Source organism: Streptomyces sp. NPDC047853, from assembly GCF_043204535.1.
Classification (GTDB): domain Bacteria; phylum Actinomycetota; class Actinomycetes; order Streptomycetales; family Streptomycetaceae; genus Streptomyces.
In genome coordinates this window covers 170,695-213,526 of record NZ_JBIDCI010000010.1, presented here as the reverse complement: position 1 = coordinate 213,526, position 42,832 = coordinate 170,695, and the positions used below count along the sequence as shown (strand labels likewise).

The following is a 42,832-nucleotide window of genomic DNA, read 5'->3' as shown; positions in this document are numbered from 1 at the left end:
TCGTTAAGGGGGCGTGGAAGTGGGTGACGTCCGGCACCCCCCCCGGGTGACCCACCGCACGCACCCCTGATCACGTGATCACGCGCCGCGGGGGGCGCTGTTCCACCGGCGCCCCGCGCGGACTCGCATCCGGCCACATCCGTCGATAGTTCCGAAAGTCTCGGAGGACATGCGGTGAACGAACTGCCGCAGCAGCTGGTCAACGGCCTGCTACTGGGATCCATGTACGGGCTGGTCGCCATCGGCTACACAATGGTCTACGGCATTGTCCAGCTCATCAACTTCGCCCACGGCGAGATCTTCATGACCGGCGCCTTCGGCGCGCTCACGGTCTACCTCTACATCCTGCCCGACGGCACCTCCATGCTGATCGCCCTTCCGCTCATGCTCATAGGCGCCATGATGGTCTCCGTCACCGTGGCGGTCGGGGCGGAACGGTTCGCCTACCGTCCCCTGCGCGGCGCACCACGCCTCGCGCCCCTCATCACCGCCATCGGCCTCTCCCTCGCCCTCCAGCAGGCGGTGTGGGCCTGGTACCCCGGCGCCAAGTCGAAGATCAGCTTCCCGCAGATCGAAGGCGGGCCGTTCCACATCGGCAGCGTCACCATCCAGACCGGCGACATCTTCCTGCTCATCGCCGCCCCGGTCAGCATGGCGATCCTCGCCTTCTTCGTGATGCGCACCCGCACCGGCCGCGGCATGCAGGCCACCGCGCAGGACCCGGACACCGCCAAGCTGATGGGTGTCAACACCGACCGCATCATCGTGGTCGCCTTCGCCCTCGGTGCCCTCTTCGCCGCCGTCGGCGCCGTCGCCAACGGTCTGAAGTACGGCGACATCGACTTCCGGATGGGCTTCATCCTCGGTCTCAAGGCCTTCACCGCGGCGGTCCTCGGCGGTATCGGCAACATCTACGGCGCCATGATCGGCGGCGTCGTCCTCGGTGTCGCCGAGACCCTGGCCACCGCCTTCATCGCCGACGTGCCCGGTCTGGAGAAGCTCGGCAGCCAGTCCTGGGCCGACGTCTGGGCCTTCATCCTCCTCATCCTCGTACTCCTGTTCAGGCCACAGGGCCTGCTCGGCGAACGCGTTGCGGACAGGGCGTGACACCGATGACCACACAGACCACAGCACCGAAGGCCGCCGGCACCACCGCCGCGGGCAACACCTCCGGCCTCATCGGGATCCCCGCCCACATCGGCCGCGCCCTCGCCACCGGCGGCGGCGTCCTCACCGTCATCTCCACGTTCCTCGCCTGGACCTGGACCTCCGAGTTCCCCGGCGACCTCACCGTCTACGGCTACCCCGGCGGCCTCCAGGTCCTGGTCCTGATCGCCGGCGCCCTCACCACCCTCCTCGGCCTCGCCTCCTACGGAGTCAAGGGCCTGGGCTGGCTGGCGCCCTCCGGAGCGGACGCGGCGCTCAAGTTCGCCGCCCTCGCCGCCTTCGCGACCACCTGGTACACGATCATCGCGATCAGCGCCCAGCTCGGCGGCCTGGTCAACCTGGAGCCCGGCGGCTACGTCGCGGCCGGCGCCACCCTGCTCGCCCTCCTCGGCGCCCTCGCCCTGCCCTTCGAGCACCCGGAGCCGGACCCGTTCGACCCGGACGACACCGGCTGGGAGCAGTTCAAGCACACCGCCTCGCACAACTGGCAGACCGTCCGGGCGGCCTTCGCCACCGGGACACCGCGCCCCGTACGGGCCCTGCCGTCCTACGTCGAGATCCTGATCATCGTCGCGATGCTCTCGATCGCCCTGCTCGTCTTCACCTACGGCATCGGCACCGAGTACGACGAACTCTTCGTCGGCTTCCTCATCACCGCCGGCCTCGGCTTCGCCGCCCTCCACAAGGCCGGCCTGATCGCCCACGCCACCGAGATCACCTCCCGGCACCAGAACATCACCGTCTGCGGCGCCTTCATCGCCGCGGCCTGCTTCCCCTTCACCCAGTCCGACGACCAGTACGCCACCCTCGGCGTCTACATCCTCATCTTCGCCACGGTCGCCCTCGGACTGAACATCGTCGTCGGCCTCGCCGGCCTGCTCGACCTCGGCTACGTCGCCTTCCTCGGCGTCGGCGCCTACGCGGCCGCCCTGGTCTCCGGCTCCCCCAGCTCGCCGTTCGACGTCCACTTCCCCTTCTGGGCCGCGGTCATCGTCGGCGCCATCGCCTCGCTCGTCTTCGGCGTCCTGATCGGCGCCCCCACCCTGCGACTGCGCGGCGACTACCTCGCCATCGTGACCCTCGGCTTCGGCGAGATCTTCCGCATCACCGCCAACAACCTCGACGGCACCTCGGGGCCGGACCTCACCAACGGCTCCAACGGCGTCTCCTCCATCCCCGACCTCAAGATCCTAGGTCTGGACCTCGGCGTACAGCACGACATCGGCGGCTTCACCATCGGCCGCTTCGCCAACTACTTCTTCCTGATGCTGATCATCACCGCGGTCGTCGTCCTCGTCTTCCGACGCAGCGGCGACTCCCGCATCGGCCGCGCCTGGGTCGCCATCCGCGAGGACGAGACCGCCGCGCTCGCCATGGGCATCAACGGCTTCCGCGTCAAGCTCATCGCCTTCGCCGTCGGCGCCACCCTCGCCGGCCTCGCCGGCACCGTGCAGGCCCACGTCACCTACACCGTCACCCCCGAGCAGTACCTCTTCGCCGGCACCACGCCACCCAACTCGGCCTTCCTGCTCGCGGCGGTCGTCCTCGGCGGCATGGGCACCATCGCAGGCCCGCTCATCGGCGCCTCCCTGCTCTTCCTGATCCCCAACAAGCTCCAGTTCCTCGGCGACTACCAGCTCTTCGCCTTCGGACTCGCGCTCGTCCTGCTCATGCGCTTCCGTCCCGAAGGCCTCATCGCCAACCGACGCCGCAAACTGGAATTCCACGAAGAGGCCGAAGCGCCCACCACCCTGAGCAAGACAGGGGCCTGACCACATGACCACCGACACCACCACCAAGGACACCGCCCCGGGCGCCCCCACCCCCGGCACCACGGTCCTCGACGCGCGCGGCGTCACCATGCGCTTCGGAGGCCTCACCGCGGTCAACAACGTCGACCTCACCGTCAACAGCGGCGAGATCGTCGGCCTCATCGGCCCCAACGGCGCCGGCAAGACCACCTTCTTCAACTGCCTCACCGGCCTCTACATACCGACCGAGGGCGAAGTCCGCTACAAGGGCACCGTCCTGCCCGCCAAATCCTTCAAGGTCACGGCCGCGGGCATCGCCCGCACCTTCCAGAACATCCGCCTGTTCGCCAACATGACGGTCCTGGAGAACGTCCTCGTCGGCCGCCACACACGCACCAAGGAAGGCTTCTGGTCGGCCGTCCTGCGCGGCCCCGGCTTCCACAAGGCCGAGGCCACCTCCCGCGAACGCGCCATGGAACTGCTCGAGTTCGTCGGCCTGGCCGCCAAGGCCGACCACCTCTCGCGCAACCTCCCCTACGGCGAGCAGCGCAAACTGGAGATCGCCCGCGCCCTCGCCAGCGAACCCGGCCTGCTGCTCCTGGACGAGCCGACCGCCGGCATGAACCCGCAGGAGACACGGGCCACCGAGGAACTCGTCTTCGCCATCCGCGACAAGGGCATCGCCGTCCTCGTCATCGAGCACGACATGCGCTTCATCTTCAACCTCTGCGACCGCGTCGCCGTCCTCGTACAGGGCCAGAAACTCGTCGAGGGCGACAGCGCCACCGTGCAGGGCGACGAACGCGTGGTCGCCGCCTACCTCGGCGAGCCCCTCGACAACGACCCCGGCGCCGCGGAGGCCGCCGAGGTCGAGGCCGCGGAGGCCGCCCAGGCCGACACCACCAAGAACACCGCGGCCGGCAAGGAGAACGACCGATGACCGCACTGCTCGAGGTCGAGGACCTCCGCGTCGCCTACGGCAAGATCGAGGCCGTCAAGGGCATCTCCTTCAAGGTCGACGCCGGCGAGGTGGTCACCCTCATCGGCACCAACGGCGCCGGCAAGACCACCACCCTGCGCACCCTCTCCGGCCTCCTCAAGCCGGTCGGCGGCCAGATCAAGTTCGGCGGCAAGTCCCTCAAGAAGGTGCCCGCCCACCAGATCGTCTCCCTGGGACTCGCCCACTCCCCCGAGGGGCGGCACATCTTCCCGCGCATGACGATCGAGGACAACCTCCGCCTCGGCGCCTTCCTCCGCAGTGACAAGCAGGGCATCGAGAAGGACATCCAGCGCGCCTACGACCTCTTCCCGATCCTCGGGGAGCGCCGGAAGCAGGCCGCGGGCACCCTCTCCGGCGGCGAGCAGCAGATGCTCGCCATGGGCCGCGCCCTGATGTCCCAGCCGAAGCTGCTCATGCTGGACGAGCCGTCCATGGGCCTCTCGCCGATCATGATGCAGAAGATCATGGCGACGATCGCCGAGCTGAAGTCCCAGGGCACCACGATCCTGCTCGTCGAGCAGAACGCCCAGGCGGCCCTGTCCCTGGCCGACCACGGCCACGTCATGGAGGTCGGCAACATCGTCCTGTCCGGCAGCGGCCAGGACCTCCTCCACGACGAGTCGGTCCGCAAGGCCTACCTCGGCGAGGACTGACCCCGCGCCGGTACGACCGAGGCCCGCACCCCCGGACAGGGGCGCGGGCCTCGGTCGTACCGTGCTCAGCCCTTGGACGCCTTCTTCTCCTCGGCGTCCTGGATGACCGCCTCGGCCACCTGCTGCATCGACATCCGCCGGTCCATCGAGGTCTTCTGGATCCACCGGAACGCGGCCGGCTCGGTCAGGCCGTACTCCGTCTGGAGCACCGACTTGGCACGGTCGACCAGCTTGCGGGTCTCCAGGCGCTGGCTGAGGTCGGCGACCTCCTTCTCCAGCTCCTTCAGCTCCGTGAACCGCGAGACCGCCATCTCGATCGCCGGGACGACGTCGCTCTTGCTGAACGGCTTGACCAGGTACGCCATGGCCCCCGCGTCCCGGGCCCGCTCCACCAGGTCGCGCTGCGAGAACGCGGTCAGCATCAGCACCGGCGCGATGCTCTCCTCGGCGATCTTCTCGGCCGCGGAGATGCCGTCGAGCTTGGGCATCTTCACGTCCAGGATCACCAGGTCGGGGCGGTGCTCACGGGCCAGCTCCACGGCCTGCTCCCCGTCACCGGCCTCACCGACGACGGAGTACCCCTCCTCCTCCAGCATCTCTTTGAGGTCCAGCCGGATGAGCGCCTCGTCCTCGGCGATGACGACTCGGGTCGTCAGCGGAGGCACGTGCGACTTGTCGTCGTCGTTCACGTCGGCGGGCTGGGGCGACTCGGGGGCGGTCACGTGGGCGCTCCTTGTTCCGGGGCGGGCGGTACTGCTGACAAGAGCCTACCTAGCTGCGACGGATCGAAGTGAACCGGTACACTTCCCAGCGGTCACCAATCTTGCCCGGTTGGAGGAACTGGTCAGACTCGCGGCACTCAAAATGCCGTGCCCTTTGGGCATGTGGGTTCGAATCCCACACCGGGCACTTTTCGAGCGGAGGCTCACGTTCTCGTGAACCTCCGCTCTTCCCTGTCCGTGATCACGGACAGGGGCGCAAAGTGACCTCATGGAACAGCACAGCCCTTCGATTCGCGCTTTTGCTGTCACCCTCATGAGGCAGGGCGTCCCCAATCGCGAGGTGTCCGAGCTGCTCCACGTCCCGCGAGGCACCGTCGGCTGGTGGCGCAGCGAGGACCGCAGGGCACGCGGCGAGACGTACGAGTCGCCGACCGACTGCCCGCTGTGCACGGACCGCGTGTTCGACGAGACCGCGTACGCCTATCTGCTCGGCCTCTATCTCGGCGACGGCCATATCGTCTCCAAGCCCGGCCAGCACCATCTGTCGATCTTCTGCAACGCCACCCAGGTCGGTCTGATCGCCACGGCGGAAGAGGCCATGCGCAGGGTCATGCCCCTGCCCTGTGTGAGTCGGCGCCGCAAACCCGGGTGCGTCGAGGTCAAGTCCTACACCAAGCACTGGTGCTGCATGTTCCCCCAGCACGGCCCCGGCAAGAAGCACGAGCGCAAAATCGCCCTGGAGTCCTGGCAACAGGCGATCGTCGGTGCCCATCCCTGGGAGTTCGTCCGTGGGCTGATTCACTCTGACGGCTGTCGCGTCACCAACTGGACGACCCGTGTCGTCGATGGCGAACGCAAGCGTTACGAGTATCCCCGGTACGTCTTCACCAACGTCTCGGCCGACATCCGCCGCCTGTACACGGACACCCTCGACGCACTCGGCGTCGAGTGGACGCACTGCACGCGCCACGGCAACGCCTACAACATCTCCGTGGCCCGCAAAGCCTCCGTAGCCCTCATGGACGCCCACGTAGGCCCCAAGTACTGATGCCCGGGTCTGCCTACCTGGGGCTGTCGTCCTCCCCGATGTGGTGGACCCGGACCAGGTTGGTCGAGCCCGACACCCCGGGCGGGGAGCCGGCCGTGATGACCACGACGTCGCCCTTCGCGCAGCGGCCGTAGCGGGTGAGGAGTTCGTCCACCTGGTCGACCATCGCGTCGGTGGAGTCCACGTGCGGGCCGATGAAGGTCTCGACGCCCCAGGTAAGGCTCAGCTGGGAGCGCGTGGCCGGTTCGGGGGTGAAGGCGAGCAGCGGGATGGGTGAGCGGTAGCGGGAGAGGCGGCGGACGGTGTCGCCGGACTGGGTGAAGGCGACGAGGAACTTCGCGCCGAGGAAGTCGCCGATCTCCGCCGCCGCGCGGGCGACCGCGCCGCCCTGGGTGCGGGGCTTGTTGCGGTCGGTGAGCGGGGGCAGGCCCTTGGCGAGGATGTCCTCCTCCGCCGCCTCGACGATCCGGGCCATCGTGCGGACCGTGTCGATGGGGTGTTTGCCGACGCTGGTCTCGCCGGAGAGCATCACCGCGTCGGTGCCGTCGATGACGGCGTTGGCGACGTCGGAGGCCTCGGCGCGGGTCGGGCGGGCGTTGTCGATCATCGAGTCGAGCATCTGGGTGGCGACGATGACGGGTTTGGCGTTGCGCTTGGCGAGCTTGATGGCGCGCTTCTGGACGATCGGGACCTGCTCCAGGGGCATTTCGACGCCGAGGTCGCCCCGGGCGACCATGATGCCGTCGAAGGCGGCGACGATGTCCTCGATGTTCTCGACGGCCTGCGGCTTCTCGACCTTGGCGATGACGGGGAGGCGGCGGCCCTCCTCGTCCATGATGCGGTGGACGTCGAGGACGTCGCGTCCGCTGCGGACGAAGGAGAGGGCGATGACGTCGAATCCGTTGCGCAGGGCCCAGCGGAGGTCGTCCTCGTCCTTCTTGGAGAGGGCGGGGACGGAGACGGCGACGCCGGGGAGGTTGAGGCCCTTGTGGTCGGAGACCACGCCGCCCTCGACGACGGTGGTCCGGATCGTGGGGCCGTCGACGCCGGTGACCTCCAGGCAGACCTTGCCGTCGTCGACGAGGACGCGTTCGCCGGGGGTGACGTCGGCGGCGAGGCCTGCGTAGGTGGTGCCGCAGCCGTGGCGGTCGCCTTGGGCGCCTTCTTCGACGGTGAGGGTGAAGGTGTCGTCGCGTTCAAGGAGTACGGGGCCTTCGGCGAAGGTGCCGAGCCGGATCTTCGGGCCTTGAAGGTCGGCGAGGGTGCCGACGCTGCGGCCGGTCTCGTCGGAGGCCTTTCGGACGCGGTGGTAGCGCTCTTCGTGTTCGGCGTGGGTGCCGTGGCTGAAATTGAAGCGGGCGATGTCCATTCCGGCGTCGACCAGGTCTTTGATCTGGTCGTAGGAGTCGGTGGCGGGCCCCAGGGTGCAGACGATCTTTGCTCGGCGCATGGGTCGAGCCTATGACTTACCGGCCGGTAGCGAATTGGCCGCGCATGACTGTCCAACCACGGCCGGGTGAAGGGTTATTGACAAGTGTTGAATTGTGCACCGGGATGCTCCGATGAGCATTCCGGGCGGTCTTTCTTTCCCTTTTCGGGCATGTGAGCGATCACCTGTTGACACGCGGTGTGATCAGGAAGGAATCTACGCGCGTTGTTGTGACGCGTCGTCGCCGAGGAGAGCCAGCCATGCCGTTGAACCGCCGGAAGTTCCTGAGCAGGTCCGCCGTGACGGGGGCGGGGGTGGCACTGGCCGGTGCGGCGGCGGCTCCGGCGGCCGGGGCGGCCACCGGGCGCGGGGGCCGCGGGAAGCCCAAGCGGTACGCGCTGACCGTGCTCGGCACCACCGACCTGCACGGGCACGTCTTCAACTGGGACTACTTCAAGGACGCCGAGTACACGGACGCGGCGGGCAACGCCCAGGGGCTGGCTCGCGTGTCCACCCTGGTGGACCGGGTCCGCGAGGAGAAGGGCCGCCGCAACACGCTGCTGCTGGACGCGGGTGACACCATCCAGGGCACCCCGCTGACGTACTACTACGCGAAGGTGGACCCGATCACCGCCGAGGGCGGTCCGGTGCACCCGATGGCGCAGGCGATGAACGCGATCGGGTACGACGCGGTGGCGCTCGGCAACCACGAGTTCAACTACGGCATCGAGACGCTGCGCACGTTCGAGGAGCAGTGCGACTTCCCGCTGCTGGGCGCCAACGCGGTGGACGCGAAGACGCTGAAGCCGGCGTTCCCGCCGTACTTCATGAAGACGTTCCGGGTGAAGGGCGCGCCGCCGGTGAAGGTGGCGGTGCTGGGGCTGACCAATCCGGGCATCGCGATCTGGGACAAGGCGTACGTGCAGGGGAAGCTGGCCTTCCCGGGGCTGGAGGAGCAGGCCGCCAAGTGGGTGCCGAAGCTGCGCTCGATGGGTGCGGACGTGGTGGTGGTGTCGGCGCACTCGGGGTCGTCGGGCACGTCCTCCTACGGTGACCAGTTGCCGTACGTGGAGAACGCGGCGGCGAACGTGGCCCGGCAGGTGCCGGGTATCGACGCGATCCTCGTCGGGCACGCGCATGTGGAGATCCCGGAGCTGAAGGTCGTCAACGAGAAGACCGGGAGGACGGTCGTCCTGTCGGAGCCGCTGTGTTACGCGGAGCGGCTCACCCTGTTCGATTTCGAGCTGGTCTTCGAGCGTGGCCGGTGGCAGGTGGAGTCGGTCCGGGCGTCGCTGCGCGACGCGAGGACGGTCGAGGACGACCCGCGGATCACCGAGCTGCTCGGCCGGCAGCACGCGGAGGTCGTGGCGTACGTCAACCAGGTGGTCGGCACCGCGACCGAGACGTTGACGACGGTCGAGGCGCGGTACCGGGACGCCCCGATCATCGACCTGATCACGAAGGTGCAGGAGGACGTGGTCCGGGAGGCGCTGGCCGGTACGGAGTTCGCCTCGCTGCCGGTTCTCGCGCAGGCGTCGCCGTTCTCGCGGACCTCGGAGATTCCCGCGGGGAACGTGACGATCCGGGACCTGTCGAGTCTGTACGTGTACGACAACACGCTGGTCGCGAAGTTGATGACGGGTGCGCAGGTGCGGGCGTACCTGGAGTACTCGGCGGAGTACTACGTGCGGACGGCGGCCGGGGCGCCGGTGGAGGTGGACGGGCTGACCAACGCGAACGGCCGTCCGGACTACAACTACGACTACGTGTCGGGGCTGACGTACGAGATCGACATCGCGCAGGCGCCGGGGTCGCGTATCCGGAATCTGGCGCACGGTGGTGTGCCGTTGGACGATGCTCAGCAGTTCGTGCTGGCGGTGAACAACTACCGGGCCAACGGCGGGGGTGCCTTCCCGCATGTGGCGGCGGCCAGGGAGCTGTGGTCGGAGTCGACGGAGATCCGGACGCGGATCGCCGAGTGGGTGACGGCGAGGGGCGTGCTGGATCCGAAGGACTTCGCGTCCGTGGACTGGTCGTTGACGCGGGACGGCGTGCCGGTGTTCTGAGCGCGGTGCGGTGCGGCCTCAGACTCCTTCGACCAGCGGGGTCAGTGTCCGGCGGTCGCGTGCGGAGGGGATCTGGGGCTGTCCGCGTTCGAGGCCGAAGGTGGTGAAGGCGGTGCGGGTGGGGAGCGGGTAGGGCTCCTGTCCGGTGAGGTCGTTGAGGATGGTGGCGCTGCGCCAGGCGGCGAGGCCGAGGTCGGGGGCGCCGACGCCGTGGGTGTGGGTCTCGGCGTTCTGGACGTAGACGCGGCCGGTGACGGAGGGGTCGAGGACGAGGCGGAAGCGTTCGTCGACGCGGGGGCGTTCGTGGCTGTCGCGGCGCATGTAGGGGTCGAGGCCGGCGAGGACGTGGCCGAGGGGGCGTTCGCGGTAGCCGGTGGCGAGGACGACGGCGTCGGTGGTGAGGCGGGAGCGGGTTTTCTGCTGTTCGTGTTCGAGGTGCAGTTCGACCTGGGTGGTGGCGATGCGGCCGGCGGTGCGGACGTGGACGCCGGGGGTGAGGACGGTGTCGGGCCAGCCGCCGTCGAGGGTGCGGCGGTAGAGCTCGTCGTGGATGGCGGCGGTGGTGTCGGCGTCGATGCCCTTGTGGAGTTGCCATTGTCCGGCGACGAGGCGGTCGCGGACCGGTTCGGTGAGGGCGTGGAAGTAGCGGGTGTAGTCGGGGGTGAAGTGTTCCAGGCCGAGCTTGGAGTACTCCATGGGGGCGAAGGCCTCGCTGCGGCCGAGCCAGTGCAGTTTCTCGCGGCCTGCGGGGCGGTGGCGGAGCAGGTCGAGGAAGATCTCGGCGCCGGACTGGCCGGTGCCGATGACGGTGACGTGTCCGGCGGCGAGGAGGGTGTCGCGGTGGTCGAGGTAGTCGGCGGCGTGGACGACGGGGACGCCGGGGGCGTCGACGAGGGGTTTGAGGGGGTCGGGGACGTGGGGTTCGGTGCCGACGCCGAGGACGACGTTGCGGGTGTGGGTGCGGCCGAGGGCTTCGGCCTCTCCGTCGGCGTCGAGTTGGGTGTAGTCGACTTCGAAGAGGTCGCGTTCGGGGTTCCAGCGGACGGCGTCGACCTGGTGGTGGAAGCGGAGGGAGGGGAGGGCTTCGGCGACCCAGCGGCAGTAGGCGTCGTACTCGGCGCGCTGGATGTGGAAGCGTTCGGCGAAGTAGAAGGGGAAGAGGCGGTCGCGGGCCCTGAGGTGGTTGAGGAAGGTCCAGGGGCTGGCCGGGTCGACGAGGGTGACCAGGTCGGCGAGGAAGGGCACTTGGACGCGTGCGCCGTCGATGAGCAGGCCGGGGTGCCAGTGGAAGGCGGGGCGCTGGTCGTAGAAGACGGTGTGGAGGCCGGTGAGGGGGTCGGCGAGGGCGGCGAGGGAGAGGTTGAAGGGGCCGATGCCGATGCCGACGAGGTCGCGGGGGGCGTCGGGCGTGGGGTCGGGGGTGGTGTTCACCGGGGGGTGGGTCCTTCCAGGGCTGTTTCCACGAGGGTCAGGAGGGTGGCCAGGTCGGCGGGCCGGGTGTGGGGGTTGAGGAGGGTGGCCTTGAGCCAGAGCCGGCCGTCGGTGCGGGCCCGGCCGAGGACGGCGGCGCCGGTGGTGAGGAGGGTGCGGCGGACGGTGGCCACGGTGTCGTCGGTGGCGTGCGCGGGCCGGAAGAGGACCGTGCTGATGGTGGGCGGGGCGTGCAGTTCGAACCCGGGGTGGTCGTGGACGAGGGCGGCGAACTCCTCGGCGAGCGTGCAGACGGTGTCGACGAGGGCGCCGAGGCCGGTGCGGCCCAGGGTCTTGAGGGTGACGGCGATCTTGAGGATGTCGGGGCGCCGGCTGGTGCGGGGCGAGCGGCCGAGGAGGTCGGGGAGGCCGGCGGCGGTGTCGTCGTCCGGGTTGAGGTAGTCGGCGCGGTGGTGAAGCGCGGCGAGGTCGTCGCCGTCCTTGACCGTGAGGAGGCCGGCGGCGATGGGCTGCCAGCCGAGTTTGTGCAGGTCGAGGGTGACGGTGTGGGCGGCGTCGAGTCCGGCGAGGCGGGGTCGGTGCCGGTCGCTGAAGAGGAGGCCCGCGCCGTAGGCGGCGTCGACGTGGAGGCGGGCGCCGTGGGCGGTGCAGCGGTCGGCGATCTCGGGGAGCGGGTCGATGAGGCCGGCGTCGGTGGTGCCGGCGGTGGCGACGACGAGGTGGGGTCCGGGGATGCGGGTGAGTGCCTCGTCGAGGGAGGCGGGGTCGAGGGTGCCGGCGGGGGCGGGGACGGTGACGGGTTCGGGCAGGCCCAGCAGCCAGGCGGCGCGGGGCACCGAGTGGTGGACGCCGGGGCCGTGGAGCAGTCGCACGTTCGGGCCGTGTGCTTCGCGGGCGAGGAGGACGGCGAGTTGGTTGGACTCGGTGCCGCCGGTGGTGACGAGGGCGTCGGTGGCGCCGGTCTCGTGGGCCAGGGTGCGGGTGACGAGGGTTTCCAGTGCGGAGGCGGCCGGTGCCTGGTCCCAGGAGTCGAGGGAGGGGTTGAGGACGCTCGCGGCGAGGTCGGCGGCCGCGGCGACGGCGAGGGGTGCGCCGTGCAGGTGGGCGGCGCACAGGGGGTGGGCGGGGTCGGCGGCGCCGGCGGCGAGGGCGGTGACCAGGGTGCGGAGGGCCTCGGGGTCCCCCTGGTCGGGCAGGAGGGTGCCGGCTGCCTGCGCGACGCGGGTGGCGACGGCTTCGGGGCCGCCCGCGGGGAGGGGGCCGCCGCGGGCCGCGGCGCCGGTGCGCAGGGCGTCGAGCACGGTGTCGAGCAGGGGCCGCAGACGGTCGGGGCCGTGCGGGCCCGAGGCGAGGGGCGGCATGCCCATGGGCTGTCCTCCGGGCGTGAGGGGAGTTCCAGCGTGCACGGGGTTGCGTGGATACGCCCGGACAGCCCAACGATCGCAACCCGAAAGGGGTATGTGTGCGGCCGGTCTCCCGTGGGGGGCCGGCCGCACGGCGGCTCAGTGTGTCCGTGCCTCCCGTACCCGCAGGGCGCGGGCGAGGTCGTCGAGTTGGTCGGCGAGCTTGCGGCGCAGGGCGGGGGTCGGTTCGGCGTCGTCGAGGCAGGCCTGGCCGAGGCGCAGGTTGTCGGTGTCGACGGCGTGGACGGGGAAGGCCCAGCGGCCGGCGGCCTCGGCGATGGCGGGGCCGCGGCGGGCGGCGACGGCGACCGCGTCGGCGTAGTAGCGCGGTACGAAGTCCTGGACGAGGTCGGCCTGTTCGGGTTGCCAGAAGCCCTGGGCGGTGGCGGTGAAGAGGTAGTTGGAGAGGTCGTCGGAGGCGAACATGGCCTCCCAGGCGCGGTTCTTGGCCTCGGGGTCGGGCAGGGCGGCGCGGCAGCGGGCGGCGCCCTCCTGGCCGGTGGCGCTGGGGTCGCGGGCGAGTTCGGCGGCGATGGCGGTCTCGTCGGTGGCGCCGAGGACGGCGAGGCGGGTGAGGATGCGCCAGCGCAGTTCGGGGTCGAGTTCGGGGCCGCCGGGGACGGTGCCGTCGGCGAGCCAGGCGGCGATGGTGTCGGGGTGGGCGGCGGTGGCGATGCGGTGGCGTACGGCGATGAGGCGCAGGCCGGGGTGGTCGCCGTCCTCGGTGCGGCGGATGAGGTCGCGGCAGAGGTCGGTGAGGGTGGCCAGGGCGGCGGGCCGCTGTTCGGGGGTGGCGTAGCGGTCGGCGACCTGGGCGGAGGCGAAGGCGAGGACGCCGTCGACGAGGGCGAGGTCGGTCTCGTGGGGGAGATGGGTGCGGGCGATGTCCAGGTAGGCGCCGGTGGTGAGGTCGCCGTCGCGGACGGCGTCGCGCAGCGCGTTCCAGACGACGGCCCGGGTCAGCGGGTCGGGGAGGCCGGAGAGCCGGGCGTGCAGGGTCCGGAAGGAGTCGGCGTCGAAGCGGATCTTGGCGTAGCTCAGGTCGCCGTCGTTGAGGACGACCAGGGCGGGGAGTTTGCCGATGGGCCTCGGTTCGTCCTGGGGGATGTCGAGGTCGAGGCGTTCGCGCAGGGTGAGCCGGCCCTCGTCGGTGAGGTCCTGGTCGTAGAGGCCGACGGCGATGCGGTGGGGGCGGGTGCCCGCGTGGTCGACGGTGAGGGCGCGGCTGCCGTTCTCGCCGGTGATGCGCGGGGTGAGGGTGTCGACGCCGGTGGTGCGCAGCCAGGCGTCGGCCCAGGCGTGGACGTCGCGGTCGGTGGCGGCGGCGAGGGAGTCGATGAAGTCGGCGAGGGTGGCGTTGGCGAACTTGTGCCGTTCGAAGTGGGTGTTGATGCCGGCCAGGAAGTCCTTCTCGCCGAGCCAGGTGACGAGTTGCCGCAGGGCGGAGGCGCCCTTGGCGTAGGAGATGCCGTCGAAGTTGAGGAGGGCGGAGGCGGTGTCCTCGACGTTCTCGGGGGCGACGGGGTGGGTGGTGGGGCGTTGGTCGGCGTCGTAGCCCCAGGGTTTGCGGGTGACGCCGAAGTCGGTCCAGGTCCGGGTGAAGCGGGTGGCCTCGGCGGTGGTCTGGTAGCCCATGTACTCGGCGAAGGACTCGTTCAGCCAGATGTCGTCCCACCAGCGGAGGGTGACGAGGTCGCCGAACCACATGTGGGCCATCTCGTGGGCGATGACCATGGCGCGGGTCTGCCGCTCGGTGTCGGTGACGGCGGAGCGGAAGACGAACTCGTCGCGGAAGGTGACCAGGCCGGGGTTCTCCATGGCGCCGGCGTTGAACTCGGGGACGAACGCCTGGTCGTAGGAGTCGAAGGGGTAGGGCTCGGTGAACTTCTCGTGGTAGCGGTCGAAGCAGCCGCGGGTGATCTCGAAGAGTTCGTCGGCGTCGGCGTCCAGGTGGCGGGCGAGGGAGCGGCGGCAGTGGATGGCGAAGGGCAGGCCGCGGTGCTCGGTGCGCTGGGAGTGCCAGGGGCCGGCGGCGACGGCCACGAGGTAGGTGGAGATGAGGGGGGTCGCGGCGGCCTTCCAGTGGCCGTCCCCGGTGTGTTCGGTGATGCCGTTGGCGAGGACGGTCCAGTCCTGGGGCGCGGTGACGGTGAGGTCGAAGACGGCCTTCAGGTCGGGCTGGTCGAAGGCGGCGAAGACGCGCTGGACGTCGTCCATGAACAGCTGCGTGTAGACGTAGGTCTCGCCGTCGCTGGGGTCGGTGAAGCGGTGCATGCCCTCGCCGGTGCGCGAGTAGCGCATGGCGGCCTCGACGCGCAGTTCGTGCTCGCCGGGGGTGAGGTTCTTCAGCGCGAGCCGGTTGTCGGTCAGGGCGGCGGGGTCGAGGGGGTGTCCGTCCAGGGTGACGGTGCGCAGCTCGGCGGGCTTGACCTCGACGAAGGTGTCCGTGGTGCCCGTCTCGCCGCGGACGGTGAAACGGATGGCGGTGCGGGAGTCGAAGGTCTCGTCCCCACGGGTCAGATCGAGGTCGATCGTGTAGTGGTGGACGTCGAGGAGCCGGGCACGGGTCTGCGCTTCGTCGCGCGTCAGTACGGACATGACGCCATGCTGCCTGATGGGGTGGGCAGGGCACAGAGGCGGATCGCTACGCGGAGTATGTCCGGTCCGTTCCGGCCCGGTGCGCTCCCCGGCGTGCGCCCCCTGGTGGGGGCGCGGGGGCTCGCGGGGTTCAGTCGGAGGAGGCGGGGGTCGTGCCGTTGCCGTTGTCCTCCGCGATGCGCTCGTGGTGGTGGATCACCTCGGCGATGATGAAGTTCAGGAACTTCTCGGCGAACGCCGGGTCCAGCTTGGCGCTTTCGGCGAGGGCGCGCAGGCGGGCGATCTGCTTGGCCTCCCGGGCCGGGTCGGCGGGCGGGAGCTGGTGCCGGGCCTTGAGGTGGCCGACCTGCTGGGTGCACTTGAAGCGCTCGGCGAGCATGTGGACGACGGCCGCGTCGATGTTGTCGATGCTGTCCCGCAGCCGGGCCAGCTCCTCGCGGACGGCGGGGTCGACGGCACCGGTACCGGTGTTGCTGGTGGTCATGGGCGCCCACCCTACGTGCGGACGCGGGGCGGTCGCAGTCCGTCTCAGGGCCCGAGAACCTCGCGGGGGCCGTGGGGGGGGGCGGGGCCTGGGCGCGGTCCGGCCGGCGACGGGCCGGTCCCGTCCTTCCACTGCAGGAGGGGCGCCACGGCTGCCGGGGCGGGGGCGTCCCTCGTACAGTGGGAGGAGGGTTCAGGCGTCTTGGGGGTGGGCGTGGCGAACGGCGGACCGGTGGAGCACGGTTTCCCGCACCTGGAGACGGTGCGGGCCGCCGTCACGGCGCTGTACAGGCGGTTGTCGTACGACACCGTGCGGACGTTCTCGGCCAGCGTGGCCCCGGCCGACGTGGCGTTCTGCGACACGGACGACCTGTATCTGGGGGCGCAGCGGGTGGCTCGCGAGCTGGTGCGCCACTACCGGCTGCCCGACGCCCGGATGATCGTCTCCTTCCGGGAGATGACGCACGCGGCGAGCGTGGAGCTGGCGGCGGGGCCGGAGTACTTCGTCGAGCTGAACGACCGCTTCCGTACGCATCGCCGGGACATCGGGGCGGCCCTCGCGCACGAGGTGATGCACGTGTACCTGCACCGCCTCGACCTGTCCTTCCCCGGCACCCGGGACAACGAGATCCTCACCGACACGGCGGCGGCGTACCTGGGCGCGGGCTGGCTGCTGCTGGACGCCTTCCGCCAGGACGCGGCGTCCTCGCAGAAGCTGGGGTATCTGACGCCGGAGGAGTTCGGCTATGTCCTGGCCAAGCGGGCGCTGGTCTTCGGGGAGGACCCGTCGGTGTGGTTCACCAGTCCGCAGGCCTACACGGCGTACGGGGAGGGCAGGGCCCGGGCCCGTCGGGACGGGCAGCGGCCGCCGTTGACGGCGGCGGGCTGGGCGGGCCGCCGCCGGTACGCGCGGGACCGCCGCCACGCGCAGGATCAGGATCCGCACGCCGTCGCCGGGGCGGAGGAGGGGCCGTACGCGTTCACGGCGGGCGGGAGCGGTCCGCTGCGGGTGTCGTTCCCCTGTCCGACGTGTCACCAGCGGATCAGGGTGCCGGTGCGGGGGCGGGTGCGGGCGCGGTGCGGGCTGTGCCGGACGGTACTGGAATGCGACACCTAGAACGGGTGAACGGTGCTTCAATGCCCGCATGACGGAGACGATCAACGAGCCCTGGGGGCTCAGTGTGTTCGGTGCGGGCAGTGTGCGGGTCGAGCCGCAGCTGGTACGGGTGAAGCTGGCGGTGGACGTGCTGGAGCCCGCGCCCGACCGGGCCTTCGAGGGGGCCGGCACGGCCGTGGCCCGGCTGCGTGAGGTGCTGCGCCGGCACGGGATACCGGACACCTCGGTCTCGGGCTCCCGCCTCAGGCTCAGCTCGGAGTACAACGGCTACGGCGGCGAGCGGACGTTCCTCGGGTACCGCTGCCAGGCCTCCTACTCGGTCCAGACCGAGGCCCTGGACGGGCTCCAGCAGCTCATCGTGGACGCGGTGGACGCGGGCGCGCACCGGATCGACGAGGTCGAGTTCGACGTGCACGACAAGCCGGCGATGCGCGACGAGGCCCGTCGCAGGGCCGTGGCCGCCGCTCGCCGCAAGGCCGAGGTGTACACGGAGGCGGCGGGGGTGCGGCTGGGCCCGGTGGTGCACATCCAGGACGTGGACGCCGAGTCGTTCCGCCAGTACCGGGGCCATGGGGGCGGGGGCGGCAGCTCGGCCGGTGATCTGGCGCCGGGGATGGTGGAGGTGTCGGCGGGCGTGGTGCTGGGGTTCTCCCTGACGCACTGAACCCACGAGGGCCCGCGGGGGCCCACTGGCCCCCGCTGACGCCGTCTCAGGCCGGCCGCACGATGCCCTGCGCGCGTGCGGCCGCGAGCCAGGCGGGGAACTCGCCCACCAGACGGTCGTACAGCTCGGCGTCGGTCACCTTCCGCGGGTCGCGGCCCGCGTGGAAGAACCCGGCGTTGTCGACGACCCGCCGCTCCGGCACCGCCAGGTCGTCGAGTCTGCGCAGGTAGTCGAACTGGCGGCTGTCCGGGTCGCCGAAGCCGACGAACTGCCAGAACAGCGGCAACGGCGCCGCCTTGCACAGGTACCGTTCCGCGGCGAGCTTGTTGATCGGTCCGCCGTCGGTCTGGAAGACGACCAGGGCGGGGTGGCGGGCGCCGCTGTCGAGGTAGTGGTCGATGACGGCGTCCATGGCCAGGTGGTAGCTGGTCTTCCCCATGTGTCCGAGGCCGGCCACGATCCGGTCGATGCGTCCGCGGTGGTCGGCGAGGTCGATCCGGGAGACGGCGTCGACGTCCGTGGAGAAGAAGACCACCGGCACGGTGCCGTCGTCGTCGAGGTGCGCGGACAGCCCGAGCACGCGGTCGGCGAGGCCCTGCACGCTGCCGTCCCGGTAGTACGGCTTCATGGAGCCGGAGTAGTCCACGACCAGGTAGACCGCGGCCCGGGCCCCCTCCAGCCCGTGCTTGGTCAGGGACACCCCGGCGGTCTTGTACAGGTCGACCAGCGCGGGCGCCGTCTCCTGGACCTTGGTGAGACTGATCGCGGCCATGCGGACTCCCCCGTCACCCGATGCGTACGGCACTCGGCTGCCGAGGCTACGGCACGGTGCACCCCGCCTCTCAGCTCGTCCACCGGCGTTCGCTATTTTGTTCGCCGCCGTCCCCACCGGCTCACCGTCCGTTTCGTCCCGAGGAGCCGGCGTGGATCCCGAGTCCACCGTCACCACCTGTTACCGCCATCCCGCGGTGGAGTGCCACGTCCGGTGCACCCGCTGCGAGCGTCACATCTGCCCGGACTGCATGCGCGAGGCGCCCGTGGGCCACCAGTGCCCCGAGTGCGTGCGGGAGGGGGCGCGGTCGGCCCGGCAGGCCCGGACGATCGTCGGCGGGCGGATCTCGACGACGCCCGTGGTGACGTACGTGCTGTTCGCGCTGAACGTCCTCGTGTACCTGGCGGAGGCGGTGCGGCCGGAGCTGGTGGACCGCTTCTCCATGGTCGGTGCGCGGCTCGTCGATCCGGACGGCGGCCGCTACGTCTACGAGGGCGTGTACCTCGGGGACTTCCGCACCGAGGGGATCGTGGCCGGCGAGTGGGAGCGGATGCTCACCAGCGCCTTCCTCCACATCTCGCCCTTCGAGGGGGTGTTCGGGATCCTGCACCTCACGATGAACATGGTCGTGCTGTGGCAGTTGGGGCGGGTCGTGGAGCCGATGCTGGGCCGGGCGCGGTTCGCCGTCCTGTACCTGCTGTCGGCGCTCGGCGGTTCCGTCCTGCAGCTGGTGTCCGCCGACCCCGGGCAGTCCGCGGTCGGCGCGTCGGGCGCGGTCTTCGGCTTGGCGGCGGCGTACTACGTCCTGCACCGCCGGGTGGGTGCGGACATGGGCGCGGTCAACCGTTTCATGGCCTTCCTGCTGCTGTGGCTGGTGGTGTCCGCCGGGTTCACCTCCTGGCAGGGCCACCTCGGCGGCCTCCTGGCGGGCGGCGCGCTGGCCTTCGCGTACGCGTACGCGCCCCCGGGACGGCGGCGGACGGCGGTGCAGGCCGGTGCGTGCGCGGGGCTGCTGGTGCTGCTGGCGGTGACGGCGGCGATCAAGGTGTCGGAGATGACAGGCGGAGGTATTCCCCTATGAAACGTGCCGGTGTGCTGCTCCTGGCGGCCGTCCCCGTGGTCGCCACGGGGGTGTACTTCGTCATGCCGTCGGACTCGGCGGACGCCCCGGTGACGCCGCCCGTGTCCAGCACCCAGTCGTCCCGCGAGGACGCCAAGAGCCGGGCGGAGGAGGAGCGGGCGGCGGACGACGCGCTCATCGCCGGTCTGCCGCCGGGGCTCGCGGCTCCCGCGAAGAAGGAGCTGGCGCAGCAACTGGTGTCCAGCGCCGAGAACTCGACCACGAAGTGGCGCACGTCCTACGGCACCATCGAGGACCTCGGCGACGGGTGCGGCTACACGGCGGGCATCATCGGCTTCTGCTCCGCCACGCACGACCTGCTCATGCTGGTGGAGCGCTACACGAAGGACCACCCGGGCAACGGTCTGGCGGCCTATCTGCCGGCTCTGCGCGAGGTGGACGGCACCGACTCCCACGAGGGCCTGGACCCCGGCTTCCCGGCCGCCTGGCGGGCGGAGGCGGAGCTTCCCGCGTTCCGCGAGGCGCAGGAGCGGGAGCGGGACCGCGTGTACTTCGAGCCGGCGGTGCGCCTGGCCAAGCTGGACGGGCTCGGCACGCTCGGCCAGTTCGTCTACTTCGACGCGATGGTCTTCCACGGGCCCGACACGGACGCGGAGGGCTTCTACGGGCTGCGGGAGCAGACTCTGCGGAAGGCGAAGACGCCGGGCCAGGGGGGCGAGGAGAAGGCCTATCTGAAGGCGTTCCTGGACGTCCGCGCGCAGGCCATGCGGGCCAAGCGACCCGGGATCGACACCTCGCGCGTCGACACGGCGCAGCGCCGGTTCCTGGCGGCGGGGAACCTGGGGCTGGACACGCCGCTGGTGTGGGAGATGTACGGGGACACGTACCGGCTGCCGTAGGCGGGGCCCGGAGCATGCGACGGCGCCTGCCCCTTTGTCCGGTCGGGGACAGGGCAGGCGCCATCAGTGTTCCGCACGCCTTTGTGCGGGACGTTCTTCGGTTGTTCCGTCCGTCAGACCGCGAGAGCGCGGTCGGTCGGGCGGATCGGGGCCGGCAGTTCGCTGGCTCCGGTCAGGAAGCTGTCGGCGCCGCGGGCGGCCGAGCGGCCCTCCGCGATCGCCCAGACGATGAGCGACTGGCCGCGGCCGGCGTCACCGGCGACGAACACACCCGGCACGTTGGTCTGGAAGTCGGCGTCCCGGGCGATGTTACCGCGTTCGTCGAGTTCCAGGCCGAACTGGTCCACCAGCCCGTTCTCCCGGTCGGTGCCGGTGAAGCCCATGGCGAGGGTGACCAGCTGGGCCGGGATCTTGCGCTCGGTGCCCGGCTTCGGGGTGAGCTTGCCGTCGATGAACTCGACCTCGCTCATGTGCAGCCACTGGACGTTGCCGTCCTCGTCGCCCTCGAAGTGGGTGGTGGAGACGGCGTAGACCCGCTCGCCGCCCTCCTCGTGGGCGGAGGTGACCTTGTAGAGCATCGGGAAGGTCGGCCACGGCTGGCGCACCGCGTCCCGCTCCTCGCCCGGCCGGGGCATGATCTCCAGCTGGGTGACGGAGGCCGCGCCCTGGCGGTGGGCGGTGCCCACGCAGTCGGCGCCGGTGTCGCCGCCGCCGATGACGACGACGTGCTTGCCCTCGGCCGTGATCGGAGGCGCCACGTAGTCGCCCTCCTGCACCTTGTTGGCCAGGGGCAGGTACTCCATCGCCTGGTGGATGCCCTGGAGCTCGCGGCCGGGGACCGGCAGGTCGCGGGCGGTGGTGGCGCCGGCGGCGATGACGACGGCGTCGTAGCGCTTCTTCAGGTCGCCGGCCTTGAGATCGCGGCCGATCTCGACGCCGGTGCGGAAGCGGGTGCCCTCCGCGCGCATCTGCTCGATGCGGCGGTTGATGTGCCGCTTCTCCATCTTGAACTCGGGGATGCCGTAGCGCAGCAGGCCGCCGATGCGGTCCGCGCGCTCGTAGACGGCGACCGTGTGGCCGGCCCGGGTGAGCTGCTGGGCGGCGGCGAGGCCGGCCGGGCCGGAGCCGATGACGGCGACGGTCTTGCCGGACAGGCGCTCGGGGATCTGCGGGGCCACGTCCCCGGTCTCCCACGCCTTGTCGATGATCGAGACCTCGACGTTCTTGATGGTGACCGCCGGCTGGTTGATGCCGAGCACGCACGCCGACTCGCACGGCGCCGGGCACAGGCGGCCGGTGAACTCCGGGAAGTTGTTGGTGGCGTGCAGGCGCTCCTGCGCGGCCGACCAGTCCTCGCGGTAGGCGTAGTCGTTCCACTCGGGGATCAGGTTCCCGAGCGGGCAGCCGTTGTGGCAGAACGGGATGCCGCAGTCCATGCAGCGGCTGGCCTGCTTGCTGATGATCGGCAGCAGGGAGCCGGGGACGTAGACCTCGTTCCAGTCCTTGACGCGCTCCGGGACGGGACGGGTCCTGGCGACCTCGCGCCCGTGGTTGAGAAAGCCCTTGGGATCAGCCATTGGTCGCCGCCTCCATCATCTTCTCGGTGATCTCGGTCTCGGAGAGACCGGCTCGCTCGGCGGCGTCCTTGGCGGCGAGCACTGCCTTGTACGTGCTGGGGATGATCTTGCCGAAGCGCTCGACGGCGGTTGTCCAGTCGGCGAGCAGCTTCTCGGCGACGGTGGAGCCCGTCTCCTCCTGGTGCCGGCGCACGACGTCGTGCAGCCACTGCTTGTCGGCGTCGTCGAGCGCCTCGATCGCGCCCACGTTGCCGACGTTGACGTTGTCCCGGTCGAGGTCGATGACGTACGCGACGCCCCCGGACATGCCGGCCGCGAAGTTGCGCCCGGTCTCGCCGAGGACGACGGCGTGGCCGCCGGTCATGTACTCGCAGCCGTGGTCGCCGACGCCCTCGGAGACGACCAGCGCGCCGGAGTTGCGGACGCAGAAGCGCTCGCCGACCTTGCCGCGCAGGAACATCTCGCCGCCGGTGGCGCCGTAGCCGATGGTGTTGCCGGCGATGGTGGAGTACTCGGCGAGGTGGTCGGCGCCCCGGTCCGGGCGGACGACGATCCGGCCGCCGGAGAGGCCCTTGCCGACGTAGTCGTTGGCGTCGCCCTCCAGGCGCAGCGTGACGCCGCGCGGGACGAAGGCGCCGAAGGACTGGCCGGCGGAGCCGGTGAAGGTGATGTCGACGGTGTCGTCGGGCAGGCCCGCGCCGCCGAACTTCTTCGTCACCTCGTGGCCGAGCATGGTGCCGACCGTGCGGTTGATGTTGCGGATCGGGACCTGGGCGCGCACCGGCGCGGCGTCGGTGGCGCTGGAGGCCGCCAGCGCGTCGGAGGCGAGCTTGATCAGCTGGTTGTCGAGCGCCTTCTCCAGGCCGTGGTCCTGGACGACGGCCTGGTGGCGCACGGCGCCCTCGGGCAGCGCGGGGACGTGGAAGAGCGGCTCCAGGTCGAGGCCCTGGGCCTTCCAGTGGTCGACGGCGCGGGTGACGTCGAGGGTCTCGGCGTGGCCGACGGCCTCCTCGATGGAGCGGTAGCCCAGCTCGGCGAGGATCTCGCGGACCTCTTCGGCGATGAAGCGGAAGAAGTTGACGATGTACTCGGCCTTGCCGGAGAAGCGCTCACGCAGCACCGGGTTCTGGGTGGCGATGCCGACCGGGCAGGTGTCCAGGTGGCAGACGCGCATCATGACGCAGCCGGAGACGACGAGCGGCGCGGTCGCGAAGCCGAACTCCTCGGCGCCGAGCAGCGCGGCGATGACGACGTCCCGGCCGGTCTTGAGCTGGCCGTCGGTCTGGACGACGATGCGGTCGCGCAGGCCGTTGAGCAGCAGGGTCTGCTGGGTCTCGGCGAGGCCCAGCTCCCAGGGGCCGCCGGCGTGCTTGAGCGAGGTGAGCGGCGAGGCGCCCGTGCCGCCGTCGTGGCCGGAGATGAGGACGACGTCCGCGTGGGCCTTGGAGACGCCCGCCGCGACCGTGCCCACGCCGACCTCGGAGACCAGCTTCACGTGGATGCGGGCCTGCGGGTTGGCGTTCTTGAGGTCGTGGATCAGCTGGGCCAGGTCCTCGATGGAGTAGATGTCGTGGTGCGGGGGCGGGGAGATCAGGCCGACACCGGGGGTGGAGTGCCGGGTCTTGGCGACCCAGGGGTAGACCTTGTGGCCGGGCAGCTGACCGCCCTCGCCGGGCTTGGCGCCCTGGGCCATCTTGATCTGGATGTCGTCCGCGTTGACCAGGTACTCGGAGGTGACGCCGAAGCGGCCGGAGGCGACCTGCTTGATGGACGAGCGCCGCGCCGGGTCGTACAGGCGCTCCGGGTCCTCGCCGCCCTCACCGGTGTTGGACTTGCCGCCCAGCTGGTTCATGGCGATGGCGAGGGTCTCGTGCGCCTCCTGGGAGATGGAGCCGTACGACATGGCGCCGGTGGAGAAGCGCTTGACGATCTCGGAGACGGGCTCGACCTCGTCGAGGGGGATCGGCTGCCGGTCGCTCTTGAAGCCGAACAGGCCGCGCAGCGTCATCAGGCGCTCGGACTGCTCGTTCACACGCTCGGTGTACTTCTTGAAGATGTCGTACGTGCCGGAGCGCGTGGAGTGCTGGAGGCGGAAGACGGTCTCCGGGTCGAACAGGTGCGGTTCGCCCTCGCGGCGCCACTGGTACTCGCCACCGATGTCCAGGGCCCGGTGCGCCGGCGCGATGCCGCTGGCCGGGTAGGCCTTGGCGTGGCGGGCGGCGACCTCCTTGGCGATGACGTCGATGCCGACGCCGCCGATCTTGGTGGCGGTGCCGTTGAAGTACGTGGCGACGAACTCCTCGTCGAGGCCGACGGCCTCGAAGACCTGGGCGCCGCGGTAGGAGGCGACGGTGGAGATGCCCATCTTGGACATGACCTTGAGGACGCCCTTGCCGAGGGCGTAGATCAGGTTCCGGATGGCCTGCTCGGGCTCGCCGTCGGTCGCCTGGAGGAAGGTGCCCGCGCGGACCAGGTCCTCGACGGACTCCATGGCCAGGTACGGGTTGACGGCCGCGGCGCCGTAGCCGATGAGCAGGGCGACGTGGTGGACCTCGCGGACGTCGCCGGCCTCGATCAGCAGGCCCACCTCGGTGCGCTGCTTGGTGCGGATGAGGTGGTGGTGGACGGCCGAGGTGAGCAGCAGCGACGGGATCGGGGCGTGCTCGGCGTCCGAGTGGCGGTCGGACAGGACGATCAGCCGGGCGCCGTTCTCGATGGCGGCGTCGGTCTCGGCGCAGATCTCCTCTATGCGCGCGGCGAGGGCGTCGCCGCCGCCGTGCACCCGGTAGAGACCGGAGAGGGTCGCGGCCTTGAAGCCGGGCATGTCGCCGTCGGCGTTGATGTGGATGAGCTTGGCCAGCTCGTCGTTGTCGATGACCGGGAAGGGCAGCAGGACGCTGCGGCAGGAGGCGGCCGTCGGCTCCAGCAGGTTGCCCTGCGGGCCGAGCGAGGAGCGCAGGGAGGTGACCAGTTCCTCGCGGATCGCGTCCAGCGGCGGGTTGGTGACCTGGGCGAAGAGCTGGGTGAAGTAGTCGAAGAGCAGCCGCGGGCGGTCGGACAGCGCCGCGATCGGCGAGTCGGTGCCCATGGAGCCGATCGGCTCGGCGCCGGCCTTGGCCATCGGCGCGAGGATGACGCGCAGCTCCTCCTCGGTGTACCCGAAGGTCTGCTGGCGGCGGGTGACCGAGGCGTGGGTGTGCACGATGTGCTCGCGCTCGGGCAGGTCGGACAGCTCGATCTCGCCGGCCTCGATCCACTCGGCGTACGGCTTCTCCGCCGCGAGCTGGGCCTTGATCTCGTCGTCCTCGATGATGCGGTGCTCGGCGGTGTCCACGAGGAACATGCGGCCGGGCTGCAGGCGGCCCTTGCGGACGACCTTGGCCGGGTCGATGTCCAGGACGCCGACCTCGGAGCCGAGGACGACGAGGCCCTCGTCGGTCACCCAGTAGCGGCCGGGGCGCAGACCGTTGCGGTCGAGCACGGCGCCGACCTGGGTGCCGTCGGTGAAGGTGACGCAGGCGGGGCCGTCCCAGGGCTCCATCATCGTGGAGTGGAACTGGTAGAAGGCGCGCCGGGCCGGGTCCATGGAGTCGTGGTTCTCCCACGCCTCCGGGATCATCATCAGCACCGAGTGCGGCAGCGAACGCCCGCCGAGGTGCAGCAGCTCCAGCACCTCGTCGAAGGAGGCGGAGTCGGAGGCGTCCGGCGTACAGACCGGGAAGATCCGCTCCAGGTCCGAGGACGAGCCGAACAGGTCCGAGGCGAGCTGGGACTCACGGGCGCGCATCCAGTTGCGGTTGCCCTTGACCGTGTTGATCTCGCCGTTGTGCGCGACGAAGCGGTACGGGTGGGCGAGCGGCCAGCTCGGGAAGGTGTTGGTGGAGAAGCGGGAGTGCACGAGCGCGATCGCGGAGGCGAAGCGGCGGTCGGACAGGTCCGGGAAGAACGGCTCCAGCTGGCCGGTGGTCAGCATGCCCTTGTAGACGATGGTCCGCGCGGACAGCGACGGGAAGTAGACGCCGACCTCGCGCTCGGCGCGCTTGCGCAGCGCGAAGGCGCGGCGGTCGAGGGCGATGCCCTGGGAGGCGCCGTCCGCCACGAAGATCTGGCGGAAGACCGGCATGGTCGAACGCGCGGTGGCGCCCAGCATCTGCGGGGCGACCGGGACCTCGCGCCAGCCGAGGACGGTGAGGCCCTCCTCGGCCGCGATCGTCTCGATCGTCGAGACGGCGTCCTCGGTGCCGTCCCCCGGCAGGAAGGCGATACCGACGGCGTACGCCCCGGCCTCGGGCAGCTCGAATTCGGCCACCTCGCGGAAGAAGGCGTCCGGCACCTGGGAGAGGATGCCCGCGCCGTCGCCCGAGTCGGGCTCGGAGCCGGTGGCACCGCGGTGCTCCAGGTTGCGCAGCACGGTGAGCGCCTGGTCGACCAGGGTGTGCGAAGCCTCGCCGGTGAGAGTGGCGACGAAACCGACGCCGCAGGCGTCGTGCTCGTTGCGGGGGTCGTACATACCCTGCGCAGCAGGGCGAGCATCCATGAAGGACCAGTTCTGGCCATTCGCGGAGTGCTGGGACGGCTGGCGCGGCGTACGCATCGGCTCTCCCGTCGTCGTCATCTGGCATGTGCAAGTGCCGAGGGACGACGTTGGCCCTCTGCGTGAGATCAAAATTTCGTGCAGGTTACATGATGGAGTGATTCTCGGGAAGCGGGATAATCCGTTCCAACATGCGGACAGCGGGGGTGGCGGCGGGGGTACCGCGACCGGCGGTGTGATCCAGGGGGACCGGGGCGGACAGATCGATGTCCGTCGGTCCGAGGGGGTGAGGAGAGCTCCGTCGCTCGCTTCGCGGGTGCGCGGCAGGCCTCATTGCTCACAGCGCTTACGGCTCATGCCCGGGGATCACGCGCTCGAAACCAGCGAGTAACGGTTATTTATGCGGGCTCCTGCATAGGTTCAAGCCGGGCTATCCTACGGCCGTTCCGAAGAAACTGCCCAGGGCGTACGTCACACCGGCCGCCGCGCCGCCGAGCGCGAGCTGCCGCAGCCCGCTGTACCACCAGCTGCGCGCCGTCACCTTGGCGACCACCGCACCGCACAGGAACAGTCCGACCAGCGCGAGCACGACCGCCGGCCACAGCGCGGTGGCGCCGAGCAGGAAGGGCAGCACGGGGAGCAGGGCGCCCAGCGCGAAGGAGCCGAACGAGGACACGGCCGCGACCAGCGGCGAGGGCAGATCGCCGGGGTCGATGCCCAGTTCCTCGCGGGCGTGTATCTCCAGCGCCTGCTCGGGGTCGCGGGACAGCTGCCGGGCCACCTCGCGGGCGAGCCGCGGCTCCACGCCGCGGGCCTCGTAGAGCGCGGCCAGCTCGGCCTCCTCGTCCGCCGGGTGCTTCTTCAGCTCGCGGCGCTCCACGTCCAGCTCGGCCTCGACCAGCTCGCGCTGCGAGGCGACGGAGGTGTACTCGCCGGCGGCCATGGAGAAGGCGCCGGCGGCCAGACCGGCCAGGCCGCTCAGCACGACGGTCTGCTGGCCGACGGCGCCGCCCGCTACGCCGGTCATCAGGGCGAGGTTGGAGACCAGGCCGTCCATCGCGCCGAAGACGGCGGGGCGCAGCCAGCCGCCGTTCACGTCGCGGTGGGTGTGGTTGTCGCGGTGCGCCTCGTGCAGCGGCGCCTCGGTTTCGATGATTGCCATACGGGCCCCCCGGAAGGCTAGTTTGGATCGGTTCTACTTTTTAACAACACCCAAGCTACGCCGATCATTTCCGCCTCGCCAGCAAGGAAAGGCTGCACTTACCTGCGGTTTTACCCTTTCCCGCTCATCCGTGATCTTGAGTGCACAGATGTCGTCCGGGTGACGCTGGGGCCCGCGAGGCTGCGGGGCGCACCGCACCGGGGACACATCCGCAAAGGGAGAGGAGAGGCCGTGGCATCCACCGCCCGCATTCCCCCGGCCCTCGTGCCCGGGGACGCCGTCGGACTCCGTGACCGGGCTCGGGGCGCGCTGCTCGGGCTGGCCGTCGGGGACGCCCTCGGGGCGCCGGCCGAGAACATGAAGCCCTCCGAGATCCGCGCCCGCTGGGGCCGCATCACGGGGTACGTGGCCACGGTGCCGGCCGGCACCGACGACACCGAGTACGCGATCTTCTCGGGACTGCTGCTGGCCCGGTACGGCTCCGCGCTCACCCCGGCCCATGTCGAGACGGCCTGGCACGAGTGGATCGCGGACCGGGAGGAGGGCCCGTTCCGGGGCGCCGGTTTCAGCGAACGCGGCACCCTGGAGAACCTGCGCCGGGGGCTGGCCGCGCCCATCTCCGCCCAGCACCGGCACGCCTGGAGCGACGGGCTGGCCATGCGGGCCGCGCCCTACGGCGTCTTCGCGGCGGGCCGTCCCGCCGAGGCGGCCCGGCTGGTGGCGATCGACGGTTCGGTCAGCCACGACGGCGAGGGCATCTACGGCGGCCAGGCGGTGGCGGCCGGGGTCGCCGCGGCGATGGCGGGAGCGCCGCCCGTCGCGGTCGTGGCCTCCGCGCTGGCCGTCGTGCCGGACGACTCCTGGACGGCCCGGTGTCTGCGCCGCGCCATGACGGCGGCCCACCGCGGCGAACGCGCCGTCCGCTCGGCGGTGGTCATCGGCGGCTACCCCTGGACCGACCTGGCCCCCGAGGCGGTCGCGCTCGCCTTCGGCGCGTACGCGGCGGCCGACGGGGACTTCACGGACGCCGTGCTGACGGCCGTCAACATGGGCCGCGACGCGGACACGACGGCGGCGGTGGCAGGCGCCCTGGCCGGTGCGACGCGGGGCTGCGCCGCCATTCCGGCCGAGTGGGCGTCGGCCATCGGCCCGGCCCGCGGAAGCTGTCTGCCGGCGATGGCCGGACACCATGTGCTGGACGTGGCGGACCTGCTGACGCGGGCCGCGGAGGAGCCCGAGGGCGTCACCCGCGGCGAGGACGCTCGGGTGGGCGGCGCCCCTAGCCCGGGCGACGGGCCCCGCCCGAGAACCACCGACGACACGGCACCGACGTCGACACCGACGCCGACGCCGACCAGCAGATGTGCCCCGACACCGGTGGTCGGTCCGTCCCCGACGCCGACCGTCGACGACGCGGTCGTGGGGGTGTGGCCGTGACCAGGTCGCGCTCGGCCGGTGAGGAGAGCGCCACCACCGCCTACGTCGTCCTGCCCGGTGGTCCGGAGGAGCCCGCGCCCCCCGGAAGCGGACAGCGCCCCGCGGCCGAACCCACCGGCACCGGCACCCCCACTCCCACCGGCACCGGCACCGGCACCGGCACCCCCACTCCCACCGCCACCCGCACCCGCATCACCCGCACTCCCACCCCCGCCGACCGCCCCACCGAACCGGCGCCCGCCCCCCACAGCGTCGGGCACCGCCCGGAGCCCGGGACCACCACCCCGCCCCGGCCCGCGACGCGACGCGACCGTATCGAGGGCCTCCTCCTGGGCCTCGCCGCGGGAGACGCCGCCGGCTGGCCCGCCGCCCGGCACCGGGCCGCCCGGATGCCCGAGTGGACCCGTCGCCTCACCCGCGAACTGGACACCTTCGCGGAGCAGAACGCGACCACCACCCTCCCCGTCCCCATCGCCCTGAACCAGCCCCCGGAACCGCTGCGCCTCGGCCCGTCCGACGACGCCGAGTGGGCGGCGTTCGCGGCGGAGGCGGTGCTGCGGGCCGGGGACGACACCGCGCTCGGGGACCTGAGCCGGGAACGCCGGATGCGGGCGGCGATCGACCTGACCTGGAACGCCGTGGCCAGCGAGGTGGCGGCGGCCACGGAACGCGCCCCGGAGGCCGAGTCGGCGGTGCTGCCGCTGCGGGCCCGCATCTCGGTACGGGCGGGCCTCGGCAACCTCGCCACCGGCCTGCGCCCGCCCGCCACCGGCCACGACAACCCGCACTACTTCGACGACGCCGCCTGCGTCCGCGCCTGCGTCCTCGCCGTCGCCCACCCCGGCGCCCCCCGCGCGGCTGCCGACCTGGCCGAGTTCGACGCCCGCTACACCCAGGACGGCGACGGCGTGCACGGCGCCCGGGCCATGGCGGCGGCCCTGGCGTGCGCCCTCGACGGCGCCGACGTACGCACCTGCGTCACGGCCGCGCTGGCCGAACTCCCCGTGGAGACGGAGATCGGCCGCAACGCCCGCCAGGCACTGGCGCTGGCGGCGGACGCCGAGAGCACCTTCGCCCTCGTGCCGCTGCTGGAGCACCAGATCGTCGACCACGTCTACAGCTACGGCATCGCCGCCGCCGAGACCGTCCCGGTCGCCCTCGCCCTGGCCACCGCCGCCCGCGGCCGCCTCGCGGAGGCCGTACCGGCGGCCGCCTGCCTGTCCCGGGTCGCGGACTCCGCCCCGGCGCTGGCCGGCGCCCTCACCGGCGCGCTGGACGGCGGCACGGCGATCCCCGCGTCCTGGCGCGACACCTGCCGCACCCTCCCCGGCTGCGTGCTGCCCCGCCTCACCGGCACCGACCTGGTCGAACTCGCCGGACTCCTGCACGCGACGCAACCGCCCCGACCGGAAGGACGAGACACGGCATGAGAACACCCGGCCCCACGACACCCGGTACGGCGGACGGCGCCACGGCGGCGACCCTGGAGGAGCGCGTCACCGGCGCCCTGGTCGGCGCGGCCGTCGGCGACGCGCTCGGCGGCCCGGTCGAGGGCTACTCCCCCGAGCAGATCCTCGAACGTCACGGCGGCCGCGTCCACGGCATCGTCGGCCCGTGGAACGGCGACGCCTGGCGCACCGCCCGCCCCATCGCCCCCTACCACAAGGGCGACGGCCACGTCACCGACGACACCTTGATGACCCACGCCCTGGTACGGGTGTACGACACGGTCCGCGACCACCTGGACGCCTACGCGGTCGCCGAGCACCTGGTCCCGGACCTGATGACGCGCCCGCGCTGGATCCCGGAACTGGAGGCGGAGGCACTCCCGCTCCAGCGGGTCTTCCTGGCGGAGAAGTGGCTGGCGGCCAGGATCCACTACGGCCACGTGGACCCGCGCGAGGCCGGCACCGGCAACATCGTCAACTGTGGTGCCGCCATGTACATCGCCCCGGTCGGCCTGGTCAACGCCGCCCACCCGGCCGGCGCCTACGCCGAGGCGCTGGACGTGGCGGGCGCGCACCAGTCGTCGTACGGCCGTGAGGCGGCCGGTGTCCTCGCGGCGGCGGTGGCGGCGGCCTGCACGCCCGGGGCGACGCCGGACTCGGTGGTGGCGGCCTGTCTGTCCCTGGCGAAGGACGGCACCCGGACGGCGATCGAGGCGGTCTGCGAGGTGGCCGCCCGGTACACGGACTTCGAGTCGGCGCTCGGGCCGCTGCGGGAGGCGGTCGCCCCCTACGACACGGTGGGCCCCGACTACCGGGCGCCCTCGCTGGCCGCGCGGCGCCCGTCCCGCCTGCACGCGATCGAGGAGCTGCCGGTGGCGCTCGGCATGCTGGTCGTCGCGGGCGGCGACTACCGGCACGCGGTCCTCGGTGCCGTCAACTACGGCCGGGACTGCGACTCCATCGCCACGATGGCGGGCGCGTTGGCCGGGGCGCTGGGCGCACCGGTCCCCGAGGACTGGGCGAAGGCCGTCGCGGAGGCGAGCCGTCTGGACCTGTGGCAGCCGGCGGCGACGCTCACCGCGGTGGCCCGGGAGGTCTTCGAGCGGGACGTGGCCCGACGCCGCGCCCACGAGCGGGCGTTCACCGCGATCGGGGGCGCGGGATGCTCCGACTGACCTGGGTCCAGTCCGAGGACCTGGTCGGCCACGAGCTGCGCCAGGCGGCGCAGGACGGCCGCGACGCCTCCGCGGTCGCCGCCCGCTGGCGGGCGGCGGGCGGCCACGAGGCACCCGCCCGGGCCGGCGCGTCCGAGCGTCCGGCGTCCCGCCGCCTCCGGCTGCTCGCGGAGGAGTTGCTGGACGACCTGGCCCACCTGTCGAGCCCGTCGGCGGACACGGAGCCGACGGACCTGGAGCGCATCCGGGACCTGTGCCCCGACTGGCCCACGCCCCGCCCCTCGGCCGTGTCCCCCGCCCGGCTGGAAGCCGCCTGGCTCGGCCGGGCGGCCGGCTGCCTCCTCGGCAAACCCGTCGAGAAGCTCCCCCTGACAGGCATCCGCCTCCTGGGCCGCGCCGCCGGGAACTGGCCCCCGACCGGCTACTTCACCGCCCGCGGCCTCCCCGCGGACCTCACCGCCGCCCACCCGTGGAACCGCCGCTCCGCGACCACCTCGCTCGTCGAGAACATCGACGGCATGCCCGAGGACGACGACCTCAACTACCCGCTCCTCAACCTGCTGCTCCTGCGACGCCACGGCAGGGGCTTCACCACCGCCGACACGGCCCGCCTCTGGCTCGACGAACTCCCCGCCGGCCGCACCTTCACCGCCGAACGCGTCGCCTACCGCAACCTCCTCGACGGCCTGGAGCCCCCGCACACGGCCCGCCACCGCAACCCCTTCCGCGAGTGGATCGGCGCCCTGATCCGCGCCGACGTGCACGGCTGGACCAACCCCGGCGACCCGGGCGCCGCCGCCGAGCAGGCACACCGCGACGCGACCCTCACCCACACCGCCAACGGCGTCTACGCGGCGATGTTCGCGGCGGCCGTCATCGCCACCGCCGCCACCGGCACCCACGACGTCCACGCCTGTCTCCGCGCCGGCCTCACGGTCATCCCGCCGGGCTCCCGCCTCGCCGGCGCCGTCCGCCACGCCGTCCGCCTCGCCGAGAGCCACGCCGACTTCGACACGGTGGTGGACGCACTCCACGCCCGGCACTCCCCCGTCTACCACTGGGTCCACGCCGTCCCCAACACCGCCCTGCTCGCCGCCGCCCTCACCCACGCGGACGGCGACTTCACCGGTGCGGTCTCCCGTGCCGTGTCGGGCGGCTGGGACACCGACTCCAACGGCGCCACCGCCGGCAGTGTCGCCGGACTCCTCGCCGGTGCCCCCGCCGCCCTGCCCGAGCACTGGACGGCCCCGCTGAAGAACCGCCTGGCCACCTCGGTCGGCGACTTCGACGGCACCGGCTTCGACGCCCTCGCCCACCTCACCCACAGGGAGGCCACCCGCCCATGACCGTGTCCCCGCCCGCCGCCGCCCCCGCCCTCGTCCACGCCCCGCTGACCGGCTTGCGCGTCCTCGACCTCGCCACCCTCTTCGCGGGCCCGCTGGCCGCCACCATGCTCGGCGACTTCGGGGCCGAGGTCGTCAAGGTCGAACACCCCGACCGGCCCGACCCCTCCCGGGGCCACGGCCCGTCCAAGGACGGCATCGGCCTGTGGTGGAAGGTGCTGGGCCGCAACAAGCGCACCATGACCCTGGACCTGTCGAAGCCCGCCGGCCGCACCACCCTGCTCCGGCTCGCCGCGACCGCGGACGTCGTCATCGAGAACTTCCGCCCGGGCACCCTGGAGAAGTGGGACCTGGGCTGGGAGGAGCTGTCCGCGGTCAACCCGCGGCTGGTCCTGACCCGGGTCACCGGCTTCGGCCAGTTCGGCCCCTACGCGCGCCGGCCCGGCTTCGGCACGCTCGCGGAGGCCATGAGCGGGTTCGCCGCGATGACGGGCGAGCCGGACGCGCCGCCGACGCTGCCGCCGTTCGGGCTGGCCGACTCGATCGCCGCGCTGGCCACGGCGTACGCCGTGATGACCGCGCTCGCCGCACGCGAGCGGACCGGCGAGGGCCAGGTCGTCGACATGGCGATCATCGAGCCCATCCTGACCGTGCTGGGCCCGCAGCCCACCTGGTACGACCAGCTCGGCCACGTCCAGCCCCGCACCGGCAACCGCTCCCAGAACAACGCCCCGCGCAACACCTACCGCACCGCCGACGGCTCCTGGGTCGCCGTCTCCACCTCGGCCCAGTCGGTCGCCGAGCGCGTGATGCGCCTGGTGGGCCGCCCGGAGCTGATCGACGAGCCCTGGTTCGGGTCCGGCGCCGAGCGCGCCCGGCACACCGACGTGCTGGACGCGGCGGTCGGCGACTGGATCGCCCGGCACGGGCGCGCCGACGTGCTCGCCGCCTTCGAGAAGGCCGAGGCCGCCATCGCCCCGGTCCAGGACGTGCGGGACGTGATGGCCGACCCGCAGTACCAGGCCCTCGACACCGTCACCACCGTGCACGATCCGGAGCTGGGCCCGCTGCGCATGCAGAACGTCCTCTTCCGCCTGTCCGCCACCCCCGGGGCGATCCGCTGGGCGGGCCGCCCGCACGGTGCCGACACCGAGGAGGTGCTGACCGAGCTGGGACTGTCCCTGGCCGATGTGAAAGAGCTGCGTGAGGAGGGCATCGTATGACGGCACCCCCGCTGACCTGGCTGTACGCCCCCGGGGACCGCCCGCGCGTGGTCGCCAAGGCGCTGGCCGCCGGTGCCGACGTGGTCGTGGTCGACCTGGAGGACGCGGTCGCCCCCGACCGCAAGCGCTACGCCCGCGAGGCCACCGCCGAGCTGCTCGGCGAGCCGCAGCCGGTGCCCGTCCACGTCCGCGTCAACGCCCTGGACGGACCGCTCGCCGCGGCGGACCTCGCGGCGCTCGCCCAGTTGCCGGGGCTGTCCGGGCTGCGGCTGCCGAAGGTGACGTCGCCCGAGCAGATCACCGCCGTCGCCGCGGCCACCGGCGGGCCGCCCCTGTACGCCCTCCTGGAGACGGCCCTCGGTGTGGAACGGGCCTACCCGATCGCCGCCGCCCACCCGGCGCTGCGCGGCATCGCCCTGGGCGAGGCGGACCTGCGCGCCGACCTCGGCGTGCGCGGCGACACCGGGCTGGACTGGTCGCGCGCCCGGGTCGTCGTGGCCGCGCGCGCGGCGGGGCTGGCGCCGCCGTCGCAGACCGTGCATCCCGACACCCGGGACCTGGAGGGCCTGGCGGCGTCCTGCGCCCACGGCCGCGCCCTGGGTTTCCTCGGCCGGGCCGCGATCCACCCCCGTCAGCTGCCGATCATCGAGCGGGCGTACCTGCCCACCGACCGGGAGCTGGAGGAGGCCGAGACGATCGTGAAGGCGGCCACCGCGCAGCCGGGCGCGCTGGCGCTGCCGGACGGCCGGTTCGTCGACGCGGCCGTGGTGGCGACGGCCCAGCGCACGTTGTCGCTGGCCCGGCGCCCGGTCCTGTCCTGACACACGCCGAGGGCGCCCGGACCGAATCCGGGCGCCCTCGGCGACGTGCGGCGGCGGGACGTCAGCCCTTCTTGGCCGAGTCGGCCCCGTCCTTCACGTGCTTCTCGTGCTTCTCATCCTGCTCGTCCTGCTCGTCCGTTGCGCTGCTGCCGGAGGTGGCGGGGTCCGCGTCGGCGGCGTCGACGTCCTTGGCATCAGCGTCGGCGTCCGCGTGATCCTTCGCGTCGCCCTCGGCGTCACCGTCGGCGGACTCCGCACCCGGCTCGACGACGGCCTCCCGGCCCGGCCGCTTCCGCGCGGAGAGCACCATGTAGACCACCGCGAGCAGGAAGACGAGGAGCGCGGTCCAGTTGTTCAGGCGCAGGCCCAGGATGTGGTGGGCGTCGTCGACGCGCATGTACTCGATCCAGAACCGGCCCGCGCAGTACGCGGCGACGTACAGCGCGAACGCCCGCCCGTGGCCCAGCCTGAACCGGCGGTCGGCCCAGATGACGAGCAGGGCCACGCCGATGCACCACAGCGACTCGTACAGGAACGTCGGGTGGTAGGTGCCCGGCACCCGCCCGTCCGCCGACGAGGTGATCTCCACGGCCCACGGCAGGTCGGTCGCCTTGCCGTACAGCTCCTGGTTGAACCAGTTGCCCCAGCGGCCGATGGCCTGCGCGAGGGCGATGCCCGGGGCGACGGCGTCGGCGTACGCGGGCAGCGGGATGCCCCGGCGCCGGGCACCGATCCAGGCACCCAGCGCGCCGAACGCGATCGCGCCCCAGATGCCGAGGCCGCCCTCCCAGATCTTGAAGGCGTCGACCCAGTCACGGCCCTCGCTGAAGTACAGCTGGTAGTCCGTGATCACGTGGTAGAGCCGGCCGCCGATCAGGCCGAAGGGGACGGCCCAGACCGCGATGTCGGCCACCGTTCCGGGCCGCCCGCCCCGGGCGATCCAGCGCTTGTTGCCGAGCCAGACGGCGACGAAGACACCGATGATGATGCAGAACGCGTAGCCGCGCAGCGGGATGGGACCGAGGTTCAGCACCCCGCGCGACGGGCTGGGAATGAAGGCAAGTTCCATGGCAGGGTCGACGCTACCGTGTCGGACGGCGCCCGCGCCGGGCAGCCCGGCTACGGGTCCGTAACACCGGCCGCTACCGGTTGGCGTCCTGCACCAGTTGCTTCAGCTTCGCCGGTGTCATGGACCTGTCCTGGTAGATGTTCTTGCCGTCGAGCAGGACCGTCGGTGTGCCGCTGAAGCCGCCGGTGCGGAAGGCCTCGTTGGACTTCTCCACCCAGCTGTTGTGCTTGCCGCCCTCGACGCACTCCTGGAAGGGCGCGGAGTCGAGGCCGTCGACCTTGCCCGCCAGGTCGATCAGCGTGTTCTCGTCGGCGAAGGCGTCGTCGGTCTCCGGCGGCTGGTTGGTGAACAGCACGTCGTGGTACGGCGTGAACTTCCCGGCGTCCTGGGCGCAGGCCGCGGCGTTGGCCGCCTTGCGGGAGCCGGTGCCGCCCATGTTGCCGTCGATGATGGTCGCCAGGTGGTACTCGACCTTGAGCTGCCCGGCTTCGGTCAGCTCGTGGACGGTGTCGCGGTACGCCAGCTCGAAGGCCTTGCAGGCGGGGCAGCGGAAGTCCTCCCAGATGACGAGGGTCGACTTGGCGCTCTCCTTGCCGACCGGGATCGCGAGGCCGTCCTTGCCCTGCGCGCCCGAGGGCGCCACGACCGGGCCCGCCGACTCGCTGCCGTCGTCCTTGCCCGCGTTCGCGGCGACCACGCCGATCACCGCCGCGAGGCCGAGGACGCAGACCACGCTCGCGCCGATGATCAGCGCGCGGCGGCGCTTGTCCTTGGACTTCTGCTTCTCGCGCTCGTCCGCCAGCTTCTCCCGGGCGGTGCGCTTTCCCTGTCGGTTCTTCTCGCTCACACCCCGCAGAACGAACCGGGGAGGCGCAGCGCGCCTCCCCGGCCCCAGGTCCACCCGTACGAGGGACCCGTACGACTTACCCGGCGTCACACCTGTCGGCGCACACCCTTCGCCAGGTCGGCGGCGAGCGCGCGCACGCCCTCCAGGCCGGCCGCGTCGTCGGGGGCGTCGAGCATCCGCTTGACGAACGCCGAGCCGACGATCACTCCGTCGGCGAAGCCGGCCACCTCGGCGGCCTGCGCCGCGTTGGAGACGCCGAGGCCGACGCAGACGGGGATGTCGGTGGTGGCGCGGGTGCGCCGGACCAGGTCCTCGGCCTGCGCGCCGACCGACTCGCGGGTGCCGGTGACGCCCATCAGGGAGGCGGCGTAGACGAAGCCGCTGCCGGCCGCGGTGATCTCGGCGAGCCGGGCGTCCTTGCTGCTGGGCGCGACCACGAAGACGGTGGCGAGCCCGTGCTTCTCCGCGTGCTCCCTCCACAGCCCCGACTCCTGCACCGGCAGGTCGGGCAGGATGCACCCGGCGCCGCCCGCCTCGGCGAGTTCCGCGGTGAAGCGCTCCACGCCGTAGCGGTCGATCGGGTTCCAGTACGTCATGACGAGGATCGGCTTGCCGGTGGCCGCGTGGGCCTCCCGGACCGTGCGCATCACGTCGGCGATGCGCACGCCGCCGCGCAGGGCGATGTCGTCGGCGGTCTGGATGACCGGGCCGTCCAGGACCGGGTCGCTGTGCGGCAGGCCGACCTCGACGACGTCGGCGCCGCCGTCGAGCGCGGCCTTGACCGCCGCGATGCCGCCGTCCACGGTCGGGAATCCGGCGGGGAGGTAGGCGATGAGGGCGGAGCGGCCCTCGGCCTTCGCCGCGGCGAGGGTGTCGTCCAGCAGTCGTACGTTCCCGCTCACTTGGCGTCCCCCTCGATCTCGGCGGTGCTGCCGGCCTCGTCGGCGGCGACCTCTGCGTCGGTGTCGTACAGCCCGAAGTAGCGGGCGGCGGTGTCCATGTCCTTGTCGCCGCGGCCGGACAGGTTGACGACGATCAGCCCGTCCGGGCCCAGCTCCCGGCCGACCTCGATGGCGCCGGCCAGCGCGTGGGCGCTCTCGATGGCCGGGATGATGCCCTCGGTGCGCGACAGCAGGCGCAGCGCCTGCATGGCGGCGTCGTCGGTGACCGCGCGGTACTCGCCGCGGCCGGAGTCCTTGAGGTAGGCGTGCTCGGGTCCGATGCCGGGGTAGTCCAGGCCGGCCGAGATGGAGTACGGCTCGGTGATCTGGCCCTCGTCGTCCTGGAGGACGTAGGAGCGGGAGCCGTGCAGGATGCCGGGCTCGCCGGCGGACAGGGTGGCCGCGTGCTCGCCGGTCTCGATGCCGTGTCCGGCGGGCTCGCAGCCGACGAGGCGGACGTCCGCGTCGGGGATGAAGGCGTGGAAGAGGCCGATGGCGTTGGAGCCGCCGCCGACGCAGGCGATCGCCGCGTCGGGGAGGCGTCCGGCCTGTTCCAGGAGCTGGCGGCGGGCCTCGACGCCGATCACGCGGTGGAAGTCGCGCACCATCGCCGGGAAGGGGTGGGGTCCGGCGACGGTGCCGAACAGGTAGTGGGTGCGGTCGACGTTGGCGACCCAGTCGCGGAACGCCTCGTTGATGGCGTCCTTGAGGGTGCGGCTGCCGGACTTCACGGCGACGACCTCGGCGCCGAGCATGCGCATCCGGGCCACGTTGAGGGCCTGGCGCTGCGTGTCGATCTCGCCCATGTAGATGGTGCAGTCGAGGCCGAAGAGGGCGCATGCGGTGGCCGTCGCCACGCCGTGCTGGCCGGCGCCGGTCTCGGCGATCACCCGGGTCTTGCCCATGCGCTTGGTCAGCAGGGCCTGGCCGAGCACGTTGTTGATCTTGTGCGAGCCGGTGTGGTTCAGGTCCTCGCGCTTGAGGAAGATCCGGGCGCCACCCGCTTGTGCGGCGAACCGGGGGACCTCGGTGAGGGACGAGGGGCGGCCGGTGTAGTGGACGAGGAGGTCGTCCAGCTCCCGGGCGAACTCGGGGTCCGACTTGGCCTTGTCGTACTCGACGGCCACCTCGTCGACGGCGGCGACGAGGGCCTCGGGGATGAACTTGCCGCCGAACGCGCCGAAGTAGCCCTCGGCGGTGGGGACGTGACCCTCCGGGTCGGGGATGAAGAAGTTGCTGGGCATGCGTGAACCTCACGGTGAGTGTCTGATCGGGCAGATTCGCCGTGGGGGCGGGGGGATCAGGCCGCTGTGGGCCGTCCGTCGTCGCTCTGGCACTTCCCCGCGCCCCGCACGGGGCGCTCGAGCCATCGCATGCCGTTGACCTGTCCGGGTTCGTCCCCGATGACGTACCGCACCCGGCGCCCGTGCACCCGGCGGGCGGGCGCGCGGCAGCCACGGGGCCGGCAGCCGCGCGCGAGGCGGGCGTACGGGTCCCGGGAGACCGGAGCGAGGAAGAGCGTCATCGGGGGTCAGCCTACCGGGGTGTCAGCCCCGGCCGTGCCGCAGTGCCGGGTGCTCGCCCGCCGCCACCAGGTCGGAGACCGCGGTCTTCGGGTCCCGGCCGGTGACCAGCGACTCGCCGACCAGGACGGCGTCGGCGCCCTCGTTGGCGTAGGCGATGAGGTCGTGCGGTCCGCGGACGCCGGACTCGGCGACCCGGACGATGTGCGCCGGGATCTCCGGGGCGACCCGCTCGAAGGTGCCGCGGTCGACCTCCAGCGTCTTCAGGTTGCGCGCGTTGACCCCGATGATCTTGGCGCCGGCGTCCACCGCGCGCTCCACCTCGTCCTCGTCGTGCACCTCGACGAGCGGGGTGAGGCCGATGGACTCGGCGCGCTCGATCAGCGACTCCAGCGCCGGCTGGTCGAGGGCCGCGACGATCAGCAGCACGAGGTCGGCGCCGTACGCACGGGCCTCCCACAGCTGGTACGAGGTGACGATGAAGTCCTTGCGCAGCACGGGGATGTCGACGCGCGCGCGGACCGCCTCCAGGTCGGCGAGCGAGCCGCCGAAGCGCCGGCCCTCGGTGAGGACGGAGATGACGGCCGCGCCACCCGCCTCGTAGTCGGCGGCGAGCCCGGCGGGGTCGGCGATGGCCGCCAGCGCGCCCTTGGACGGGCTGGAGCGCTTGACCTCGCAGATCACCTTCACGCCGTCGCCGCGCAGGGCGGACACGCCGTCCTTGGCGGGGCGGGCCTTGGCCGCGCGCTCCTTGAGCTCGTCGAGGCCGACGCGCGCCTGCCGCTCCGCGAGGTCGGCACGGACTCCGTCGATGATCTCGTCGAGCACACTCACGCGAGCGGCCCCCTTTCAGACGGCGAAACCTGTGGTCACTGTGATGGTATCCGGAGCGGGGCGCCGGTCCCGCATCCGGTGGACGCCGGTCCCATTACCTGGACGTTCGTTCCATGATCAAGGGACGAGCCAGCCACCGAACGGCAGGTTCCGGACAACCGTGAAGGCCAGCAGCAACGCCCCCAGCGTCCACAGGTGGACCGGTCCGAGGTCGAGGCGCACGGGGCGGCCGCGCACCACGCGGACCACCCAGACGGTCCACAGCACGGCGAACCCCAGATAGCCGAGGACGGCCGGCGCGTTGGCCTGCAGCGCGGCCGGCCAGTCTCCGTGGACGAAGGCGTGGGCGCTGCGCAGGCCGCCGCAGCCGGGGCAGTAGACGCCCGTGAAGCGCAGCAGGGGGCAGACGGGGTAGTGGCCGGGCTCGTGGGGATCCACGCTTCCCACGTAGGCGAAGGCTCCGGCGACGGCGGCCAGCACGCCGGCGGGGACGGCCAGGCGGGCCACGGAGGGCCGGGGCGCGGCCGAGGGCGGACGGGCGACCGGGGGCGCGGCCGCTGTCGGGGGCACGGGCGCGTCCCGCGTCACGGTCGGGCTCTGCGTCGGCTTCCCGGTCTCGGCGTCCACGCTCCGCATTGTGCCTCCGCCGGCCCGTACCCGCACGCGAGGGGCGGCCCCGGCACCCTCGTGCCGGTCCGCCCCTCGGGGAGTACCGCTGCGGTCGTGCGGTCAGCCCTTGGCGCCGGCCGGCTCGCGCTCGCCGGCGACCTGGTGCACGGGGTGGTTGTGCTTCGGCTGGCCGAGGCCCATCATGCGCATGATGCCGCCCACGACACCGCCGAGGAGCACGACCACCATGCCGGCCCAGAAGCCCACCGGCTGGGCCGCCACCATGAACACGCCCGCGACGCAGAAACCGATGAAGGCGATGATGACACCCGTCCAGGCGGCCGGGGTGTGACCGTGGCTGCTGCCCGACATTGCTTGCTCCTCGTTGCTGTGTGCCAAGTCTGAGCAGGACGCTCGTGCCCATTGTCCCGCACGGGCGCGCGCGACGTGAGCGGGGGTGCTCCTCACGCGCGCGTGGCGGACGCCGCTCGCCCGGGGTGCCGGTGCCGCTCGACGGATGCCCGGGCACCGTGGAGTGCGGATGCCGGGGTCAGGCGCCGGTCGGGTCCTCGCCGCGGTCGAGGGCCTTCCACAGGTCCTCGGGCCGGTCCGGGTCGACGGGCTGCGGCGTGCGGCGCGGTCGCGGCGTGCCGTCCCGCTCGTAGCGGCCGGACATCGCGGGCCACAGGCGGCCGTAGCGCAGGGCGAGCAGCCCGGCCAGCAGGAGCAGGGCGCCGCCCACGGCCGCGACGTACGGCCAGGCCGTGTGGGAGAGGGCGTCCACGGTGGCCGAGGTGTCGCCGGCCGCCTTCGCCGCCTGGTCGTCCAGGGCGGCGTTGTCGGAGGCGCCGGCCAGGGCCGCGGCCATGGTGCCCGCGCCGCTCAGCGCGAGCAGCGCGGCGACGGCGAACCGGCCGGCCCGGCGCACGGCGAAGACGGCGACGAGCGCGGCGAGGCCCACTATGGCGAGCGCCGCGGGCACGCCCGTGACGTCGCTGCCCTTGGCGGACAGCGGGAACGCGCCGCCGGCCACCGTCGCGGTGCCCTGCGCCCACTCCTGCCGGGTGGCGAGCAGGGCGACGGCCGCGCCGAGCGCGCCGCACAGCAGGGCGACGGCGAGGCTCCGGCGGCCGGCCCGGGAGGGGCCTGCGGCTGGGGTACGGGGGTGAGGAACGGCTGTCACGTACTCCACTATCACCCGAACACCGGGCGAACCGTCACCCGGGGTTCGGATTGGCGGACGTGATAATCGCCCCACCGCCCCGAACCGTTGGCCTTCCGACGGTGTCAGCGCGCCAGCCGGTTGGCCGTGTGCACCGCGCGCAGCACCGCCGCCGCCTTGTTGCGGCACTCGGTGTCCTCGGCGACCGGGTCGGAGTCGGCGACGACGCCGGCGCCCGCCTGGACGTAGGCGGTGCCGTCGCGCAGCAGCGCCGTGCGGATGGCGATGGCGGTGTCGGAGTCGCCCGCGAAGTCGAGGTAGCCGACGCAGCCGCCGTACAGCCCGCGGCGGGAGGGTTCGAGTTCGTCGATGATCTGCAGGGCGCGCGGCTTGGGCGCCCCGGAGAGGGTGCCCGCCGGGAAGCACGCGGTGAGGACGTCGAAGGCGGTGCGGCCCGGGGCGACGCGGCCGGTGACGGTCGAGACGATGTGCATGACGTGCGAGTACCGCTCGACGGACATGAAGTCGACGACCTCCACCGAGCCGGGCTCGCAGACCCGCCCCAGGTCGTTGCGGCCGAGGTCGACCAGCATGAGGTGCTCGGCGCGCTCCTTGGGGTCGGCGAGCAGTTCGTCGGCGAGCGCCTGGTCCTCCTGCGGGGTGGCGCCCCGGTGGCGGGTCCCGGCGATGGGGTGGACCATGGCCCGCCCGTCCTCGACCTTGACCAGCGCCTCGGGGGACGACCCGACGACGTCGAAGCCGTCGAGGCGCAGCAGGTACATGTACGGGGACGGGTTGGTGGCCCGCAGCACCCGGTACACGTCCAGGGCGCTCGCGGTGCAC

36 protein-coding genes and 1 tRNA gene (1 of these 37 cut by a window edge) are annotated in these 42,832 nt (G+C 72.1%); 17 read left to right on the top strand and 20 right to left on the bottom strand.

Annotated elements, in window-relative coordinates; genetic code table 11:
- Positions 1-174 precede the first annotated feature (174 nt).
- Genes ACGF5T_RS20565 through ACGF5T_RS20550 form a run of 4 tightly spaced genes read left to right on the top strand, consistent with a single transcriptional unit; the run spans position 175 to position 4,571 of the window.
- A complete protein-coding gene (locus tag ACGF5T_RS20565) occupies positions 175-1,107 on the top strand; it encodes a branched-chain amino acid ABC transporter permease (protein WP_356607997.1) in 933 nt (310 codons plus the stop codon).
- A gap of 5 nt (positions 1,108-1,112) precedes the next feature.
- The gene (locus ACGF5T_RS20560; RefSeq protein ID WP_361016873.1) at positions 1,113-2,939 is read left to right on the top strand and encodes a branched-chain amino acid ABC transporter permease; all 1,827 of its coding nucleotides are present in this window, start codon (positions 1,113-1,115) and stop codon (positions 2,937-2,939) included.
- 4 nt (positions 2,940-2,943) lie between these two features.
- Complete coding sequence (locus ACGF5T_RS20555; RefSeq protein ID WP_356608001.1) at positions 2,944-3,858, top strand: ABC transporter ATP-binding protein; 915 nt, start codon at positions 2,944-2,946, stop codon at positions 3,856-3,858.
- Entirely contained in the window at positions 3,855-4,571 is a 717-nt protein-coding gene (locus ACGF5T_RS20550) for an ABC transporter ATP-binding protein (protein WP_356608003.1), read from the top strand. Before ACGF5T_RS20555 ends, ACGF5T_RS20550 begins: the two co-directional genes overlap by 4 nt.
- Positions 4,572-4,636: 65 nt before the next feature.
- Here the strand turns inward: ACGF5T_RS20550 and ACGF5T_RS20545 are convergent, their stop codons facing one another.
- The gene (locus ACGF5T_RS20545; RefSeq protein WP_053129133.1) at positions 4,637-5,293 is read right to left on the bottom strand and encodes an ANTAR domain-containing response regulator; all 657 of its coding nucleotides are present in this window, start codon (positions 5,291-5,293) and stop codon (positions 4,637-4,639) included.
- Positions 5,294-5,396: 103 nt separating this feature from the next.
- On the opposite strand from ACGF5T_RS20545, the gene ACGF5T_RS20540 reads away from it, so the two are divergent.
- Both ACGF5T_RS20540 and ACGF5T_RS20535 read left to right on the top strand, forming a co-directional pair.
- A tRNA-Leu gene (locus tag ACGF5T_RS20540) sits at positions 5,397-5,480 on the top strand.
- Between the two features lie 126 nt (positions 5,481-5,606).
- Positions 5,607-6,341, top strand: a complete 735-nt coding sequence (locus ACGF5T_RS20535) for a helix-turn-helix domain-containing protein (protein ID WP_366766199.1) — start codon at positions 5,607-5,609, stop codon at positions 6,339-6,341.
- A 13-nt stretch (positions 6,342-6,354) separates the two neighbouring features.
- Here the strand turns inward: ACGF5T_RS20535 and pyk are convergent, their stop codons facing one another.
- Entirely contained in the window at positions 6,355-7,791 is a 1,437-nt protein-coding gene (gene pyk / locus ACGF5T_RS20530) for a pyruvate kinase (RefSeq protein ID WP_366766198.1), read from the bottom strand.
- Between the two features lie 239 nt (positions 7,792-8,030).
- On the opposite strand from pyk, the gene ACGF5T_RS20525 reads away from it, so the two are divergent.
- On the top strand, positions 8,031-9,836 hold the full coding sequence (locus ACGF5T_RS20525) for a 5'-nucleotidase C-terminal domain-containing protein (RefSeq protein ID WP_366766196.1): 1,806 nt from the start codon (positions 8,031-8,033) through the stop codon (positions 9,834-9,836).
- Between the two features lie 18 nt (positions 9,837-9,854).
- Here ACGF5T_RS20525 and ACGF5T_RS20520 read toward each other — a convergent pair whose 3' ends face one another.
- The 4 genes from ACGF5T_RS20520 to ACGF5T_RS20505 form a co-directional block, all read right to left on the bottom strand.
- On the bottom strand, positions 9,855-11,267 hold the full coding sequence (locus ACGF5T_RS20520) for a SidA/IucD/PvdA family monooxygenase (RefSeq protein WP_366766195.1): 1,413 nt from the start codon (positions 11,265-11,267) through the stop codon (positions 9,855-9,857).
- Positions 11,264-12,634, bottom strand: coding sequence for an aminotransferase class V-fold PLP-dependent enzyme (locus ACGF5T_RS20515; protein WP_356608014.1), 1,371 nt, complete (start codon positions 12,632-12,634; stop codon positions 11,264-11,266). The genes ACGF5T_RS20520 and ACGF5T_RS20515 overlap by 4 nt, the downstream gene beginning before the upstream one ends.
- A gap of 135 nt (positions 12,635-12,769) precedes the next feature.
- Complete coding sequence (gene pepN, locus ACGF5T_RS20510; protein ID WP_356608016.1) at positions 12,770-15,268, bottom strand: aminopeptidase N; 2,499 nt, start codon at positions 15,266-15,268, stop codon at positions 12,770-12,772.
- A 130-nt stretch (positions 15,269-15,398) separates the two neighbouring features.
- The gene (locus tag ACGF5T_RS20505; protein WP_356608018.1) at positions 15,399-15,752 is read right to left on the bottom strand and encodes a chorismate mutase; all 354 of its coding nucleotides are present in this window, start codon (positions 15,750-15,752) and stop codon (positions 15,399-15,401) included.
- Positions 15,753-15,965: 213 nt separating this feature from the next.
- Here ACGF5T_RS20505 and ACGF5T_RS20500 point away from each other — a divergent pair, with 213 nt between their 5' ends.
- Both ACGF5T_RS20500 and ACGF5T_RS20495 read left to right on the top strand, forming a co-directional pair.
- Complete coding sequence (locus ACGF5T_RS20500; RefSeq protein WP_356608164.1) at positions 15,966-16,868, top strand: hypothetical protein; 903 nt, start codon at positions 15,966-15,968, stop codon at positions 16,866-16,868.
- Between the two features lie 28 nt (positions 16,869-16,896).
- On the top strand, positions 16,897-17,532 hold the full coding sequence (locus ACGF5T_RS20495) for an SIMPL domain-containing protein (protein ID WP_356608020.1): 636 nt from the start codon (positions 16,897-16,899) through the stop codon (positions 17,530-17,532).
- A 46-nt stretch (positions 17,533-17,578) separates the two neighbouring features.
- Here the strand turns inward: ACGF5T_RS20495 and ACGF5T_RS20490 are convergent, their stop codons facing one another.
- The gene (locus ACGF5T_RS20490) at positions 17,579-18,304 is read right to left on the bottom strand and encodes a VWA domain-containing protein (protein ID WP_356608022.1); all 726 of its coding nucleotides are present in this window, start codon (positions 18,302-18,304) and stop codon (positions 17,579-17,581) included.
- A 151-nt stretch (positions 18,305-18,455) separates the two neighbouring features.
- On the opposite strand from ACGF5T_RS20490, the gene ACGF5T_RS20485 reads away from it, so the two are divergent.
- The gene (locus ACGF5T_RS20485) at positions 18,456-19,385 is read left to right on the top strand and encodes a rhomboid family intramembrane serine protease (RefSeq protein WP_366766193.1); all 930 of its coding nucleotides are present in this window, start codon (positions 18,456-18,458) and stop codon (positions 19,383-19,385) included.
- Positions 19,382-20,284, top strand: coding sequence for a chitosanase (locus tag ACGF5T_RS20480; RefSeq protein ID WP_366766192.1), 903 nt, complete (start codon positions 19,382-19,384; stop codon positions 20,282-20,284). The genes ACGF5T_RS20485 and ACGF5T_RS20480 overlap by 4 nt, the downstream gene beginning before the upstream one ends.
- 113 nt (positions 20,285-20,397) lie before the next feature.
- Here ACGF5T_RS20480 and ACGF5T_RS20475 read toward each other — a convergent pair whose 3' ends face one another.
- The 3 genes from ACGF5T_RS20475 to ACGF5T_RS20465 all read right to left on the bottom strand — a co-directional run bounded on the left by ACGF5T_RS20475 (position 20,398) and on the right by ACGF5T_RS20465 (position 27,557).
- The gene (locus ACGF5T_RS20475) at positions 20,398-21,861 is read right to left on the bottom strand and encodes a glutamate synthase subunit beta (protein ID WP_366766191.1); all 1,464 of its coding nucleotides are present in this window, start codon (positions 21,859-21,861) and stop codon (positions 20,398-20,400) included.
- The gene (gene gltB, locus ACGF5T_RS20470; RefSeq protein ID WP_356608166.1) at positions 21,854-26,398 is read right to left on the bottom strand and encodes a glutamate synthase large subunit; all 4,545 of its coding nucleotides are present in this window, start codon (positions 26,396-26,398) and stop codon (positions 21,854-21,856) included. Before gltB ends, ACGF5T_RS20475 begins: the two co-directional genes overlap by 8 nt.
- Before the next feature lie 427 nt (positions 26,399-26,825).
- Positions 26,826-27,557, bottom strand: a complete 732-nt coding sequence (locus ACGF5T_RS20465; protein WP_356608030.1) for a VIT1/CCC1 transporter family protein — start codon at positions 27,555-27,557, stop codon at positions 26,826-26,828.
- 231 nt (positions 27,558-27,788) lie between these two features.
- On the opposite strand from ACGF5T_RS20465, the gene ACGF5T_RS20460 reads away from it, so the two are divergent.
- The 6 genes from ACGF5T_RS20460 to ACGF5T_RS20435 are packed head-to-tail and all read left to right on the top strand — an operon-like array spanning position 27,789 to position 35,004.
- Entirely contained in the window at positions 27,789-28,994 is a 1,206-nt protein-coding gene (locus ACGF5T_RS20460) for an ADP-ribosylglycohydrolase family protein (protein WP_366766190.1), read from the top strand.
- Positions 28,991-30,424, top strand: a complete 1,434-nt coding sequence (locus tag ACGF5T_RS20455) for an ADP-ribosylglycohydrolase family protein (RefSeq protein WP_392888677.1) — start codon at positions 28,991-28,993, stop codon at positions 30,422-30,424. The genes ACGF5T_RS20460 and ACGF5T_RS20455 overlap by 4 nt, the downstream gene beginning before the upstream one ends.
- A complete protein-coding gene (locus tag ACGF5T_RS20450) occupies positions 30,421-31,617 on the top strand; it encodes an ADP-ribosylglycohydrolase family protein (RefSeq protein ID WP_366766188.1) in 1,197 nt (398 codons plus the stop codon). Before ACGF5T_RS20455 ends, ACGF5T_RS20450 begins: the two co-directional genes overlap by 4 nt.
- Positions 31,605-32,963 (top strand): ADP-ribosylglycohydrolase family protein, encoded by a 1,359-nt coding sequence (locus tag ACGF5T_RS20445; protein ID WP_366766187.1) that lies wholly within the window; start codon positions 31,605-31,607, stop codon positions 32,961-32,963. The genes ACGF5T_RS20450 and ACGF5T_RS20445 overlap by 13 nt, the downstream gene beginning before the upstream one ends.
- Entirely contained in the window at positions 32,960-34,183 is a 1,224-nt protein-coding gene (locus ACGF5T_RS20440; protein WP_366766186.1) for a CoA transferase, read from the top strand. Before ACGF5T_RS20445 ends, ACGF5T_RS20440 begins: the two co-directional genes overlap by 4 nt.
- Entirely contained in the window at positions 34,180-35,004 is an 825-nt protein-coding gene (locus ACGF5T_RS20435; RefSeq protein ID WP_356608042.1) for a CoA ester lyase, read from the top strand. The genes ACGF5T_RS20440 and ACGF5T_RS20435 overlap by 4 nt, the downstream gene beginning before the upstream one ends.
- 61 nt (positions 35,005-35,065) lie before the next feature.
- On the opposite strand, the gene lgt is transcribed toward ACGF5T_RS20435, so the two are convergent.
- From lgt to ACGF5T_RS20385, 10 genes are all read right to left on the bottom strand, one after another.
- Positions 35,066-36,073 (bottom strand): prolipoprotein diacylglyceryl transferase, encoded by a 1,008-nt coding sequence (gene lgt, locus ACGF5T_RS20430; RefSeq protein ID WP_361016914.1) that lies wholly within the window; start codon positions 36,071-36,073, stop codon positions 35,066-35,068.
- Between the two features lie 73 nt (positions 36,074-36,146).
- Positions 36,147-36,920 carry a thioredoxin domain-containing protein gene (locus ACGF5T_RS20425; protein WP_356608044.1) on the bottom strand — a complete coding sequence of 258 codons (774 nt, stop codon included), beginning with the start codon at positions 36,918-36,920 and terminating at the stop codon, positions 36,147-36,149.
- 86 nt (positions 36,921-37,006) lie between these two features.
- Positions 37,007-37,822, bottom strand: coding sequence for a tryptophan synthase subunit alpha (gene trpA / locus ACGF5T_RS20420; RefSeq protein WP_361016917.1), 816 nt, complete (start codon positions 37,820-37,822; stop codon positions 37,007-37,009).
- Complete coding sequence (gene trpB / locus ACGF5T_RS20415; protein ID WP_356608048.1) at positions 37,819-39,105, bottom strand: tryptophan synthase subunit beta; 1,287 nt, start codon at positions 39,103-39,105, stop codon at positions 37,819-37,821. The genes trpA and trpB overlap by 4 nt, the downstream gene beginning before the upstream one ends.
- Before the next feature lie 56 nt (positions 39,106-39,161).
- Positions 39,162-39,386, bottom strand: coding sequence for a tryptophan biosynthesis modulator TrpM (gene trpM / locus ACGF5T_RS20410; RefSeq protein WP_356608050.1), 225 nt, complete (start codon positions 39,384-39,386; stop codon positions 39,162-39,164).
- Positions 39,387-39,408: 22 nt separating this feature from the next.
- Positions 39,409-40,218: an indole-3-glycerol phosphate synthase TrpC gene (gene trpC / locus ACGF5T_RS20405; protein WP_356608052.1), complete on the bottom strand. Its 810-nt coding sequence runs from the start codon at positions 40,216-40,218 to the stop codon at positions 39,409-39,411.
- 117 nt (positions 40,219-40,335) lie between these two features.
- Positions 40,336-40,854 (bottom strand): DUF2752 domain-containing protein, encoded by a 519-nt coding sequence (locus tag ACGF5T_RS20400; protein ID WP_361016922.1) that lies wholly within the window; start codon positions 40,852-40,854, stop codon positions 40,336-40,338.
- A 93-nt stretch (positions 40,855-40,947) separates the two neighbouring features.
- The gene (locus ACGF5T_RS20395) at positions 40,948-41,199 is read right to left on the bottom strand and encodes an HGxxPAAW family protein (RefSeq protein ID WP_356608054.1); all 252 of its coding nucleotides are present in this window, start codon (positions 41,197-41,199) and stop codon (positions 40,948-40,950) included.
- Positions 41,200-41,377: 178 nt separating this feature from the next.
- Complete coding sequence (locus ACGF5T_RS20390) at positions 41,378-42,019, bottom strand: TIGR02234 family membrane protein (protein ID WP_356608056.1); 642 nt, start codon at positions 42,017-42,019, stop codon at positions 41,378-41,380.
- A 95-nt stretch (positions 42,020-42,114) separates the two neighbouring features.
- Positions 42,115-42,832: the 3' portion of an anthranilate synthase component I gene (locus tag ACGF5T_RS20385; RefSeq protein ID WP_356608170.1), read on the bottom strand. Its footprint extends 773 nt past the window's final position; only the last 718 of its 1,491 coding nucleotides appear in the window; the start codon falls outside the window, past its right edge; it ends in the stop codon at positions 42,115-42,117.

What these genes read in the sequence shown, in the direction of transcription:
- ACGF5T_RS20480 (WP_366766192.1), top strand. Translation starts at nt 19,382, where the DNA reads ATGAAACGTGCCGGTGTGCTGCTCCTGGCGGCCGTCCCCGTGGTCGCC.
- ACGF5T_RS20440 (WP_366766186.1), top strand. Translation starts at nt 32,960, where the DNA reads ATGACCGTGTCCCCGCCCGCCGCCGCCCCCGCCCTCGTCCACGCCCCG.
- ACGF5T_RS20490 (WP_356608022.1), bottom strand. Translation starts at nt 18,304, where the DNA reads ATGGCCGCGATCAGTCTCACCAAGGTCCAGGAGACGGCGCCCGCGCTG.
- ACGF5T_RS20450 (WP_366766188.1), top strand. Translation starts at nt 30,421, where the DNA reads ATGAGAACACCCGGCCCCACGACACCCGGTACGGCGGACGGCGCCACG.
- ACGF5T_RS20400 (WP_361016922.1), bottom strand. Translation starts at nt 40,854, where the DNA reads ATGCGGAGCGTGGACGCCGAGACCGGGAAGCCGACGCAGAGCCCGACC.
- ACGF5T_RS20555 (WP_356608001.1), top strand. Translation starts at nt 2,944, where the DNA reads ATGACCACCGACACCACCACCAAGGACACCGCCCCGGGCGCCCCCACC.
- trpB (WP_356608048.1), bottom strand. Translation starts at nt 39,105, where the DNA reads ATGCCCAGCAACTTCTTCATCCCCGACCCGGAGGGTCACGTCCCCACC.
- pyk (WP_366766198.1), bottom strand. Translation starts at nt 7,791, where the DNA reads ATGCGCCGAGCAAAGATCGTCTGCACCCTGGGGCCCGCCACCGACTCC.
- ACGF5T_RS20435 (WP_356608042.1), top strand. Translation starts at nt 34,180, where the DNA reads ATGACGGCACCCCCGCTGACCTGGCTGTACGCCCCCGGGGACCGCCCG.
- gltB (WP_356608166.1), bottom strand. Translation starts at nt 26,398, where the DNA reads ATGGATGCTCGCCCTGCTGCGCAGGGTATGTACGACCCCCGCAACGAG.
- ACGF5T_RS20445 (WP_366766187.1), top strand. Translation starts at nt 31,605, where the DNA reads ATGCTCCGACTGACCTGGGTCCAGTCCGAGGACCTGGTCGGCCACGAG.
- ACGF5T_RS20560 (WP_361016873.1), top strand. Translation starts at nt 1,113, where the DNA reads ATGACCACACAGACCACAGCACCGAAGGCCGCCGGCACCACCGCCGCG.
- trpM (WP_356608050.1), bottom strand. Translation starts at nt 39,386, where the DNA reads ATGACGCTCTTCCTCGCTCCGGTCTCCCGGGACCCGTACGCCCGCCTC.
- pepN (WP_356608016.1), bottom strand. Translation starts at nt 15,268, where the DNA reads ATGTCCGTACTGACGCGCGACGAAGCGCAGACCCGTGCCCGGCTCCTC.
- ACGF5T_RS20505 (WP_356608018.1), bottom strand. Translation starts at nt 15,752, where the DNA reads ATGACCACCAGCAACACCGGTACCGGTGCCGTCGACCCCGCCGTCCGC.
- ACGF5T_RS20535 (WP_366766199.1), top strand. Translation starts at nt 5,607, where the DNA reads ATGAGGCAGGGCGTCCCCAATCGCGAGGTGTCCGAGCTGCTCCACGTC.
- ACGF5T_RS20550 (WP_356608003.1), top strand. Translation starts at nt 3,855, where the DNA reads ATGACCGCACTGCTCGAGGTCGAGGACCTCCGCGTCGCCTACGGCAAG.
- ACGF5T_RS20515 (WP_356608014.1), bottom strand. Translation starts at nt 12,634, where the DNA reads ATGGGCATGCCGCCCCTCGCCTCGGGCCCGCACGGCCCCGACCGTCTG.
- ACGF5T_RS20495 (WP_356608020.1), top strand. Translation starts at nt 16,897, where the DNA reads ATGACGGAGACGATCAACGAGCCCTGGGGGCTCAGTGTGTTCGGTGCG.
- ACGF5T_RS20475 (WP_366766191.1), bottom strand. Translation starts at nt 21,861, where the DNA reads ATGGCTGATCCCAAGGGCTTTCTCAACCACGGGCGCGAGGTCGCCAGG.
- ACGF5T_RS20525 (WP_366766196.1), top strand. Translation starts at nt 8,031, where the DNA reads ATGCCGTTGAACCGCCGGAAGTTCCTGAGCAGGTCCGCCGTGACGGGG.
- ACGF5T_RS20465 (WP_356608030.1), bottom strand. Translation starts at nt 27,557, where the DNA reads ATGGCAATCATCGAAACCGAGGCGCCGCTGCACGAGGCGCACCGCGAC.
- ACGF5T_RS20395 (WP_356608054.1), bottom strand. Translation starts at nt 41,199, where the DNA reads ATGTCGGGCAGCAGCCACGGTCACACCCCGGCCGCCTGGACGGGTGTC.
- lgt (WP_361016914.1), bottom strand. Translation starts at nt 36,073, where the DNA reads ATGGAACTTGCCTTCATTCCCAGCCCGTCGCGCGGGGTGCTGAACCTC.